Below are 53,676 nucleotides of genomic sequence, written 5' to 3'. Positions count from 1 at the left end.
GAAAGGGATCATATCATTGACGAGGATGGCGTGAGTTTTACCGCAGTTCAGACAGATAATTCTGACAATCTTGATTTTCACATTACGGACAAGGAAATCAACAGAGCGAAGGTAGGTGGCATGAAAGGCCCAGTCATGATGAGAACAGGAATTACAGACAATAGAATCAAAATCAATAGAAGCAATGATTTTATCATAAATTATTTGATTTAACTTGAAATTGGAAGGGAAATTGGTTATTATCATAGTGTTCTAGAAGAACGGATAGAAATCAAACTTTGGACGGAGAGATTTCTATCTTTTCTTTTACCTTTCTGATGAAGATATTATACACAAAATACAGCAAACCCCACAAACTATATAGATAAAAACTGGAGTGCCACAAGTTTTTGTGGAGAACTCCAGTTTCCCGAGTTATTCTAGATACTCAAGAACGGATAATCGGTTATTACCGGCTATCCGTTTTTGTGTTGTATATGGCGGTTTGATACCATACTGCAGGAAAGCACATGGCGAACGCTCCATCTTTTCCGAAAGGCTTTTCCTTCATTTTTCTACGGTACATCACGGTATGGGAGGCGGTATGCTTTATATGACCTTATTCCTTCAGACGTACTACATACGTATGATATTTTCGATACAGCGTATCCGATAAAACGACATCCAGGTGAATGCCGTCTTCCTCATCCTTACGGCTGATGACATGTGCGTGCTTCATCAGCAGGGAATAGATGCCGGTCTGCTGGTAGGGGATGTGCATTTCCACATGCTTTTCGTCCGGATACAGGTGTCTGTGAATCAAGTCCAGTAATTCATGTAGTCCGGCTGTTTCTTTGGCACTCATATACATATCATGTGCATGTACCATCGGATACTGATATTCGCTTTGATCACACTTATTATATACGGTAATCATCGGAATGTCGGCAGCCTTGATCTGTTGCAGTGTTTCCTGTGTGATCTCCATCTGTCTCGCGTATTCCTCACTGGATACATCTACGACCTGAATCAGAAGGGATGCATACTGCACCTCCTCCAGTGTGGAATGGAAGGCCTCAACTAAATCATGGGGAAGGTCGGAAACAAAGCCGACAGTGTCGGATAACAGAAAGGATTTTCCATCCGGCAGATCGATGTGACGGATGCTGGTGTCCAGTGTGGCAAACAGCATATCCTTCTCCAGCACCCTCTTCTCCTCCTCATTGGGACTGCTGTGCTCCAGCAGCATATTCATGATGGTACTTTTTCCGGCGTTTGTATAGCCGACCAGCGATACGAGCGGCAGCATGGATTTCTGTCTTGCCCGTCGCTGGTTAAACCGCTGTGCTTCAATTTTTTTCAGCTCTCTTTGCAGCTCCTGAATCCGTGCATTGATTCTTCTTCGATCCAGCTCCAGCTGCTTTTCTCCGGCACCCTTGTTTTTTCCGCTGCCGCTTTGTCTTCCCAGCTGGGTATTGGCACCGATCAGTCGCGGGAGAAGCTTTTTCAGCTGTGCGCATTCAATTTGCAGCCTTGCGGTACGTGTGACTGCCCGGCTTTCAAAAATAGCAAGAATCAGCTCCGTACGGTCCATGACCGGTGTCTGTAGGATTTCCTCCAGATTGCGGATTTGCAAAGGACTCAGGTCGTGATTGAACACAACGCGTTCGATTTCCTGCTCCTGCAGGTAGGTTCGGATTTCCTCACATTTGCCGATACCAATATAGGTTTTCAGCGTGATACTTTTCAGATTCTGTGTAAAGGTTTCTTTTATTTCCATATCGGCTGCCTGTACCAGCTCGATAAATTCCTCGTTTTTTTCTGCCTGTTCTGTGGTATCTGCCAGAACGATGATAACCTGCTGCATAACATCACTCCTCTAATATCTTATTGTAGCATGTTTTCCTGCAGTTTATGAAAAGAAATCGGATTTGTGCAGTATTCTTGTAAAGCGGGATGGATTTGTGTCAGTAGCGGGCTGTATGCCCATGCAGAAAAGAGGATGAGAGTACGATAGCGCTGTGTATTTCATACATCTGGGTATGGTCAGAAACCGGAATATGGCTGAAAAAAACGGATGCATGACATCCGCTCTTTCATTTTGCTTATTTGTGCTTTCGTAGGCTGGGAAAGAAAAGAAGAATGCTAGCGTGGCTGTGCAGCTGTTTTTGCTGTTGCTTCGATTTCCTTAAGCCAGTAATTCAAAATCTCCTGCAGTCTGCGTCCGCGTCGCACCATCTCATAATAATCCAGATTATGACGTATTACAGGCTGCGGCGTCAACAGCAAATCCTCATTTATCCCATCCTGAAACTGCAAACGGAGATAGATGTTTAAGGGCTCATAGCCGTTCCCGCTGAACAGTGTCCCATTGATCACCGTGTTAAGATTGTTGTGACTGAGAGGTCTGAGCAGCAGCTCTGTTTTATTCAACGCAGATAGGGGATACGTATGAGCGTTGGATGTGATGTGCAGAATGTCGTGCTCCTTTGTGAAAAAATCAGATCGTTTCATAAAAAGCTCCTCCTTCCTATCTTTTCTATGAATAGTATATCACATATTTTATAAGATGTATATGAAATATAAGAATAATAAGAAGTGTGTGAAGGAATAAGAAATCCGGGATGTGATACCCGGATGCATATTGCTATGGAAAGAGAAAGCTATACTACTCCTGTTTTGGATCCCATAATAATTTTGAGCGATTTTTTCATGCAACCTCACGTTGATGGAAAACCCAAAATGCTTCAGGAGCGGGAGGCTTTTCATAGAGCAAGGGTTATTCCACAGGCTTGACGTGTATTCTTCCCCGATATTCTGTTTCTGCGAAATAGAGATTTTCTGCAATCCTTGCCTCCGGATTCAGCTTGACATCCTTCAGCATCAGCTCCTTGAACTTTTCATAGCCTGCCATATCGATTAGATGACCGCCATGCAGATAGCGCGGCTGTCCCTTTAATACCTCAGCAGAGAAATCCTGCCAGTTGCGCAGGATTGCCAGAACGGCATCCTCACTCAGAAAATCCGCAAAGGTTTTTCCCATACGCGGGTACTGCTTTCCGGTACGACCGCCAATCAGAATTCGATAGAACGGCTTCGGGCTTCGCTGCATGGCGTTGGTCGGACATACCAGCGTACATTCTCCGCAGCCGACACAGCAGCAGGTGTCCTTTTCAATCTTGCCGTTTTTCAGACTGAGCACTCTGGTCGCATGAGATTCACAGGCCTTGACGCAGGAGCCGCAGCCGATACACAGATCACTGTGATACGTCGGCTTTGTCAGACCGATGATTCCGAAATCATTGAAGTGTCCCTTGGCGCAGTCATTCGGACAGCCTGCAACCGCAGCCTTGATATGATAATGGCTCGGAAATACCTCCTTTTCGATCTTTTTTGCCATATCCTGTGTGTTGATATTCGCCTTGATACAGTGAATACCGCCAATACAGGCCATGACATTGCGGGCACCGATGGTCGGGAAGCCGGCATCCGTTTCCATTTCCACACCGCACTGGTCGATTTCGACATCCTTCAGATAGTCCTTCAGCTCCTGATTAACCGCCTCGATCTTATCATATTTAATACCTGGAATGGCGAAGCACTGCCGGGAACCAAAATGGAAGGTGCCATCTCCATATGCTTCTGCCAGATGCTCTACAAAGCTTAGATACTTCGCCTGTATCAGACCGCCGGGAACACGCATCTGCAGCATGTATTCACCCTTGACCTTGGACTGACGGAAGCAGTTGGTACGAAGGGCGTTGATATTCATATCCTGTGACATATCGTTTACCTCCTAATCCACAAGCCCTTTGGCTTTGGTATACGGAAAGACAGGTCCTTCCAGACAAACATAGGTTTCATTGATTTTACAGTGCCCGCATTTTCCCAGGGCACAGGACATCTTACGCTCAAAGGAAACATAAATATGGTCTTCACCTACGCCGTTTTTCATACATTCCTCGGCTGTGAATTTCATCATGATCGGAGGACCGACAATGATAACGGCATATTCCTCCTCGAAATCCTGAAACGGAATATCCTTTACGTAATTCATCGCAAAGCCCTCCTGAAAGCCTTCGCGTTCTCCGTGATCCAGTGTCAGCGTTGTATGGAAATGCGCAGCCTGCCGCCATTGACGCAGGTCGTTTTCAAATAGAACGTGCTGGGCATCCCGAAAGCCTGCAATAGCATAAACATCCCTGCAGTCCTGCGGATTGTGCAGATAATGATTCAGGGTACTGCGCACCGGAGACACTCCGGTACCTCCGGCGATGACGACGATGTGCTTTCCCTTGAAGTCCTCTAATGGAAAGCCGTTGCCATAGGGACCGCGGATATAGATATCATCCCCTGCGTGAAGGTCAAACAGAACATTGGTCAGATTGCCTACTCTGCGAATTGTAAATTCCACCGTGGAATCGGTAAAGCTGGATACGGAAATCGGTGCTTCTCCGATTTTGGGCAGAGAGAGCTGAAAAAATTGTCCATGCCGTATCTGCGGATCTTTGAATTCAACGATAAAGGTGGATTCCAGATCGGTTTCCTCTATGATATTCAGGATGCGGTGCTTCTGCGGCAGCCATGGATTGTTCATATCATTTTTCCTCCTTCATGTGCTCTATCTCGTCATGAAGACGATTGATGATGTTTGTAAAGGATATATAGGACGGACAGATATCATCGCAGCGGCCGCAGCCAACACACATCTGATAATCCGTAGCGAAGCGTTTCTTGAAATCATATACCTTGTGCATGGTTTTAAACCGCATGCGGTCCTTATAATCATCACGGAAGGCATGCCCGCCGTTTACCGTTGTGAAATCATCGTTCATACAGCCCGTCCATGTCCGACGGCGCTCACCGCTCTTTCCGTTTTCCGTATAGGGCGTATCCACCGTGTTGAAGCAGGAACAGGTGATACAAACAGAATTGCAGGCACCACAGCCGATACAGCGGCTCTGATAGTCCTTCCACATATCCAGTGATCGTATGGTATCCACCAGATCCTCACTGATATCCGGTACCTGAACGACCGTTTTGTTTTCTTTGACGAATTGCGGCTGGAATTCTGCATGTTCAAATGCAGAAAACAGATGTGCGAACTGTTCACTGCGGCACTCCACCAATACGCGTCCTTCCTCCTTTAGCGGACGCATGGCAAGGGCATAGTCGTCTGTGACATTTGTTCCCATGGAACAGCAGGCACAGGATTCCCAGCCGTTTTCCGGACATTCCATTAGGATGAAATGCACCTTGTTCCGCATCCGTTTATAATAGGGATCCGGCTGCGGTCCGTTTTCCAGAAAAATCTTATCCAGCCGTCTGATCCCGTGGATATCGCAGCTTCGTGCAAATATCAGCAGGTCCTTTTCATCCGCCTGACTTTCAAGAAAATAATGCTCTGTGAAATGAAAGAGCGTCTGGTTGATCGGATAGAATACCTCCTTCGGGGAATAGTCACTGCGCTGTTCCCATTCGACTTCCTCCATACTGCGGATTTCCTGATAGCGGATGAGATCGGTATTGCAGTAGCGTCCCGCATTCTTCAGGCGCTTCGGAGCATAGATCCGATAGCTTTGCCGAAGTGTGTCAAAAACCTGATTCACTTCCTCGAGTGTTAGTTGAAATGACATATGTCGTCCTCCTCACGTACTTCCTCTATGTTTACAACCACCATATGCATACACAGGGCGTGTCATGCATACCGGCACTAAAGATATTGTAATCCCTTTCCTTTGCAAAGTGAATATGTTCACAAATGTATAAGCAATCCTAATATTCCTATAAATACAGGTAATGCCGGGCAGATCAGCAAGGCGTTGCTGTTTCTTCGCACGTGTTTAGGTATGCGGCCGTTATGAAACGACAGAGCCATTGATACCGGTTTCTAAATTATGGGAAAATATGTGAAAATTCATATTTGAACTTCAAACTATTTACTTTTGAGATGCAACGTAATATAATTCCATTTGAATTTCAAAGCATTTTGAAAATTTGGAATTCCAATCGTCAAAACTACCGAACTATATCGTCCTAGTAATCAATACTAGGGTTATTATTTACTTTTAAATCTAGTATTTAAAACTAAAATAGTTGACATTCTTTACCAGTAGTGTTATTCTGGTAGCAGTCAAAGTGAATTTGAACAGGAGGAACAAGTATGTTTGAAAAAGTAAAAGAAGTATTGATGGAGGCCATCAACGTCGACGAAGATATGATTAAAATGGAAGCAAACCTGAAGGATGACCTGGGCATTGATTCCCTGGCAGCCGTGGAGCTTTCTCTGGAGCTGGAGACAGAATTTGATGTACGCATTGAGGATGAGGAATTAGCAAAGCTGGTTACCGTAGCAGATATCGTAAGCCTGCTGGAAAGCAAAGCGTAAACAAGAGAAAAGCCAAGATACCTTGGCTTTTTTAAAATCCGTAGGAGGTAAGTACATGAATACAGATAAGATCCAAGACATCATCCGCGTTTTCGAGGAAAGCGGACTTCACAAAATGGAGCTGGAAGTGGATGACATGAAAATAAAAATGGAGAAGGGGGCAGCCGCAGACAGCAGGGGCACGTCCATGGAAACGGCTGTGGCAGAGGCAAAGACTTCTGTGGCGGCAGGACCGCAGCCATCCCCGCTTCCTGTACCGGAGGTGAAAAAGGCAGCGGGAACCTGGGTAAAGGCTCCGCTTGTCGGTACCTATTACAATGCCCGCTCCCAAGGGGGAACACCGTTTGTGGAAATCGGCCAGCATGTGAAAAAAGGGGATGTCCTGTGTATCATTGAAGCCATGAAGGTCATGAATGAAATTCCTTCTCCGGTGGATGGCATCGTACAGGAGATTTTGATTACCAATGAAGCGATGGTGGAATTTGATCAGGAGCTGATCCGCATCGGTGAGGCCGCATGATCCGCCGACTTCTCATTGCGAACCGTGGAGAAATCGCGGTTAGAATCATCCGTACCTGTAAGGAAATGAACATCGAAACGGTTGCGGTGTATTCCACAGCCGATAAAGAGGCACTGCATGTTCAGCTTGCGGACTATGCCGTATGCATCGGCGGTCCTAGAGCCAATGACAGTTATCTGAATATGAAGAATATTCTGAGTGCCGCCTGCATGACTGCCTGTGATGCCATTCATCCGGGCTTCGGCTTTCTGAGTGAAAATGCGAAGTTTGCCCGTCTGGTTATGCAGTGCGGTCTGATTTTTGTCGGACCCAATCCGGATGTGATTGAGCAGATGGGGGATAAGAACAATGCCCGTCAGTGCATGATGGAGGCCGCAGTTCCCGTTATTCCCGGAAGCAAGGATCTATTGGAAACCGTAGAGGATGCCGCAGTCATGGCAGAGAGCATCGGCTATCCGGTACTGATCAAGGCCAGCAACGGCGGCGGCGGACGCGGTATGCGTCGTGCGGATTGTGCAGAGGAGCTGGCAGATGCCTTTGATACGGCCAAAGCGGAGGCCCGTGCAAATTTCGGGGATGATGCCGTTTATATGGAGAAATTCATTGTGGAGCCGAAGCATGTCGAGGTGCAGCTGATGGCAGACAAGCACGGGAATGTCGTGCATCTGTATGAGCGTGACTGCTCCGCGCAGCGCCGCAACCAGAAGCTGCTGGAGGAGGCACCCTGCCATATTCTGAAGGAGGATATCCGTGAGCGCCTGCTTCAGGATGCCGTGCGAGCCGCCCAAAGCGTCGGCTATGACAGTGTGGGAACCATCGAATTTCTGCTGGATGCCCGTGGAGAATATTACTTCATGGAAATGAATACACGGATACAGGTCGAGCACACCATTTCCGAGGAAATATGCGGGATTGATCTGATCAAACAGCAGATTCGCATTGCGGACGGTCACAAACTTGCCTATAAGCAGGAGGATATCGTCTGCCGTGGGCATGCCATCGAATGCCGTATCAATGCGGAGAACATCAAATATAATTTTGCGCCGAGTCCAGGGCAGGTGAGCTTTATCAACTTTCCGCAGGGACGCCGTGTGCGCATTGAAAGTGCGGTATACAACGATTACACCATACCGCCATATTATGATTCCATGATTGCCAAGATCATCACCTATGCGGATACCCGTCTGGAATGCATCAAGCGGATGCGCTCCGCACTGGAGGAGCTCTTGATCGAGGGCGTGGAAACCAATATTGAATTCCAGTATCTGCTGCTGCATCATCCGACATTTGTCGGCGGCCGCTACGATACCGGCTTTATGGAATCATTTATAAAGGAGCTGAAAGAGGATGGAACAATTATTTAAGGTACGAAAAAATCGTCTGGACCTGTTTAAGAAACGCCGAACTCTGCCAGTAAGAGAACCGCTGGAGGCTCCGGATAATCTATATAAAAGCTGTCCGCAGTGCAAGCAGAGCATCCTCTTTGAGGATCTTATGCACAATCTGTATGTATGTCCTCATTGTGCACATCATCTGAAGCTGACAGCCCATGAGCGGCTGCGGCAGCTGGTGGATGAAAACAGCTTTGTTGAGCTGGATCGCCGTCTTGTCCTGAAGAAGGAGCAGCAAAGCTTCCCGGGATATGAGGAAAAGCTTTCCCGTCTGCAGAAAAAGACCGGGTTGTATGAAGCGGTTGTGTGCGGTGCAGCGAGCATCGGCGGCTATAAATGTGCGATTGCCGTGATGGACAGCAATTTCTTTATGGGCAGCATGGGGCAGATCGTCGGAGAGAAAATCACCCGCTGTATCGAATATGCGACCAGGAAGAAGCTGCCGCTATTGATTTTTACAACAAGCGGAGGTGCGCGTATGCAGGAGGGAATTCTCTCTCTTGTACAGATGGCGAAAACAAGTGCGGCGCTGGCCAAGCACAGTGAAGCAGGCCTGCTGTATATATCCTATCTGACGCATCCGACAACCGGTGGTGTAAGTGCAAGCTTTGCCATGCTGGGGGATATCATTCTGAGTGAACCGGACTGCCTGATTGGCTTTGCCGGAAAGCGTGTCATAGCCTCCACGGTAAAGGAAGAGCTACCGGCCAACTTTCAGAAGGCGGAGTTTCTGCTGGAAAAAGGGTTTGTGGATGCCATTGTGGAGCGAAAGGACAGCCGGGATACCTTGCTGCGTATCCTGAAGCTGCACGAAAGGAGAGCATCATGAGCATAAAGGAAGCCGAAAACAGCATTGCGGCGCTGGAAGCCCAGCTGGCAAAGCTGGATGCCATGGACCCTAACGCTGATGAGCTGCGGGGGAAGATCGATCATTTGCGTGAGGAAGCAATGAAACAGCTGGATGCATGGGACACGGTCTATCTGGCACGTCATCCCAAGCGTCCAAAGGCTGCGGATTATATCCGGGCCTTGTTTCCGGATTTCATGGAGCTGCATGGCGATCGCTGTTATGGGGATGATGCGGCCTGTCAGGGCGGCATAGCGACCTTTCAGGGAAGAAGTGTCACCGTTCTTGCCCAAAGCAAGGGGAAGACGCTGGAGGAAAACATGAAGCGAAGCTTTGGAATGCTGCATCCGGAGGGCTATCGCAAGGCAATTCGTCTGGCAAAGCAGGCGGAGAAGTTTCACCGTCCGATCATAACGCTGGTTGATACCGCAGGTGCATATCCGGGAAGGGGTGCCGAGGAGCGCGGACAGGCGGAAGCCATCGCGCAGTGTCTGGCAGTATTTTCAGAAATCCGCACCCCGGTACTGGCCATCGTGCTGAGCGAGGGCGGCAGCGGCGGTGCGCTGGCCTTTTCCGTTGCAGATCACATCATGATGCTGGAGCATGCCATTTATTCCATCCTTTCTCCGGAGGGCTTTGCGAGCATCCTGTGGAAGGATGAATCCAGAGCAGCGGAGGCAGCCGGTGTCATGGAGCTTACTGCAGCAGATTTAAAACGCAAGGGCATCATTGATACGATTATCAAAGAACCAAAAGGCGGTGCGCATATTTGCTTTGACTATGTAGTGGAGCATCTGCGTGAACAGCTGGAAAGTGTTCTGGATGAGCTGTGCAGAAAAAAAGAAAAGGTACTGCTGACGCAGCGGTATGAGAAATATAGAGCAATGGGAGCAAATTATGAAGAGCTGTAGAATCAAGGGCTTTGGCTATGCGCTGGCGAAACGCCGTGTTACCAATGAGGAGCTGAGCACCTTTGTCGATACAAATGATGAATGGATTTCCAGCAGAACGGGAATCCGTGCCAGATATATTTCAGAAGAGGAAAATACGAGTGATCTGGGGGCACGCGCGGCCCGTATGGCAATCGAAAAGGCAGGAATCGATCCCAGAGAAATCGATCTGATCATCACAGCGACCTTCACACCGGATCAGACAACCCCTTCAACGGCATGTCTGATTCAGGAAAAGCTTGGACTGAATGATCAGCATATGATGGCGTTTGATTTGAATGCGGCATGCAGCGGCTTTCTGTATGCCTTGCAGAGCGCCCATGCCATGCTTGCGGCGGGACAGGTGAAATGCGCCCTCATCATCGGTGCTGAGGTCATTTCCAAGCAGCTGGACTGGAAGGACCGCTCCACCTGTATCATCTTTGCGGATGGAGCCGGTGCTGCGATTGTCCGGCAGGAGGATACACAGCTGCGCATGCTGCATTTTGCAGGAAGTATGGGAGATGCTGCCGGTGTGATTCACAGTGATGCACCCAAGCCTAGACCCTTGTTCTCTGCGCAGTCCTATCAGCCCTCCGTGGTCTGCATGGAAGGAAACGCAACCTTTCGCTTTGCGGTGAAAGCCATGCAGGAGGCCATTGAGGATGTACTGGCACAGGCTGCGGTAAGCATTGCGGATATCGACTGGATCGTACCGCATCAGGCGAATGTGCGAATCATCAACAACGTATGCAAACGCATGCACATCGACAAAGAGCATGTGTATATCAATATTGAGGAATATGGAAACACCTCGGCCGCAAGCATTCCGCTCGCTCTGGGAGAAATGAGTGAAAAGGGCTTGCTGAAGCCGGGTATGAAGATCGTTCTGAGCGGATTTGGCGCAGGTTTTACCTGGGCCGGCTGCTATATCGAACTGTAAGGAGAGCTGTATGTTAATAAATGAATTGTTAGGAATCAAATATCCGATTTTTCAGGGAGCGATGGCGAATATTGCAACCCCGGAATTTGCGGCAGCCGTATCCAACTGCGGCGCACTTGGTATTATCGCAACAGGCGCCATGGACGAGCACCAGACACGGGAAGCAATCCGTACCTGTAAGCAGCTTACGGACCAGCCGTTCGGTGTCAATGTTATGCTGATGAATCCGCATACGCAGGCGATCATGCAGGTAATCTGCGAGGAGCATGTCGCAGTCGTTACCACCGGGGCGGGAAATCCCGGACCGTATATTCCGGCATTAAAGGAAAGCGGCTGTAAGGTGATTCCGGTTGTGGCAAGCGTGGCGCTGGCACGCCGTCTGGAAAAGTCCGGCGTGGATGCCGTGATTGCCGAGGGTGGAGAATCCGGAGGTCATGTGGGGGAAACGACAACGATGTCGCTGGTACCGCAGGTTGTGGATGCTTTATCCATTCCGGTTCTGGCAGCCGGAGGAATCGCAAGCGGGCGACAGCTGAATGCAGCGCTGTGCCTTGGTGCGCTCGGTGTACAGGTCGGTACCTGTCTGCTGCTGGCCGAGGAATGCCCAATCCATGAAAATTATAAAAAGGCCGTCATGAAGGCGAAGGATATGGATTCTGTAGTCACCGGAAGAAGTACCGGAACCCCGGTTCGTATTCTGAAAAATCAGATGGCATTGCAATATCTGAAGCTGGAACAAAGCGGTGCCGATAAGGAAGAAATGGAAAAGCTGACGCTGGGCGGTCTGCGCAGAGCCGTTCTGGAAGGGGATATGCGTCATGGCTCTGTCATGATGGGGCAGGTTGCCGGTATGTGTAAGGAAATCCGCCCGCTACAGGATATTCTGGATTCCCTGATTCACGAAAGTGAAGAAGAGGTGGAAAAACTGCAGCAGGCAGTAAAGGAACTGTGCTATGAATAAGCGCATTCCCATTGGTTCTCATCACCTGGAAAAGCCAATCATTCAGGGGGGCATGGGAGTCGGTGTATCCCTTGGCAATCTGGCCGGTGCCGTCATGAAGGAAGGCGGCATGGGCGTAATTTCCGCAGCGCATCCCGGGTATCGAAAGGAAGGCTTCTGGAAGGACCCCCTTGCCTGCAACATCGAAGCATTGAAAGAGGAAGCGGCCAAAGCCAGAGCACACAGTGAGGGCAGAGGACTGCTTGGGGTCAACGTGATGGTCGCATCGCATCATTATGAGGAATATGTGAAAGCCGCTATTGCTGCCGGAGTGGATGCTATCCTTTCCGGAGCAGGTATGCCGATGAATCTGCCTGCCGTAGAAGGAAGCGAGCAGGTGGCACTGGCACCAATCGTATCCAGCGGCCGTGCAGCACGTCTGATTCTGAAAAGCTGGGATCGCCATTATCATCGCTGCCCGGACTTCATCGTCGTGGAGGGAAGTCTGGCAGGCGGGCATCTGGGCTTTAAGAAGGAAGAACTGCAGGCAGGTAACGTGAAGGAGCTTTCCGAGCTGGTAAGTGAGGTTCTTCAGGAAACAAAGGCATATGAGGAACTATATCAGAGAAGCATTCCGGTATTTGCAGCAGGTGGAGTATACACGCGTGAGGATATTGAAGCCTTGCTGCAGATCGGTGCGAGCGGGGTTCAGATGGCAACGCGCTTTATCGCAACGACAGAATGTGATGCGGATGTGGCATTCAAGCAGAAAATCATAACTGCAGGAAAAGAGGATATCACACTGGTATCGAGTCCGGCAGGACTTCCGGGACGTGCGGTCATGACTTCGTTTATGCGTCGTGCAAAGGAAGGCAGAATCGCCCCAACGCGCTGCATTGGCTGTATGAAGCCGTGTGTTCCTGCATCCACACCCTATTGTATCAGTGATGCATTGGTGCATTCGGTGGCAGGCGATGTGGAAAACGGTCTGGTATTTGCAGGAGCCAATGCATGGCGTATCACGGAAATCGTGAGTGTGCATGATCTCATGGCAGAGCTGTGGGATGCATGAAAAACGGTGAGGAAACGCATTCACCGTATGGATGACAGGATTATATAGTTATACAAACGTTGTATCTGCGCACAGGGCGCGGGGAAATGGAGTCAGGCATGAAAACAGCATTTCTGTTTTCCGGTCAGGGAGCACAGTATCCCGGCATGGGAAAGGATTTATATGAAAACTACGACAGCGCAAGGGCGGTCTTTGACAGCATAGCTACAGATTTCGATGTGAAAACGCTCAGCTTTGAAGGACCGAAGGAGCAGCTGGACGATACACAATATACACAGGTGGCAATTTTTGCCCACTCGATGGCAGCTGCGGCTGTATTAAAAGAAAACGGCGTTCACGCAGATGTGACTGCCGGCTTGAGCCTTGGAGAATACAGTGCCCTGTGCTATGCGGACTGCTTTTCTGTACAGGCAGGCGCTGAAATTTTGCGGGAGCGTGGAAAGCTGATGGCGAATGCACTTCCGGCAGGAACAAGTGCGATGGCAGCCATACTGATGCTTGATAAGGAAGCAATTTTAAACGCATGTAAGGCAGTGCAGGATATCGGTGTATGTCAAATCGCCAATTACAACTGTCCGGGACAGATCGTAATCACAGGGGAAAAAGCAGCGGTTGAGGCCTGTGGTGAAAAATGTCTGGAGGCAGGAGCACGAAGAGTGATTCCCTTACAGGTATCCGGCGCCTTTCATTCCTCATTATTACAGGAGGCTGGAAAACAGCTGTATCAGGTGCTTTCCGGCTATGAGCTGAAAACACCGCGTATTCCGGTATTGCATAATCTTTCTGCGGCTGTTGCGGATCGTCCGCTCATCACACTGTTAAGTGAACAGATCTCACACAGCGTGATGCTGGAGGATACCATAAAGAACATGCTGGCAGACGGTGTCGATACCTTTATCGAGGTAGGTCCCGGCAAGGCAGTCAGCGGCTTTGTAAAGAAATGTGCAAAGGGCATGGATGTCAAGATTCTACACGTGGAAGATACAGCAAGTCTTGCGGAAACGCTGGACTATATGAAAGGATAGGGCTATGGAAAGAAAAACTGCATTTATCAGCGGGGCATCGCGGGGAATCGGGGAAGCCATTGCGATTACGCTGTCTAAGGAATACAATGTGATCATCAATTATGCGCACAGTGAGGAGGGAGCCCGTGCGGTTCTGGCACAGTGTGATCCAAACGGACGTCATAAAATGATTGCGTGTGATATCTCCGATGGGGATCAGGTAAAGACCATGCTGGAGGAAATCGTAAAGGAATACGGGCATCTGGATGTCGTGGTAAACAATGCCGGTATCACAAAGGATAATCTGCTGCTGCGTATGAGTGATGCGGATTTTGATGATGTCATCCGCGTCAATCTGAAGGGAACCTACAACTGTATCCGTCATGTCGCAAGGATCATGATGAAACAGAAATCCGGAGCGATTGTCAATATGGCAAGTGTAGTCGGATTATGCGGAAACATGGGGCAGGCCAATTATGCCGCCAGCAAGGGCGGTGTGATCGCATTGACGAAAAGCTGTGCAAAGGAGCTTGCGACAAGAGGTGTGCGTGTAAATGCCGTTGCGCCGGGCTTTATTGCCACAGCGATGACGGACAAGCTGGCAGACAATGTGAAGGAGGGTGCTCTGGCATCCATACCGATGAAAAAATTCGGCAGTGTTCAGGATGTTGCCAATGTGGTGAGATTTCTGTGCAGTGAGGAGAGTGCCTATATCACAGGGCAAGTTATTGCCGTAGACGGCGGGATGGTGATGTAAATGAAAAGAAGAGTTGTCATAACAGGCATGGGCGTTGTATCTCCGATTGGAAATGATGTGGAGCAGGTGTGGGACAGTGTTCAGCACGCCCGCTGCGGAATCGGTGAGATCACCCATTTTGATGCGTCCGATTTTCGTGCCAAGCTGGCAGGTGAGGTCAAAAATCTGGATATGGAGCAGTATTTCACAAAGCGGGATTTGAAATTCAATGACCGCTTTACACAATTTACACGAATTGCCGCAAAGCAGGCCTATGAAAACAGCGGTTTGCAGGATGCAAGCTTCAACCGGGATCGCTTTGGTGTGATCATCGGCTCGGGAATCGGTGGTATCGCGACAATCGAGGGTGCGTCCCAGACGATTGAAAGCCGCGGGCCAAGCAGAATTTCTCCGTATTTTATCCCGATGTCTCTGATTAATCTGGCGGCGGGAAGCGCTGCAATCGATATGGAGGCCCATGGCAATGTATCCAGTGTTGTGACTGCATGTGCTGCGGCAACCAATGCGATCGGAGAAGCCTTTCACCGCATTCGTGACGGCTATGAGGATGTGATGGCGGCCGGCGGCAGTGAAGCGGCAGTAACACCGGTGGCAATGGCAGGGTTTGCAAGTATGCGGGCATTGCATGAGGGGGAAGACCCCAATCGTGCCTCTATTCCCTTTGATGCTGAGCGCAAGGGCTTCGTCATGGGAGAGGGTGCCGGCGTTTTGATTCTGGAGGAGCTGGAGCATGCCCTTGCCAGACATGCGGAAATCTATGGGGAGGTCATCGGATATGGAAGCACCTGTGATGCCAATCATATTACGGCACCGCTTGCGGATGGAGCACAGGCGGCTCGCGCTATGACCATGGCAATCGAGGATGGAAAACTCACAACTGCGGATATTGATTACATCAATGCGCATGGAACAAGTACGCCGCTTAATGATGCAAGTGAAACGCTGGCAGTGAAGAAAGCATTCGGTGCTGATGCAAGGAAGCCGTATGTGTCCAGTACAAAATCCATGTCCGGTCACCTGCTTGGTGCCAGCGGAGCACTGGAAGCTATCATTTCGACACTGGCTGTGAAAAACAGCTTTGTGCCTGCTACAATCAATTATCAGCATGCGGATCCTGCCTGTGATCTGAATCTTGTGGTCAATGAGGGAAAGCATGCGGATATTCGTACCGCGATGTCCAATTCTCTGGGCTTCGGCGGACATAATGCGAGCATTATCATTCGCAGATGGGAGAGGTAACCATGCTCTACAACAGTGATGAAATTCAGGAAATCATACCGCACCGCTATCCGTTTCTACTGGTGGACCGCATCGAGAGCATCGAAGGAAACAAGGTTGTGGGAATCAAGTGCATCAGTGCCAATGAGATGCAGTTTCTCGGTCATTTTCCGCAGAAAGCGATCATGCCGGGTGTCCTGCAGCTGGAGGCACTGGCACAGACCGTTGCGGTCATGCTGCTGAGCAAGGAAGAAAATAAGGGGAAAATCGGATTGTTTGCCGGTATCAACAAGGCGCGTTTCAAGCGTCAGGTAATTCCGGGGGATGTGCTGAAGCTGGAAGCAGAGGTCATTAGAGAACGCATGGGAATCGCCTTCGTGAATGCACTCGCCAGTGTGGATGGTGAAATTGCATTAACCGCGGAAATGATGTTTGCGGTGGAAGACCCGAAGAAATAAAGAACCCTGTGCGCAGCAGGCATTTCCAGCTCAACAACTGCTGCGCACAACGGGCAAAAACATATAGCTTTCTGCCCGTATATAAGATAAGGAAAAGAGGGAGAGCTATGCTGCTTGGAGTAGGCTGTGATATTGTGGAAATCGCAAGAATAAAGAGTGCTATGGAAAAGGAATCGTTTCTGCGTGTGCTGAGTGAGCGGGAACGAGTGCTGTTTGACAGGATTCCATACATGCGTCGTGCGGAATGGCTGGCAGGTCGCTTTGCGGCCAAGGAGGCAGTTATCAAAGCGGTGCATAAGGAAAAATCCTATGTCCTTTCCGCTGTTGAAATCCTAACGGATGCAACAGGAGCTCCCACTTGCTATCTTGCAGGTCTTCAGGTAGAGGTGTCGATCTCTCATGAAAAAGAATATGCCATTGCCTACGCGGCGGCGATGAAGGAGTAGGTGCTTATGTATATATTGCGAAGTCTGTATCTTCTCTGGCTCATTCCAAGAAGCTGGATCGATGCTTTCCTTGTACGAAATAAACCGTTTGCGTTGCGGTATGCATGTATGAAAAAATGGTCGGAAAAGCTGCTGTCGCATTATCGGGTGATACTGGATGTACAATTTCAGGAACAGCTGCCAAAGGAGCAGCCGATTTTGTTTGTATGCAACCACCAGAGCGAATTCGATATGCTGCTGCAGATGGCGGTCATTGATCAGCCGTTCACCTTCATATCCAAAAAGGAAAATGAAAAGGTTCCCTATGTGGGGAGCTGGTCCAAAACCCTGGAGGTCATTCTCTTTGACCGCGAGGACCGCGGCAGTGCAATTCACATGCTGCGGGAGGCCGCACGACGGCTCAAGGCAAAGGATAATCTGTTGATTTTCCCGGAGGGCACAAGAAGCAAGGGCGGTGTCATGCATCCCATGCAGGCTGGCTCCATTCAGCCGGCGTTTATGGCAAAGGCTTGCATTGTTCCCATCGTACTGCAAAATTCCTATGATTACAGGAATGTGATGAAGCACAAGGGAACATTTCATATTCATATCCTGAAGCCGCTGTATTATGATGACTATAAGCCGTTAAAGACAGACGGTGTAATTGCACTGCTGCAGGAAACCATGCAGCGTGTACTGGATGAAGCATAAAGAAAGATAACGACTGCTGTGTGCGGCCGTTATTTTTCTACTATCCCATGGGGGTGACATGTTCACTGCATAAAATAATTCGGGATGGACATTGTTTAGTTATGCATCAACATCCATTGGCAGAGATAATCCTGATTTTTAGAAAAATATAAGCGGATCTATTAGGAATAATGTGCTAAGTTAGATTTATCAAGTAAAGGACGGTGACCACCTTGAAACGTAATGCAATCGAAGACTTAATGAAATGAAAGGCTAGTGAAGAACGAAAGCCTATGGGACGAAAGGGTGCTCGATAAGTGGAAAAAACATGGCTGATGAAGGAGTTCGGATGTAGGTGTTATAAATATTAAGTTTATTTCAACTTTGATTTTACCTGTTGGCAAATTCAAGCTGTCACATAACTGCGCTGGTGTATTATATAAGAATAACTATAAGAGCATAGGGTAAAATGAAGAAAACGCTTGCAAATGCACGCTCTCAATGCTATAATGCAAACGTAATAGGGATGGTAATAGTTTAGGCTAGCTTAACCCGTTTAAATAAAGGATACTTTTTTAAGTGTTTTGTTATTTGAACGGGTTTTATTTATGTAAAGGAGGAGCTGTTATGCAGATTTTAAGAATTCTTACGAATAACGCCGTTGTTATATTGGGAGAAAATAAGAAGGAACAAATTGTATGTGGTAAAGGAATCGCCTATAAAAAACGACCTGGCGATAACATTGATACTACCTTGATCAATCAGGTGTTCTCTTTACAAAGTGAAGATATGAATATAAAATTTCAGCAGCTTCTTTTAGATATCCCAATCGAAGAAATCAATATAGCAGATGAGATCATCACCAAAGGGAAAATGAGCCTCGGAAAGAAAATAGACGATTCCATTTATGTTTCTTTAAGTGATCATATCCATATGGCAATCCATCGGTATTTGGATGGAGTCATCATAAAGAATGCATTGCTATGGGATATCAAACAATTTTATGCAGACGAATTTGCAATTGGCTTATATTCCCTGCGTTTAATAGAAGAAAAATTAGGAGTAACGCTTCCAGAGGATGAAGCAGGCTTTATAGCCCTGCATTTTGCCAATGCCTCTTTGCATGATGGTATCGGCAATCAGGAAATTTATAAAATTACAAGGATTATGCAGGAGATATTGAATATCGTAAAATATACTTATCGAGTGGATTTCAATACAGATTCAGTATACTACTATCGCTTTATTACGCATTTGAAATTTTTTGCGCAACGTCTGGTAACCGATACGGTGTACCAGGATGATAAAGATAATGAGCTTTATGAAGCAATGGTGCTAAAGCATCCGAATGAAAGCTCTTGTGTAAATAAAATTGCTGGTTTTATCAAGGACAAACATGCTTATATCCTTACGGATGAGGAAAAGCTGTATCTGATGATACATTTAAAGCGTGTTATGGAAAAGAATGTTTCAGTGTAAGAATAGGCACTGTACAGATATAAAGGGAGGTGAATGCTATTTATCGAAACGATGCAGCAAATGGGATGGTAACATTAAGTTGGCTTAACCTTCGATTATCTTAAATTTGATATAAGGAGGGACCTAAAAATGGCAAAGTATTCAAATTTAGTTAAAGAAATTCTTGATGGTATTGGTGGCAAGACGAATATCGCAGAAGTCACCCACTGCATGACGCGTTTACGTTTTGTATTAAAGGATGAACAGAAAGCAAATGATGAAAAGATAAAACAGATTGACGGTATACTACAGCTTGTGAAAGCGCAGGGACAGTATATGATTGTTATCGGGTCTCATGTAGATAAGGTTTATGACGAGCTTTGTGAACAGACAGGAGTCTGTGCTTCTGCTGAAGCTGCTGAAACAAAAAGTGATGAAAAGACTTTGACGCGCTTTATGCGATTCATTTCCGGAATCATTTTTCCTGCTACCTATGTTATGTGTGCCTGTGCTATCATCAATGGAATCAATATTCTGTTGAAATATGTTGGTATTCTGACACCAGAGGACGGAATCTATATCCTGTTGAATGGCATGGGTAATGCTGTGCTTTATTTATTACCAGTATTCTACGGTTATACCACGGCCAAGCAGGTAAAAATTGATCCATTTATCGGTATTGGAATTGGTGCAGCATTATGCAACCCAAATATATCAGGCATACCGTTGGATATTTTCGGTTTTGAAATTACTGCCACCTATACTTCTACTGTACTGCCTGTTATTCTAATTGTATTATTGGCTAGTCCGATTGCAAAATTTCTGAACAGAAAGGTACCGGATATCCTAAGAGGCTTTGGTGTGCCTTTTCTGACCTTTATTATTGTTATCCCTTTGGGCTTCTGTTTAATTGGCCCTGTAGTAAATGCATTTGGTACTCTGGTAGGGGATGCTCTTAATGGTTTGATTGCCATCAATAAAGTCTTAGCAGGATTCTTGATAGCCGGCTTATGGAATGTTTCTGTTGTTTTAGGTATTCAGGGTGTAATTTCTTTACCATCGATCGCGAATGTAATCGGAGGTATTCCAGATTATTTTGGTGCTATGCGTTCCGGTGTATGCTTTGCAATGGCCGCAACAGCCCTTGCTGTGTTTATAAAAACAAAGAATATGAAAATGAAGAATGTGTCACTTCCTGCTTTCGTGTCTGCAATGTTTGGTGTGACCGAGCCAGCTCTATACGGTGTTGCTGTGCCGAATCTCAAAGTTTTCATAGGAACACTTGTGTCCAGCGGTCTTGGCGGTGCTGTTGCCGGTTTGTTTGGCGCAATGGCCTACAGTGTAGGCTCTGGTGGTGTATTTCAGGTAGTCGGATATATCAATCCGGCGGATCCATCTGGTTCTACGATTGCCATTATGGCGAATTATATCGTATCCTTTGTTTCTGCATTCATCATTACATGGTTTCTGTTTAAGGATCAGGAAAAATCTTCTACGTCATTGCAACAATTAGAAAATGTGAAAAAGCATACAAAGGATAAAGATATCCTTGTAGAATCCCCTATGGAAGGGGAAATCATAACACTTCATGATGTTGATGATCCCGCCTTTGCTTCTGGAGCTTTAGGAAAAGGTATTGCGGTGATTCCATCAAGGGGAAGGGTGATAGCACCGTTTGACGGTACTGTCAGTGCTTTATTCAATACGCATCATGCGATTGGACTAACAAGTGTAGACGGAGTAGAAATGCTGATACATATCGGATTGGAAACAGTAAAGCTGGAGGGTAAGTATTTTACACCACATGTAAAGCAGGGGGATACTGTAAAAAAAGGAGATCTCTTGATTGAGTTTGATATTGCTAAAATCAAAGAGGAAGGCTACTCTCTGGAAACTCCTATTGTCATATCAAACACGGATGCCTTTGATGATGTTATGACGGAAAAATCAACAAACATTCATATGTATGAGAATCTTTTTGTCGTAATGAATGGGAGTCGAGGGTGATAGAATGGCAAAATTTCCAAAGGATTTTTTATGGGGTGGAGCAACGGCCGCAAATCAGTTTGAAGGAGGGTGGAATGAAGGGGGAAAAGGAATCAGTATAGCGGATGTAATCACCAGTGGTGCACACGGCGTTCCTAGAAAAATGACATGGCAGCAGCCTGAAACAAAAGAATCCGGTGAAATTGATATGATTATGCTGGAAGGTGTTTCTGAATTGCCAGAGGGTGCAATTCCGGCTGTGGTGGATGGTTACTATTATCCAAGCCATCAGGCAATCGATTTTTATCATCATTATGAAGAAGATATTGCATTACTGGCAGAAATGGGAGTTCAGACCTTTCGACTGTCCATAAATTGGACAAGAATTTATCCAAATGGCGATGATGAGCAGCCGAATGAAGAAGGTCTGCAGTTTTATGAGAATGTTTTTAAGGAATGTAAAAAATATGGTATAGAGCCTTTGGTTACATTATCTCATTATGAAACACCGTTACATCTGGCCTTAAAATACAATGGTTTTGAAAATCGTAAGGTAATTGATTTCTTTGTACGGTATGCGGAAACTGTAATGAAACGCTATCAGGATTTGGTCCGTTATTATCTAACCTTTAATGAAATAAATCTCATGGGACATTGTGGCTTTCAGGCTGGTGGCATTCTACATGAGAATGAGCAGCGAAGAGCGCAGGGTGCACATAATCAGTTTGTTGCAAGTGCTTTATGTGTGAAAAAGGCACATGAAATTAACCCGGATATTAGGGTTGGACAAATGCTGGCGTACCGCCCACCTTATGCATATTGCTGCGATCCAAAGGATCAACTAAAAAGGATGCAGGAAATGCATGATATGCTTTGGTTTGCAGATGTTCAGACTGGAGGGGAATATCCGGCATATAAACTTCAGGAATACAAGCATAAAGGAATCGTCTTAGACGATTGTCAAGAGGATTATGATCTAATCAGGTTTTACAGTGCTGATTTTTTAGCCTTCTCCTGCTATGGCAGCTATGCAGTAAGTACTCATTCTGATGTTAAACCAGGTTTGAGAGGTGTGGATAATCCTTATTTAGAAAAGAATGCATGGGGCTGGCCGACAGATACCTGTGCGCTTAGAATTGCATTAAATGAGCTGTATGACAGATATAAAAAGCCCTTATGGATTGTAGAAAACGGTATTGGATGGATGGATGAGCTTACGCAGGATCATAGAATTCATGACGATTACAGGATTGAATATCTGAAGAAGAATCTACGTTCAATGCGCGATGCAATTACTGTAGATGGAATTCCCTTAATGGGATATACAATGTGGGGATGTATTGACCTTGTATCCGCAGGAACTGGTGAAATGAAAAAACGCTATGGCTTTATTTATGTCGATATGGATGATGAAGGCAATGGTACCTTGAAGCGATATAAAAAAGACTCCTTCTATTTTTATCAGGATGTCATAAAAACAAACGGGGAGGCTTTATAAGTGGAGAATAGAGTATTATATAATGGAGTGTGCATGCCTGAAATCGGTTATGGCACATGGCAGACAGAGGATAAAGAGGCGAAGACCTGTGTATCACAGGCTCTGCAATCAGGGTATCGGCATATAGATACTGCTTCAATTTACGGCAATGAAGCTGCGTTAGGAATAGGGATCAGGGCCAGTAATATGCCGCGTGAAGAACTATTTGTGACCAGTAAGGTTTGGAATACAAACAGAGGTTATGATAAGACAATGGACGCCTTTCAACAATCTCTGCATAATCTTGGACTTGACTATCTTGATCTTTACCTTATTCACTGGCCATGTAATGCAAAGCAGTCTGCTGATTATAACCGTATAAATCTGGAAACATATCAGGCTTTGATAGATCTTTACAAAGCAGGAAAGGTACGTGCTATTGGTGTTTCTAATTTTCTTCCTCATCATTTAGATATGCTGCTTAAAACAGAGGTGCCTCCCATGGTAAATCAAATAGAATTCCATCCAGGTTATTCGCAGCAGGAGGTTATAGCCTATTGTCATAAGCATAATATTGTTGTGGAGGCATGGAGTCCTTTGGGGTGTGGAAGCGTACTGCAGGATGAATTGGTTTTAGAACTTGCAGAAAAATACAACAAATCAGCAGCTCAGATATGCATACGCTTCGCACTACAGCAAAATATCGTGCCTCTTCCTAAAACAATCCGACCAGATAAAATGAAAGAAAATCTTGATGTATATGATTTCAGTCTAACGCAGAAGGATATGCAAAAACTTATAAAAATGCCAATCAAAGGATGGTCAGGTAATCATCCGGATATGGTTGAGAGGTAATGTTATGAAATTTCCGGATAATTTTTTATGGGGAGCAGCTAGTGCCGCAAATCAATATGAGGGCGGGATGCAGGAGCACGGAAAAGGTCTTTCCAATATAGATGTGGTTACACAGGGAAGTAAAGAGCTTCCCCGATACATCACCTATAAGGGGAAAAATGGAAAAAAGCAGCGATGTGAGGTGTGGAAATCCGGAACGATTTCCAGGGATGCAGAGTTTGCTTGTTTTGATGATGAGCAATATCCAAATCATTTTGCTACAGATTTTTTTCACCGATATGAAGAAGATATCGCTGCAATGAAGGAATTGGGGATTAAAACATATCGGATGTCTATTGCATGGACACGTATTTATCCAAACGGAGATGATGAATATCCGAATGAACAAGGTCTTCAGTTTTATGAGCGAATCTTTCAGTTATTGAAGGAAGCCGATATAGAACCATTGGTAACCATTAATCATTATGAGGTTCCTCTACAATTAACGAAAAAGTGGAATTCTTGGGCAGATAGAAGGATGATAGCCTGCTTTTTGAAATTCACACAGACTATTTTTGAACGTTATCAGTCCTATGTAACATATTGGCTGACATTTAATGAAATCAATCATATTACATTACTGCCATTTATTGCAGCAGGTATTGTAGATAGCGACGAACAAATGATTGCAAATGCTTCTCACTATCAGTTTGTTGCAGCTGCACAGTGCATTTTACAGGGCAGAAAGATCAATCCAAATTTCAAATTTGGCTGTATGATTGGTTATCCACAATCTTATCCATATACTTGCTCTCCTAATGACAATTATTTGAATTTGCAGTTTTTGAACAATTGTTTTTTTTACAGTGATGTTCAGGTGCGGGGATATTATCCGCCCTATAAGCTTAAAGAATTTGAAAGGAAACAGCTTCATGTCGATATGCTGGAAGAGGATTTGAAGGTTTTGAAAAAAGGTACTGTTGATTATGTTTCTTTCAGCTACTATACTTCAGGAACAAAAACCTCTGAAATAATAGAAAACAGTGGGAAAGGAAATATGGTAGATTTAGGTCCTGTAAACCCCTATTTAACAGCTTCGCAATGGGGATGGCCGATTGATCCAATGGGACTTCGCATTGCTTGTATCACTTTATATGACCGTTATCAAAAGCCATTATTTTTAGTAGAAAATGGACTTGGCGCAAATGATGTCCTGACAGAGGATAAGAAAATCCATGATGATTACCGTATTTATTATTTACAGAAGCATATTGAAGCAATGCGAGATGCTATCTATGTGGATGGTGTGGAAATCATAGGGTATACACCCTGGTCTTTTGTAGATTTAATAAGTGCTTCTACAGGCGAGATAAAAAAACGCTATGGGTTCATCTATGTGGATTGTGACATTAGTGGTAATGGTAGTTATAATCGTTATAAAAAGGATTCCTTCTATTGGTATAAGAAGGTCATATCTTCAAATGGTGAAAATCTATCATAGTGTATAACACTTCATGTTAGATGTTAGCATTCAGTTTCACAAGCAAATGCATGCAGCACTTACATATAATATATGAAGAAAACCGCCCTCCATGCCTCGTGTAGAGCGGTTTTCTTTATGTATAGGGGTATGCAAGCTTAAAATAGTCATTCTGTCGTATGCTTTTTATATCTTTTCCCTTTGATCAGACCATTATCCTCGATACAGCCGTTTTCACATAGCTCCTTTAATAAGGTTTGAATTCTTCTTTCCTTCACATGCAGTAGTTGTGAAAAGTCAGAGGAGCGATACCATACATCCGGCTGCATCATAGATAACATCATTTCGTATTGCGCAAGCGTTTTTCTTCCCGCAGTTTTCTTCCCGCAGTTTTCTTCCCGCACTTTTGTTCCCGCACTTTTCTTCCCGCAGTTTTCTTTCCGCCGCTTTGCTTCTTCGTTCTTTTTCATAAAGGGCAATGTTAAAATCGTGCGTCCCGGATTATATGTCTCTTTAATATCCGGTTCCATCCATCCTTCCTGTTCCCATACAGAGAAAAGCTCCGGAACACCGCTGCCTGCACGCTCACCAATACCAATCAGATTAAACATCTTCATTAACGCTTTGTTTCTTGGATCGGACTCGCCTCCTACTTTCATTTGATATTTTCCTACACGAATCGTACCCGGATTTTCGATAATCAATATATCGTTTTTCTGCTTAATTACAATACCTCTGGGGACATAAAAATCGGAATTCACCAAACAGTTCGCAAGTACCTCACGCAGTGCGCGATGAACCGGAGTATCATCCACCCGTTCACCGCCACTCATTTTAAATGGCACCTTCACATTCAGGATTATTTTGTTATAGACCCGGAAGTAAAAATCAAAGAGGTTTCCCGTCCATTCGCCTGAAGAGGAGTATAAGCGGTCAGTCCAGCGAATCGCGGGATCCAGCATTTCGCGATAATCCAGAAAATATTCATGATATTGGCGTACGATACGATATTCATTACCGAACATCAGTAAGCCTGCTCCTGTCGGGTGAAACGCTCCATGCTTATCCTTATCAATAGCTCCAATCATAAACAAATAATCCTCGTCATTGAGATCGATCCAGGGATGTGACGGCTTGAAAAAGCGATGTCTGTTGCGATATCTGTGAACGGTTTCCAAATCTAAATCAGAAACCTCCATGTTCCCCATAATGTTCATATCTGAAGTTTGTTCAACCTGATCACGAAGCATAGCTTTCACTTGCTCGTTTGTACAACGATAATCCCCTGTATGCGTTCTTTGATAGGTCCCGCGAAACATATCGTTATTGATATAAACCGGCTTTTGTTCACGCTTTGCCATTGGTACATGCAAAGCAATAACGATATCATTTCCGATCGTATATACACTTACATCCTTTTCAGAGAATAAATTTATGCTCACCTTTTGCGGATTATGCGCCTGATTCCAGAAATCATCCAGGATTTTTTCCTGATCAGAAAGCTTTAGTCCGGTTGTCTTCCAGCTTCTATCGGGTAATTCTTTTATGCCAAGTAAAATTACGTCGCCGTATGTATTCGCCATTGCAGAATAGGTTTCCCATAAAGAAACAGGCAACCCACCTGTGGCTTTCTTTACTTCTCTTCGATTATCTTCTCTGTAAGCATCAAATTTGTTTAAATCAAATCCATATTCCATAAAATCCCTTCTTCCTTTTCATATGTTTTCTTTTGATGAAATTCCTTCTGACCAATATCATTATGTCAAATAATGAAACTGTAATCCTTCGCCATGCCGTCGTAGCGTATAGCGTGCGCTGGTATAAATATTACAGGCTTTGGTCAGACATCCTGCTTTCATATGCCGTAGTACTGACTCACTGCAGATGATATGCACTGTCCGCTGTCCAGATAAATATCTTCCAAATGCGGTGGTTATTCGTTTTTTCATGTGTAATCGAGCTTCTGCTTTCAATATCCTTGCCATTGTTTTTCCTGCCATATAATACCTTTCTGTTATAGAGATATATAAAAACATTATAATGGAAATCACTGCTTTAATCAAACGATATAGGTGATTATACTAACTGCCGTTCATCGATACTCATGAAAAATCAAAGTATCTCTCTTATGATCGAAGGATGGCTTCCTCTTCTAATATAGTATTGGTGAATAGTAACCAGATTATCTTGAAAAATTTGTAAAATCACTTTAGATGTATTGACATCTGAAGTATATATGATAAAATAATGTTGCAAAACAGGAAACGCTTTCATTCGATGACAGAATGAAAGAGTGAGTATGTTACTGATGTTCAGGCAGACTCAAACCACATTTTTTACTTGTGGTTTGAGTTTTCTTTTTGTAGAAAGGAGGCTATTATGAAAATTCGTCAAATTCTCAACAACAATGTAGCGCTTGTTCAACGCGGTAGATTAGAAATAATAGTAGTATCAAAAGGAGTATCCTTCCGTAAAAAAATAGGAGACTCAATAGAGTCAAAAGATATAGATAAGATTTTTGTTCCGGATTCTAATGATGTTTTGGAAAATTTTAGTTATTTATTAAGTAATACGAAGCAAGAAATAATTGATGCTACATTGAAGATTATTGAATACGCAGAAAAGAATATCAATGAAAAAATAAATGATTACTTATATTTAACTTTATTGGATCATATTGACTATGCATTGAAAAGAGCAAAAAATAAGCAGTTCATTAAGAGCCCACTTGTTTGGGAAGTTAGGAAGTTTTATCCAAAACATTATGAAGTAGGTATGAATGCACTTGATATCATACATAAGGAAACTGGAATTGAATTTCCCGAAGGAGAAGCAACTTCCATTGCTTTACATTTTATAAATCTTCAAGAATCTCAAGTTGATGTCAAGGATGTAATAAAAGCGATGGAAACAGTGAATGATATTCTGACAATCATACGCGTACATTTTCAAATTCAATTTGATGAGAATTCAATGAATTATAATCGACTTGTAACACATTTACAATATTTTGCACAGCGCATGAGTAGCGGAGATATTTACGCAAGTGAAGATAACGAATTATATAAGCAGGTACGTTCTATACATCCGCAAGCATTCCTCTGTGTTGAAAAAATCAAAGTTTTTTTAAAGAAGCAATTTAATAGAATGTTAACACAGGATGAAGAAACTTATTTAATGCTGCATATTCATCGTGTTACGCAAAGAAATGAAAGAGAGGATTAATTCAATATGAAATATGAAAATTTATGTAAAAGCATTATCAAACTAGTAGGTGGAAAAGAAAATATTAAATCAGTCTCTCATTGTATGACAAGATTGAGATTTACACTTATTGATAATAATAAAGCTGATGAAAATGGTATAAAAGGGCTTCAACAAGTGATTGATGTTGTGTCAAATAAGGTTTCTTTTCAAATCATAATCGGTACAGAGGTATCGGAAATTCATCCTGAATTAATGCAAATGCTTGGAGATACAAAATCAGAAGCAGGGAAGTCTGATAAAAATTTATTCAATAGGATAATGAATTTGATATCAGAGTCAATGACACCTTTATTTCCTGTCATGATGGTTGCCGGTTTAATGGCAGGTATATTATCTTTACTAACCTTGACTGGAATAATTTCATCAGAGAGCTCAACGTTTCTTATATTTGATACAGTACGTGTATCCATGTTTTATTTCTTCCCTGTTTTTATGGCGATGACAGCTGCAAAACGATTGGGGACAAACCCTTACTTAGGAGTTCTTTTAGCTGTAACATTATTATCATCCACAATTAATAATGCTGAAGGGCTAAATCTATTCGGATATGGATTGCCAACGATTACGTATTCAAATACATTTATTCCTATCTTGCTTGGTTTATGGTTAATGGGGAAAACAGAAAAAATCATTAAAAAAATTATGCCAAAATCACTTGATTATTTCTTTACATATATGCTTGTGATGCTTATTGTATTACCTGTCACTTTAGTAGTATTCGGTCCCATCGGTTCATGGATAAGTGATGGATTAGGATTTATATTTGATTTTATAGGAAATACATTCGGAAATTGGTTGATGTTAGCATTGTATGCGGCATTACAGCCTCTACTGATTATGCTAGGAGCAGCGAATTTCATAATGCCTATCATATTAAATTCATATACAACATTGGGGTATGATCCAATATTTACTCCTGCCTTTATAATTTCAGATATCGCTGTTTGTGGGACTATGCTAGGTTATTTTCTTCGATCAAAAAAGACAGAGCAGAAGCAATTTTTTGCAGGTGTAACATTCTCTGCTTTTATGGGAGTTACAGAGCCTGCTGTATTTGGAGCTTTTGTTAAATATCGCCGACCTTTTATTGCTGTTATGATTGCTGGTGGATTAGGTGGTCTGGTAGCAGGCATTCTTGGTGTAAAAGGATATGCAATGACAACATTGTTTGGAATTTTAACTTTTATAGGACAAAATGATTATAATAATTTATACTTTATGATTGCAGCGATTATTGTTGCTTTCGTTATAGCAGTAATTGCTGGCTATATTTTATGGATTCCGAAGGAGCAAGAAAAGGAAACTGAAGAAAAAGTTGACTCTAAGAAAGGACAATTTTCTTTGAATAAAGAAGAAATTGCAATACCAGTAGCGGGGAAAAAAGTAGCATTATCACAAATTAAAGATAGAGCATTTTCAACAGGCGCACTGGGGAAGGGAATCGGTATCATTCCATCTGATAATATTATTAAAGCACCTGTTACAGGGAAAATAGAAACTCTTTTCCCTACAAATCATGCGATTGGTATGAAAACTGAGAACGGCGTTGAGGTATTGATTCATATAGGAATCGATACTGTGGAACTTCAAGGTGAGTGTTTTCAACCTCTTATAAAACAAGGTGATGTAGTTAAAATCGGTGAACCATTAATTAAAGTGGATTTCAAAGAGATTGAAAAAAGAGGTTTTGATAATACAGTAATCGTTGTAATCACCAATACGCAGGATTACTTGGAAGTTATACCAAATTTATCTGAACCGGATAGTACAAGACCTGAGCTATTAACAGTAGTCATGTAGGAGGTATGTATGAAGCTAGATGGAACATTTTTATGGGGTGGTAGTATAGCTGCCCATCAAACAGAAGGTGCATATAATTTAGATGGGAAGGGCTTATCTGTTATGGATATGGTTACAAGGGGAAGCTACACGATCCCCAGAGAAATAACACGAGAAATCCAAAGTAGCAAATATTATCCATCGCATGAAGGAATTGATTTTTATCATCATTATAAGGAAGATATTGCGATGTTTGCGAATATGGGATTTAAGGCATTTCGATTATCAATAGACTGGTCACGTATTTATCCTAATGGTGACGAAGATGAACCAAATCAGAAGGGGTTAGAATATTATGAGTCAGTTATAAATGAGTTATTGAAGTTTCAAATAGAACCTATTATAACCTTATACCACTTTGAGATGCCATTAGGATTGACAAAGAAATACAATTCCTGGTTTGATAGAAAAACAATACATTTGTATTTGCGCTATGTTAGAACAATAGTTAATAGATTTCAAGGTAAAGTTAAATATTGGATAACATTCAATGAGATGAATCATTTAGACCCGCAAACGGAAGTATCTGAGTTATTCACGTATTTGCTGGCTGGAGTAGAATATACGAAGTTACAAGATAGCAAGCAAGACTTAGCTACAATTGGTTATAACATGACATTAGCATCTGTAAAGGCTGTACAATTGATTCATTCACTAGATAAAGATAGTAAAGTTGGGTGTGTGTTTGGATTATCACCGTCATATTCTAAATCATGCAACCCAGATGAAGCATTTCTGGCATTTCAGGATACATACAGAGATTTTTATCAATTAGATGCAATGACTTGGGGGGAGTTTCCTCGTTATAAACTAAATGAATATAAAAAAATGGGTATATCATTAGATATAACGGAGGAAGATGAAAAGGCATTTCAGAATGGGAGCATCGATTTTATAGGGCTTAATTACTATATGAGTCAGGTAAGTACATTAAAAGAAAATAAAGAGGATGAAAAATCATATTTTGGTGGTTATGTTAATCCATACTTAGAAAAATCATCCTGGGGGTGGACGATTGATCCTGTTGGATTACGCTATATGTTAAATCTATTGGATAGAAAATACAGGAAACCGATCATCATCTGTGAAAATGGATTAGGTGCTGAGGATGTAATTTGTGATGATGGGAAAATCCATGATACTTATCGAATTGAATATTTAGAAAAGCATTTACGTGAAATGAAAAAAGCAATAATTGAAGATGGAGTTGATTGTTTTGGTTATCTAATGTGGGGACCCATAGATTTAATCAGTGCTTCTACAGGAGAAATGAGAAAGCGGTATGGCTTTATATATGTAGATAAATATGATGATGGTTCTGGTGATTTATCCCGAATACCTAAAGACTCATATTATTGGTATAAAAGCCTGATAAAAAACAATGCGGGTAATATTTAGAATGAGCGGTTCATTATATTTGAACAGATTTTATTGATAGAATGATTAGGACCAAGAGTATGAATATGATGTTTCAAAATATATATATGGAGTGTTGGATAGAAAGTAAACGAAATTGGCTATATGTGACTAAATTCCATTTTTTATAGATTGTTGATGTGTAGGCTGACAGTCAAATCTTGCTTATCTATTTCTTGATAAGATAAGGTTTCAGTATGATGTGGTCTTTATCGATTTTGGCTATTTCAAAATCATAGAATTTCTTCATCAGTGATGGATTTAGAAATTCAAGATACTCACTGGGCGATTTTCCATTGATTTTCTTTTTAATTCAGGCCGAAATAATTCTTAATAAGATAATCTTGACAGCAGTTTATCTCTATGTTAGTATGATTTTGTAAGTTTAGGTTTGTTATTGTTATTGACAAGCAAGACCTGTTTACGGAAACTTTTTTAGTTCTGTAAACAGGTCTTTATTGCTATTAGGAGGTATTTATGGAATCTTTATCAAGTCCAGTCAGCGGGACAGTAAAAAATCTGACAGAAGTAAGGGATGAAGTGTTTGCGACAAAAATGATGGGAGACGGTGTAGCGATAGCACCTATTGAAGGAAATGTAATTGCTCCCTGCGATGGTGAAATCACAATGATGTTTCCTACCGGTCATGCCATTGGATTACGAACGTTCAGCGGACAGGATATTCTAATTCATGTGGGTATTGATACTGTTGAACTGAACGGTGATGGATTTACACCATATGTAAAGGCAGGACAGCAGGTATTGAAAAAAGACAGGTTATTAGGCTTTGATTTAGATAAAATCAAAGCAGGTGGTTATGATATCGATACGATGATGATTATTACAAGCAATATTCAAGAAATCAAAATTGGGGTTCTATATGGTTCTATGGTGGAAGCGGGGGATGATTTACTGACAGTACAGGAGTAGACGCTATGAAAATTATAAAACGAGTTTTGAATAATAATGCTGTATGTGTATTGGATGAAAACGGAAATGAAGTAATATTAAAAGGGAAAGGGATTGCATATCGTAAATCAGCTGGAGATTATGTAGAGGATAACAAAATTGAACAGCGCTTTGTATTAGAAAACCAGGAAATACAAAGAAGATATAATGAAATATTGAGGGTGATTCCGACTGACTTTATCGAAACAAGCGAGTGCATTATTGATATGCTGAAAAAAGAACTTTCACACTCTATGAATGATATTATTTATATCACATTAACGGATCATTTATCGAATCTTGCAGAAAGATTAAGTATTGGAATTGGTTTTGACAATTTGGTTTTGTGGGATGTAAAACGTTTATATCCTGAAGAATATCAGGCTGCTTTAAAAGCCGTGGATATTATAAAGAGTAAATTGGATCTGCATATACAGGAGGAAGAAGCAAGTTTTATTACATTACATATTGTAAATGCAGAAATGAATATGGAAATCCATGATATCTATCAAGTGACAGATTTGATTTTTGAAATATATGAGATGCTTGCAAGGCGCTTTCATCTTCCGGAGACCTTACAGGATAATCTGTTATATCACCGTTTCATTCTTCATCTGCGTTATTTTCTAGAACGCTGCTTTCAAAAACAAATGAAAGAGGAGCAACCCGGAAATAATGACATTCTTGAGGTGATGAAACAAAAGTATCAGAAACAATATACATGTGTAGAAGATGTTCTAAGGCTTATCAGAACTCGCTATATTTGCGATGTCAGCAGTGATGAGAAGTTATATCTTCTAATACATATAGTAAAACTGACTTCATAGGAAAGGCAGTATGAAAAGAGGTGAGTTATAAACGTATTGGATGGTGACAGTCCGGCTGGCCAGACCTCTTATGGATAGTGAAAAATTCTGAAGGAGGACTTTTAAATGAATTATGAATTAATGGCAGTAGAAATACTTGCAGCAGTTGGAGGAAGTAAGAATATTTCAAATGTTACACACTGCGCAACCAGACTAAGGCTGAATCTAATTGATCAAAAACTTATTGACCGTAAAAAGGCCGTGGATATCGATGGAGTTATGGGAATTTCTGATAAAGGTGGACAATATCAGTTAATTATTGGAAACAGTGTATCTCATGTTTATGATGAATTTATAAAGCTATTAACTTTGGTTGAAACCGCTTCAGAAGCAATTCCGGAGCAAAAGAAAACAGGAGTAAAAGCCATTGTGAACTGTGTATTTGATGTTTTATCAGGTACATTTGTTATGTTTATCCCCGTTTTGATAGCCGCAGGTATGATATCAGCAATACTTGCTGTATTGACCTCTTTTCATCTGGTATCGGCTGAGGATCCAACCTATATTATATTTTCTGCAATTCAGTCAGCAATATTTTATTTTTTGCCTATATTTGCAGGATATGCTTCTGCATCAAAAATGCATATGAACCCATTTATAGGAATGGGGTTGGGAGCTATACTGTGTTATTCAGAGATTAACGGTGTGGAAGGCTTGTCTGTATTCGGCCTATCTATTACCACAGTTACATATAATTCCACCGTTTTCCCTGTGATTCTTGGCGTAGTATTGATGTCCTTTGTGGAAAAAGGCCTTATTCGCATTATACCGGATATTTTAAAAGGTTTAGTCATTCCAATGGTTACTCTACTAACCGGTGTTCTTGGAACTTTATTATTCTTAGGACCTATTGGCTCTATACTGGGTAATTTCTTGAGTGAAATCATATCCATGATATCAACTACAGCCGGGTGGGTAGCTCCTGCCATTATCGCCATTCTTTATCCTGTAATGGTATTTACCGGGATGCATTACAGCTTGATGCCGCTCGTTATGACTTCCTTTGCTACCGTAGGCTTTGATCCTCTTATGATGGTTGCTGGATTTATAGGAAATCTTGCGGAAGGAGGGGCAGCAACCGCAACTGCTTTCCTAGAAAAAACCAAGGAGAGAAAAGCAGATGCTGCAGCGATTGCAGTAAGTGCAGTTTGCGGTGTAACGGAGCCTGCTTTATTCGGAATTACGCTTCGTAATAAGAAAACATTATTCTCTGTATGTGTTGGAGGCTTCTGCGGTGCGCTGTTTGCAGGTATCATGTCAGTAAAAGCTTATGGGTTTGTGGGAGGTCTTCCTTCGCTGCCCCTCTTTATCGGTTCAGATGGCAACTTCAATAATCTTATTATGATAATCATTGCAGTCATGATTTCTTTCTTTGTTACATTTATACTTACATATATATTAAATGGAGGAAAGCGTCATGTCTAGATTTCCAAATGGATTTTTATGGGGAGGTGCCATCAGTGCAAGTCAGTCTGAAGGAGCATATGATGTTGGTGGTAAGGGGTTGACTATCTTCGATGTGACGGAGGCGGGGAATAAAAATACACCACGAAAACGCCATGATAAAATTGAAAATGATATACATTACCCCAGTCATACAGCAATCGATTTTTATCACACATATGCACAGGATATACAGTTGTTCAGGGAACTGGGGATTCAATGTCTGCGGACATCGATTAATTGGACAAGAATTTATCCTAATGGTATTGAGGAATTGCCCAATGAAGAGGGACTTGCTTATTATGATGCTTTGTTTGATGAATTGCTCAAAAACGATATTACCCCAGTTGTTACAATACATCATTCAGATACACCTTTGTATATTGCTGAACATTATGGAGGATGGATAAATCGAACAACTGTGGATTTGTTTTTGAAATATGCAAAAACTGTTCTTTGCCGCTATAAGGATAAAATCAAGTATTGGATTGTCATAAACGAAATCAATGCAATTAATTATGTGGAGTGGTTTTCAGCAGCGGCGGAGAACATGACACTGCAGGAGAAAGAAACAGCCTCCTACCATTTACTTTTAGCAAATGCGAGTGTTGTATGTGCTGCTAAAAAAATCAATCCGGATTTTATTATGGGAGGTATGGTAACGGATTGTCATACATATCCCTACACTTGTGATCCTCAGGATGTATTTCAATCTATTCAGGATAAACATAGGAATATCTTTTTTGCCGATGTAATGTGCAGAGGAGAGTATCCTTCTTATAAATGGAAGGAGCTTAACCGCTTTGATATTCAATTGCATATAAAGGAAGAGGAAAAAAATATTTTAAAAAAGGGATGTATCGAATTTCTTGCATTTAGTTATTATTCATCACATGTATCCAGTATGGTAAAGGATGAGGATATACAAGGAAATCTGATACAAAATATTAAAGGGAAAAACAATCCTTATCTTAAAAGCTCACAATGGGGCTGGTCAATTGATCCTATGGGACTACGTATTGCATTAAATGAATTCTATGATCGCTATGAATTACCTTTATTTATTGTAGAAAATGGACTCGGTGCAAGAGATGATGCGAAGCAGCTACCTTATATCAACGATGACTACCGAATTGAGTATTTGCGGGAGCATATAGCAGCAGCGCGTGACGCGGTTACAATAGATGGTGTAGACCTGATGGGTTATCTAGTTTGGGGATTTATTGATATCGTGTCAGGAGTGACTGGCGAAATGGATAAACGATATGGGTTGATTTATGTTGATCGTAATAATAAAGGTCAGGGAAGCAATCTTCGCTATAAAAAGAAATCGTTTGAATGGTATCAAAAAGTCATTGCCTCGCAAGGAGAGGAACTTTAGCGGAAACACTATTGTGTTACATGATTCTATAGAATATTTGCTATGGAGATCAGGAGTCGATAGACGGTTATTTCATTTGATTGCTCATGCATTTGCTTTGGAAGTAACAAAAAATGAACAATTGGACATTGTATAAATCTTAATGCTGTGGATGAGCTCTTTTCATCCACAGTTGTTTTGTGGATAGAGAGCTTAATAGAAAAAGAAGCTAATATACTAGCCTTCAAAAATAAGTAAAAACTCATACACTTATCTTGACATGCTTGTATCGTATTGCTTAATATGACTTTTTATATCCGCCGTGTATTATCAGTATGTTTTTTTTATCATATCAACTAATTTATTATGCTGGGTCTTCTGTCATATTTTCAGATTCTAAAGTTTCCGACATGGAAAAATAAACCACTAAAACCATACCAAATTTATTTTTGCTGTTCTTTTTGGAATCAGTTCCTATCAATGTGAAACTCTGCCTCAAGATGTGAAATATGGGTAAGTGTCAAAATCTCCTTAATAGATGAAGATTATGCTTATTAGCTAAACCATCAAAAAAGAATTGGATATTTTTTTTAGGGTATGCCTTCAGTAATTCCTGTGCTTTGAAAAAAGCCTCAAGATATGCAAAAGAATTATGGTACATGGTAAAAGTACTAAGAGTACTATTGGTTTCGATTCATACCGCTTTGAATTATTCATACAAGTCTTCAATATAATACTTAGTATAAATATGAATAAAAGATCACATTTGAATTCTTGATAAACTGACACAGCATAGTCTGTTAAACTAGGGCTTAATAGAATGATTTTGTATTGTTCTTGTGCTTTGTTTAATAGGTGGTTTGCTCTTTTTTTTCTTAGGCTGCGAACATTCTGTCTGGTATATGTTATGATAAATGCAAGGTATGCATGCAGAATTCCCATAAGATATGCAGATTATAACCATCGGATTCTCAGGAGGAACGCATATGATCAAAAACAGATATATCACCAATGTACGTATCGCAACACCGGTTGCTGGGGACTCCTATCTTGCAGACCTGCCGGCGGTTCGCTGTCTGAGCAGGCTGGACCGGTTGTCCTTTGATGCACCCGTTACCTTCTTTGTAGGAGAAAACGGTACCGGTAAATCCACTCTTTTGGAAGCAATCGCTGTTTCCTACGGCTTTAACCCGGAAGGAGGAACCAGAAATTTCACCTTTTCGACGCAGGATTCTCACTCTGCATTCTATGAGCATATACAGCTGGGAAGAGGCGATTATCCAAAAGACGGCTATTTCTTACGTGCTGAGAGCTTTTACAACCTCGCCTCCAACATTGATGAGCTGGACCGGTATCCGGATCGTTCCCGGCATATCATCGACAGCTATGGCGGTGTATCCTTGCACGAGCAATCCCATGGGGAGAGCTTTCTCTCTTTGATTCACAATCGGTTTGGCGGCAACGGACTGTATCTGCTGGATGAGCCGGAAGCGGCCCTGTCTCCCTCCCGCATCCTCACACTGATTGCAGAGGTGCATAGACTGGTACAACAAAACTCTCAATTTATCATAGCCACACATTCCCCGATTCTTATGACCTATCCATATGCAAAGCTTCTGGAATTCTCAGAAGCAGGCATTCAGGAGGTTTCTTATAAGGATACCGAGCATTACCAGCTGACAAGAAGATTTCTTGAACAGCCCGAACGCTATCTTCGCTATCTGCTGGAGGAATGAATCGAAAAAAGCGGTACAAGCTGCCTCACAAAAGCAGCTGCCTGCTCCATCTGTTCTTACAAATCGGCATTTTGATCGATATACCACGGTCAAAATGTTTTTTTTATCCCCTTTTTCATCATTTTCATACACAACATTTACACGCGCTTAACAAACCTCTCTTGGCTACAAGGTAAGCTATATTCGTAACAAGGAGGAGCTTATGATACGAAAAGAACGAACCCGTATTCTGGTACACTGTTCCAAAGAATTTCTCAGACAGTGGGCACAATATTTTGAACAGCAGGAACCGTTTCATGTTATTGAGGAACCGAAAAACGCTTTGACCATGCTTCGTATGCGAGAAAGCGCACAGCATTCCCTCTTTTATCTGGGAGAGGTGCTGGTCAGTGAAACAAGAGTGGAGTGCAGGACGGTGATCGGCATCGGGCTGATTCAGGGAAATGAGCTGGAGAAATCCTATGATCTGGCTGTGATCGATGCAGCATGCAATGCGGCACTTCCGGGGGTGGAGGAGCTGGAGAAGGCTCTTGCACAGGAGAAGCAGCGACAGGATGCTGCCTATGCGCGGCATGTGGCAGGCATATTGAAAACACGTGTGAAGTTTGAAACGATGGACGTGTAAGGAGAACGATATGAACTTTGATATGGTATTTGATATACAGCATGCCTACCGTCAGGTAGTCCATGCCTTCGCCTATCCCGGTGAAATTGTGAGTCTGAAGCAGGAGGCGGACAAGCTGGAGGTTCCGCTGAATTGCAGCCCCGCTACCAGTGTGCTGCTGTACATGCTGCTGGATGCGGATACCAGCTTTCATGCAGTAGGAGAGGAACAGCTGACAGACAGCATCGCAAGGCTGACCTACTGTCGCAGCTGTACGCTGGAAACAGCAGCACATGTCATCGTGACGAAAGCGCACAGGGACCAGCTGTGTGAGACCATGCGAAGGGTAAACATAGGAACACTCGAGGATCCGCATCTGGGGGCAACGCTGCTGGTGGAATGTGATTCTTTGAAAGAGGGAGGCGAGCTTGTCTTACACGGTCCCGGCATACTGTACACACATACGATTGCTTCTTTGTTAGACGGTGACTGGGTGGAAGTCCGCTCCCTTGTGAATGAGGAATTTCCTCTGGGCTTCGATATGCTTTTGATCGATGCGGATGCAAACTGTATGGCGCTGCCAAGAACAACACAGGTGGAAAGGGGATAAGACAATGGCTTATGTTGCAGTAAAGGGCGGTGAGCAGGCAATCGAGGAAAGTCTGCGCCGATTAACATATGAACGGGTCAGGAAGGGGGCCGGTGCCAGTGCTGAGCAGATCGAACAGGGCATGCGGCTTTTGGTGGATCAGGTAATGAGTGAAGGCAGTCTGTACGATCCCGCGCTTGCCGCACTTGCTATCAAGCAGGGAGAGGGCAGTATGGAGGAGGCGGTATTTCTGCTGCGAAGCTATCGCTCCACATTGCCGCGCAAGTATTACTCCCATATCATCGACAGTCAGGATATGGAGGTGGAACGCAGAATCTCCGCAGCCTTTAAGGATATCCCGCAGGGACAGCTTTTGGGAACAAGCTATGATTATGTGCACCGCCTGCTTGGTTTTGATCTTTTGCAGGAACGCGAAGAGGAGCTGAAGCAGTATGTGGAGGAGTTTCTGAGTGAGGAATGCAGTACAGAGAAAACAGACCTGCGCCTTCCCAGAGTCAGCGACTATCTGCGCAGGGAGGGACTTCTGCCAGCAGTGGAAAACGACAACCGCATTCCCAAGGATGCCACCAAGCAAATGCTCAGCTTTCCCACACAGCGAAGCGAGCGTCTGCAGATATTGAGCAGAGGAATGACGCAGGCGGTGACCGCACTGGGCTATGCTTCCCTGCGCGGCTATGGTGTTGTGCATCCGACGGTAGGGGAGCTTCGTGTGGGGATGCTGCCGATCACTGTTCCAGATCCCATGCAGCCGGAGCATTATGAGGATGCCTATTACATCGGAGAAATTAAGGTTACGGAGGTAGAGAGTCTGATTCCGGTTACCATGACCAATGCGAATGGGGAAAAGGAGCTGGAATTTAAGGTCGGCTATGGAATCACCATGGGGCAAAACGAAACCAAGGCAATCGCCATGAGCATTCTGGATACATGTCTGGAAAGCGAGGATAAAAGCTTTGCGGTCAACGACGAGGAATTCGTGCTGTACCATATCGACGCAGTGGAGGCTACCGGCTTTATATCGCACCTAAAGCTTCCCCACTATGTCACATTCCAATCCAAATTGAACAGTATGAGAAAAACAAAGAAGGAACAGGCCGATGAAAAAGAAATATAATTTCGCCTTTTTCGATGAAGGCAGTAAGCGGGAAATCCGCAGAGCATCACTGAAAGCAATTTGTATTCCCGGCTATCAGGTGCCCTTTGCATCCAGAGAGCTGCCGATTGCCAGAGGCTGGGGAACTGGCGGTCTTCAGCTGAGTCTTTCCCTGGTCGGACCATCCGATGTCGTTAAGGTAATCGATCAGGGGAGTGATGAAAGCGTCAATGCCATCAGTATCAAAAACCTGATCAGGGCTACCACAGGAGTAGCGCTGACCACGCATACGGATGAAGCAACCCTCATTCAGTCACGCCACCGCATACCGGAGGTGCCGCTCAAAAAAGATCAGCTTCTGGTTTTGCAGGTCCCGACACCCGAACCGCTGCGGGAATATGAACCAAGTGAGCGTGTGACCAAACGGCTGCACGCCGAAAAGGAATATACCGGGGCATGGCTGCTGCTCTTTGAACAGATTATGAAATACGGACGCGTAACCATGGGGGCGGATCATCCGGTACTCGTAAACAACCGCTATGTGACGGCTCCCTCTCCCATCCCGCGTTTTGACAATCCGAAAATGATGAAAAATGAGGCACTGATTCTTCTGGGTGCCGGACGGGAAAAGAAAATTTACGCGATTCCTCCCTATACGGAGGTCGTATCTCTGGACTTTGCGGATCATCCCTTTGAGACAGAGGATTTTCAGGGGAAATGCTGCCGGCTTTGCAAAGCGACGCATGTGTATCTGGATGAAATCATCGATGAAGCAAACGGCAGTGTCAGCTATCAGTGCAACGATACCAGCCAGTGTCTGGAGCGCCTGAATGCGAAAGGAAGGGAAGCATAATGGACTATAACGATGTGCCGCTGATGCGCGTATCGCATCTCAATAAACGCTTTGGAGAGGGCTGTCCGCATTGCCGCAGCCATTCTGCAAAGCTGCAGGGAAACTATTGTCCGAAATGCGGAACCGTATATGCCTGCCGGGATATCAGCTTTGAGGTATATGACGGGGAAATTCTCGGTGTGGTCGGAGAAAGCGGCAGTGGCAAGTCCACGATGATGCAGTGCCTGTACTTTGATCAGGCGGTGACAGGCGGCAGCTGTACGATACGTACGTACAAAAACGGAGCTGCCAATATCTTTGCACTCACTGCCCAGCAGCAGCGCTATATTCGCAATCACGTGCTTGGTATGGTGTATCAGAACCCCTATCTCGGATTGAAAATGAATTTTTCCAGCATGGGCAACATCGCCGAAAAGCTGCTTGCGGCAGGAAACCGCAATGTAAAGGCGATGAGCGAGCGTGGAACGGAGCTGCTGAACGCCGTGAAAATACCGGTGCACCGCATGAAGGAGGAGCCGAAAAAATTCTCCGGAGGCATGCAGCAGCGTGTTCAGATCGCCAAGGCTCTCAGCAACAATCCGCCTATCCTTCTGCTGGATGAGGTCACAACAGGGCTGGATCTATCCGTACAGGCAAATGTGCTGGACCTGATTAAAAAGATACAGCGGGAGCTGGGCGTATCGATGCTTGTGGTGTCGCACGATCTGGGCGTGATCCGCATGCTGGCGGATCGAACGATCGTTATGCTGGATGGAAAGATTATTGAGCAGGGACTGACCGATCAGGTCATGGAGGACCCACAGCATCCCTATACGCAGCAGCTTGTATATTCACTATTATAAGGAGAACATCATGATTGCAATCATAAATGGAAACATCGTACAGGAGCATGGCGTCTTAAAGGATCACGCCCTGCTGATTGAAAAGGAGCGTATTTCTGATATCGTTCCACAAGCTGAGCTTACCTCTATGCGCATTGAGGAGGTGTACAACGCCTATGGGGGATATATCACACCCGGCTTCATTGATATGCACTCGGATCATATCGAGGCCATGGCGGCACCGCGCCCCAGCAGCATCATGGATATGGAGCTGGCTGTATATGAATTTGAAAAGGAGTGCTGTACCCATGGCATAACCACCATGTTTCATTCCGTCAGTATCTGGGAGGGAGTCGGTGCTTCCCCCATGCGGCGTCCAACGCTTGTCAGACAGCTGGCGGATATCATAGAAAAAAGCCACACCCAGCTGCATCTGATTCATCACCGCTTCCACATGCGCTTTGAAATCGACAATCAGAAGCAGTTTGGACTGATGCTGGACTATCTGCGACAGAAACGTGTTCACCTCCTATCCTTCATGGATCATACACCGGGGCAGGGACAATACCGCAATATCGAGGTATACAAAAACTATATCCGCAATGTCAAAAGCATGAGTGAGGCGGAGGTGGAGGAAGAGGTGGCGCGCCGCATGAGCAGCGACAAGCTGACACTAGAGAATATCCGAAAGGCGGCTGCACTTGCAAAGGCACAGGGAATCTCCATCGCCTCACATGATGATGATACGATTGAAAAGCTGGAGGTGGTACAGGATTTCGGGGCAACCATATCGGAATTTCCGATTACGCTGGAGGTAGCCAGGGAAGCAAAAAAACGCGGTATGTACACCGTTGTTGGGGCACCGAATATTCTGCTGGGCGGCAGTCATTCCGGAAATATGAATGCGGCGGATGCTATCGCACAGGATGCTGCGGATATCTTGTGCAGTGATTATTATCCGGCGAGTCTTCTGCATGCCGTATTCCAGATGACAAAGCAGGGACAGCGTCTGGAGGACATGGTGAACAAGGTGACCATACACCCGGCACGAGCTACCGGCATCGATCAGGACTACGGTTCCATTGAAAAAGGGAAAAAAGCCGACCTGCTGATTATCCGTACCCTGCCCAATGAGCTGCCGGCGATTACCGAGGTCTTTGTGGACGGTATGTGCATCGCACAGAACCATTACCGGGTGTAGCTATGCTAAGCGAAGAAGTAACCATCGAACAGGATGTAGAGCTAAACCAGGTGAGCTTTTCTATATATAATAAAGTCGGTGCACACAGCGTCATTGAAAACAGCTCCTTTGGCAAATATTCCTATTGCGAGCCGTATGCGATGATACAAAACACGATCATTCACAGCTTTGTGGATATCGCAAGAAATGTCCGCATCGGAGCAACGCAGCATCCCATGCAGCGACCAACAACCCATCATATCACCTACCGGCGCAGGATGTACGGGGTAAAGGATACGGATGATGAAGCATTTTTCGAGCAGCGCAGAAGCACACTGACAGAAATCGGACATGATGTATGGATCGGGCATGGCGCACTGCTGGAGGCAGGTGTGAACATCGGACATGGTGCCGTAATAGGCAGCCAAGCGATTGTGACACACGATGTCCCGCCATATGCAATCGTTGCAGGGGTTCCTGCAAGGATTCTGCGCTTTCGCTTTAACCGCGAGCAGATTGCTGCCCTTTTGGATATCGCCTGGTGGAACTGGGACGATGATGTCTTTCGCCGGCGAATCGATGATTTTTCATTAGATATCGACAGCTTTATCCGCAAATACAGGAAAGGGTGAATTTATGTTGAAACAGGACTTACTGGTCATTGAGGATTTGGAGAAAAGCTTTACCATGCACGTCAGCAAGCGTGAAATACATGCCTGCAAGGGAATCAGCCTAAAGCTGGCGAAAGGGGAATTCATCGGCATTACGGGAAAGAGCGGGAGTGGGAAATCAACGATTCTAAAGGGCATCTATCGAACGAATCTGCCGCAGAAGGGAAGAATACTCTACGACAGTGAAAAATTTGGTCTGATAGACCTCTGTCAGTCGAGTGAGCGACAAATGATTTATCTACGCAAGCAGGAAATCGGCTATGTTTCCCAGTTTCTGCGCATTATGCCGCGTACGACAGCACGGCAGATCATTGAACATGCGGTTTTGGAAATGGGAGCGGATGAGGAGACGGCCCGTCACAGGGCGAAGGACATGCTGGAGCATTTCGAGCTGGAGCCGGCACTTTGGGACATGTATCCCAATACCTTTTCCGGAGGGGAAAAGCTGCGCCTGAACATCGCTGCCGCCATGGTAAAGAAGCCGCGTCTGCTGCTTTTGGATGAGCCGACAGCCAGTCTGGATAATTCCAGCAAGCAAAAGGTCCGCGATCTGATTGAACAGCTGAAGCAGGAGGGAACGACCATGCTCGGCATCTTTCATGATCTGGAATTCATGGAGGGATTGTGCGATCGGGAGTACAATATGCAGAAGGGGATGATGGCATGAATCATGTCGATCTGCACATTCACAGCGCTTGCAGTGACTCCTCACTCACTGTGGCGCAGATTCTCAGCCTTGCCGGGGAAAGCCACATGCAGATGATTTCCATAACGGATCATGATACCTTTGCGGCATATCAGCACATTCCATACGATACACTGCCTTGTACGCTCATCAAGGGGATAGAAATCAGTGCCTATGATCATGTCGCAAAACGGCAGGTGCATATTCTCGGCTATGGCTTTGGAGAAGCGACACCGCATGTGGATGCCCTTTGTGAAGCCGCTTTGCGCCAGCGAAACAGCATTTCCTTATGGCAGGTGCAGCAGCTGATCGATCATGGCTATCAGCTCACCATGGAGGAGGTAAAGCGCACGGCCCAGCAGGCAACTGCCATCTACAAGCAGCACATCATGGACGTCATGATGCGGCACGGCTACAGTGATGCCATATACTCCGATGTCTACCGAAAGCTGTTCAAGAACAATGGAATCTGTGTATGTCCTGCCGCCTTTGTTTCTGTAGAAGCGGCTATTCGTGCCATTCACAAGGATCAGGGAATCGCTGTTCTGGCGCATCCCTATTCCTCGCGCGTCACAGCATCCATACCCGAATATGTCCAGATCGGACTGGACGGCATCGAAACCTGGCACAGCTCACATGGACAAAAGCAGGTGGATGACTTGCATGCCATCGCAAAAAGGTATAAGCTGATAGAGACAGGGGGCAGTGATACCCATGGGCGCTATGGCGAGGAGCCGGCGCTGGGGCAGGTGAATCCCTTTATGAAGGATGAGGATGTGAGTGTATGCAGCAGGATGTAATTGAATTTGCAATCGAGCTGGTAAGAGCCTGTGGTGAACAGCTGCGCAGGGTATCCACGGTGACACCGGAATATAAAACAGATTTTCAGGATCTGGTAACCGAATATGACCGCAGCATGGAGGAACAGATTCACCATGCATTGAAAGAGCGATTTCCGACACACAGCGTTCTGGGAGAAGAGCGTGTAAGGGAAAGCGGTGACCACCTGTGGATACTGGATCCGATTGACGGAACGACAAATTTTGTAAGCCAGCATCGGGATTTCGCAATCTCTCTTGCTTATTATCATAAGAAGCAGCCGGTCTTCGGCATCGTATACGATGTTATGCGGGATGAGCTGTTTTTGGGTGTTCATGGCAAAGGGGCATGGAAAAACAAAGAACAGATGGCACCGCTGCGCAAAAAAGAGACGAAGGAGTGTATACTGGATGCCGGTATGCATGTTCTGGGTTATATAAAAAGAACCTATGGCTGTGATCCGCTCACCATGCAGGATGAATTCCGCGCCCACCGCTATCTGGGCTGTGCATCCCTGAGCATTGTGCATATCGCGCAGGGATTGAGCGATTTGTATCTGTCTGCCCATGTGAAATGCTGGGACTATGCGGCAGCGGCAATCATACTGGAGGAGGTACAGGGGGCCTACAGCATTCAAAATTCCTTTTTTACTACCACCGGAGCGTTTGCTATATTCGCAAACCGCAGATCGCTGATTACCATGGTGGAAACGAAATACCTCCAGAAAAAGGAACCGACACTGCACAAAAACGGAAAGTAAAGAAGCAAAGCGCGTGCTGCAGGAAAGCAATAGAAGAAAACGCATTGCCAACGCCGGCAGGTGCCCGATCCATCAGGATCCTGCGGCACTTTTTTTCTTTGCTTCCTTATGGGGCTTCTTTGGCAACCGGGATTTTGTTATAATAAGCATAGCGGTATTGCTGCATGCGGACGGTATAAAACCGAAAAGCAAAAAAGCAGGCAGCACCATAGCAGCCAGAAGTGCAGTCTATAGCAGAGAAAGAGGAGCATATGAACTTACGAATGATGGAAATTGATGCATCCAACGCCGCCCTGTTATCAAATTTTCTGTATGAAGCAATATTTGTCCCTTCAGGCATGCAGCCCCCTTCCAGAGATATTCTTGCGGATCCCCAGCTGCAGGTATACGTTCAGGACTTTGGAAAGCAAACAGGAGACTTCGGTCTATTTGCGGAAGTAGAAGGTGTAATTGCAGGCGCTGTATGGGCACGCATCATGGAGGATTACGGGTATATAGATAATGAAACGCCATCCCTTGCTATCGCCCTGTATAAGGAATATCGGGGAAAGGGTGTTGGCACGGCGCTGTTGCAGGCGATGTTAAAGCTGTTGCAGGAGCATGGCTATGAACAGGTTTCTCTTGCTGTTCAGAAGGAGAACTACGCTGTTAAGCTGTACACAGCCTGCGGCTTTCGCGTATATAGGGAAAGCGAGGAGGAATACATCATGGTAAGATCACTGCGGCAAAATACAGCGTGCACGTCACAGGAAGGCGCTCTATGAGAATAAGAAAAGCAGTGCAGCAGGATTTAGCGCAGCTGCAGGAAATGTATGAAGCAATCATTGCGCACATGTATGCACAGCAAATCTGTATATGGGATGACGTGTATCCCTGCATCTGTTTTCCAACGGATATCAAACAGGAGCGCCTGTATGTCCTGCAGGAGGATACACAACTATTGGCTGCCTTCGCCTTATGCGAGCAAAGTGAGGGAGCACAGCAGGTTATATGGCAGCTTGCGGGACAAAAAGCACTGTATCTTGAGCGGCTCGGTGTGCAGGTGAATGCGATGGGAAAGGGAATCGGAAGTGTGGCAGTCAATGCCGCAATGCAGTGTGCAAAAGCCAGACAGGCGGATGCTTTACGGTTGTTTGTGGTGGAGGATAATACCCCGGCAATACGGCTGTATGAAAAAAATGGATTCATCCGGGCAAGAGGCATCTACCATGAAATCATCGACGATGCTTTGACATTGCAGGAAGTGGGCTATGAAAAAGCCCTGTTTCGGTAATGCGATCCGATAACAGCAGCTTAGAACGGAGGGTATGCATGAGTGAGCTATTGCGATTTAAAACACGGCAGGCATTCAGAGACTGGCTCTTAGAAAACTGCACAAGCAGTGAAGGTGTCTGGCTGGAATTTGGCAAAACAAAGGAAGTGGAAACACTGTCCGCAAAGGATGCTTTGCTGGAGGCACTTTGCTTTGGCTGGATTGACGGCGTTATGAAGAAGCTGGACGATACATCCTATAAGAAGTATTTTGCACAGCGAAGAGCCGGTAGTAAATGGTCACAGAAAAACAAGGCACTGGTTCAGGAGCTGGAACGGTGTGGTGCCATGACAGAGTACGGACGCAGAAAAATTGAAGAGGCGAAAAAGAACGGACAATGGGATCGTGCCGCTCATCCCTCTGCAATCAGCGATGAACAGATCGAAGCAGTGGGGGAATTGCTAAAGGAACATCCGCAGGCATACAACAATTTTCAGAATATGTCCGCCTCGGTGAAAAAAACATATACCCGTGCTTATTTTGATGCCAAAACGGAAGCGGGCCGCAGCCGGCGCCTTGCATGGATGATCGAGCGGCTAAAACAAAATCTGAAGCCGATGTAATGAGAGACAAAATAAGGAGGCGTTATGGAGCTAAAGAAACTGGAGGAGAGCTTTTCTGTATGTAAGGTAGAAGACTATTCCATGGTGAATAGGGACAGCACCTACTGCTTTATCGGGAAAACAGATGAGGAAAATTCCCTTGTCTGTTTGCAGGAGGATGTGCCGAAGAATACCGTTGCCCGTGAGGATCACTGGAAGGCATTTCGTATACAGGGAATCCTGGATTTTTCACTGATTGGTATCCTGTCTGAGATTTCAGCGCTGCTTGCGAAAAACAGCATAGGCATCTTTGCCATTTCCACCTATAATACTGATTATATCCTGATGAAGGAGGAGCATTTTACAAATGCTATGAGAATACTTGCTGCTTCGGGATATCGTATCACTTGATATTGCTACTTGAGATTTAGAAACAAAAGGAAATAAATATTTCACTTTCAGGCATATGCTCATCGCGGTCGTGAAAAGCCCTGTCGTTTTCTATTGGCAAGGCTTTTTCTATAGGCAAGGGGACGCATGTAACAGGAATGCAACGCAGCGTTGCGCAAGTGCATGCGAAAAGTTATGGAAGATAACAGATGGATTTGCTATGATGTATCTGACAAATCACAAGGAGGCGGGTTTATGAATTTAGGAGAAAAGCTGTACAAGCTGCGAAAGGAAACGGGACTGTCACAGGAGGCGCTGGCAGAGCAGATGAAAACAAGCCGACAGGCAATCAGCAAATGGGAGAATAATCAGGGCTATCCGGAAACGGAAAAGCTGTTGCAGCTGTCAAATATATTCGGCGTGTCTGTAGATTATCTATTAAAGGATGATAGGCTGAAAACGGATACAGAGGAAAAGGGCTATTATGTGAGCAGGGAGATGGCGCAGGGATATCTGATGAAGGAAAGCAGAGTAAGCAGATGCATCGCTTTGGGCTTTATGTTCTGGGCGCTGGCAGGGATTCCCTATTGTATGTTTCCAGAGCACTCCTCCTGGCGCTTGTTAGGTATGGGGATATTTATCTTCCTTGGAATCTGTGCTGTTGTCGTCGGTATGTTTCATGATCAGGATGTTTATGCCGTGTTGAAGCAGGAGGTATTGCTGTTTGATTATGAATACAGAAAAGAGCTTTGTAGGGAATATCAGGCACAGCGGAAAAAATATGGTATTGTAGCCATTCCCTGCTGTATCCTGTTTGTTGCGGGAATTGTTGCGTTGGCGGCTACCGTGCGCGGTTACCTTCCATGGAGTGAACTACATGCGTTTGTTTTTCTGGGATTGGGTGCAGGACTTCTGGGATTTGTGTATACCGCAGGAATGCTGGACGCCTATGAGCAGCTTGTGGAAAACGAGAAATACACGAGGCGTCTGCTGTTTAAACTCAGGAAGAAAGTACGTACAAAAATTGAGCAGATGTGACGTGTTTACTGCATACATGTTTGCGCTGTATAAAGGGGATGTGCTGTTTTGCGCGCTGTTTCTGTATGCGTGCTTGCGCAATGCAGGATTTTCCTTTAGAAAGTGATCGCTTCAACGTGCCGAAAGCACTTACTATATGGAACCGATTTCCTTGCTAGAGAAATCGGTTCTCTTTTCTGTATGCATTGCATGGGAAAGCGGTTTTTTGTTTGAAAAATATGTTTTCCCTACCTTTTCTGTACAGAATATATTATAATAAAAAGCAGTGTTACGTGTGCTTTTTACATAGGACACATGAAGGAAAGGTGACGATATGGTTGATTTCATCGCAACACCATTTGCGTTTGGTGATATACAAAAACTTCAGACGGCAGGTGCGCAGAGTGTTCTTATCGCAGTACCGTTTTTCTCGGCAAGAGGAGCTGTCTGTTTCCCAATAGAAAAGCTGGCGGATATCAAGGCGGAGTGTATCCGGTGTCAGGTTCATATGTATGTTCTGGTTAACCGCATTTTTGTGGAGGAAGAGCTGGATGCGCTGCGTGATTTTCTGAAGCTTTTGAAGCAGCTGGATGTGGAGGGCATCTATTACGGGGATGAGGGTGTTCTTTATGAGGCACAGCGTCTGGATATGAAGGACCGGCTGATCTATAACCCGGATACCCTGATAACCAATGCCATGGATATGCAGTATTATCTGGAGGAAGGCATTCGCATGGCGACGATTTCCAAGGAAATCACCCTGCAGGAAATGTGCGGGATTGCACGGGATGTGCAGGGAGAGTGTGAGGTGATCCTTCACGGCAGATTGAATATGATGCATTCCAAACGAAAGCTGTTGACTGCCTATATGGATTTTCTGGGAAAAAAGGAGCCGGTTCAGGACAATCATCAGCTGTATTTGATGGAAGAAACACGGGATGATCATATGCCGATTGTTGAGGATGCGCTTGGTACGCATGTGTTTACCGGATTTACACTGGCTTCCTTTGAAGAAATTCAGGAGCTGTATGAAGCAGGGATACGGCATTTTCGCATTGACGGTATCTTTCATGATATCGACTATGTATGCGAAGCACTTCGCCTGTATCAGGAAGTGCTGGAGGGAAAGCGAAATGCCCGTCAGACATATCAGGAATATGAAAAGAAATATGAAGCGGATCATGTAAGTCATGGCTTCTATTATACGAAAACAAGCAAGGTAAAGTAGGTGAGAGCTTGAAGAAGATAGAATTACTCGCTCCGGCAGGTGATCTGGAGCGTCTGAAAATCGCAGTCTTGTATGGTGCGGATGCTGTTTATCTGGGAGGAAAACAGTTTTCTCTGCGCTCCCGTGCCAGCAATTTTGGCTTAGAGGAAATCGCACAGGGTGTTGCTTTTGCGAGGGAGCATGGTGCCCATGTGCATGTGACCGTGAATATGCTTCCCCATGAAGAGGATTTACACGGATTAAAGGAATATCTGATGGAGCTGGAGCGAATCGGTGTAACGGCGATTATCGCAGCGTCTCCGGGTATTATGATGTGTGCCAAAAAATGGGCGCCGAAGCTGGAGGTTCATGTGAGCACCCAGCATTCCTCCACCAATTCCAGTGCAGCAAATTACTGGAAGGAAAAGGGCATGGATCGTGTTGTGCTGGGACGTGAGGTTACGTTAGAGGAAATCAAAGCAAGTGCTGCACAGACGAAGGTTCCACTGGAGGTATTCATCCATGGCGGTATGTGTATTTCCTATTCGGGACGCTGTGTACTCAGTAACAACATGACAGGCCGGGATGCCAACCGCGGAGGCTGTGCACAGAGCTGCCGCTGGAAGTATCGTCTGTATGAGGGGAATCGTCCACTGCATGATGAACAGGACTTATTCTCCATGTCCAGCAAGGATTTGATGGCTGCGAAATATATTCCGGATTTGATAGAAGCCGGGATTGCCAGCTTGAAAATTGAAGGGCGCATGAAGAGTGCGTATTACATCGCTACTCTGATCAAAACCTATCGCATGCTGATTGATGAAATCTATGCGGAAGGCGGAAGACTGAGTGACAAACGTATGGAATGGTATTATAATGAATTGGCAAAGGCGGAAAACCGACCCACCGGGTGCGGCTTTTATGAGGGGATGCCGACATATCACGCACACCTGTACGGTGTCAATGGAGCCGGTGTCACACAGGAATTTATCGCCTATGTTTTGGACTATGAGGAAGCAAGCGGTATGGCTACGCTGGAGGTGCGCAACAACTTCCGCGCCCATATCCCTGCGGAGGTCTTCGGACCGAATCTTTCTACCACGCGTTTTGAATTGCAGGAGCTTTATGATATGGATGGAAATCTTTTGGAGGTTGCCAGAACACCGATGCAGAAAATCAGAACACACGTTCCTCTGCGTCTGGAAAAGGATGCCATGATCCGCAAGGTCGTGACAAGGGATCGCTCCGGCATATATTAAAGGGCGCATGTGTGCAGAGGATTACCGTATAAAGGAAATGCAGGATATCGCAGAGTTTAGGAAGGATACTAAGAGGAGAGAAGATTATGAAACTGAGTAATTCGTATTTTTATACATTGCGTGAAAACGTGAAGGATGAAGACAGTACAAGCGGAAATCTGCTGGTGCGTGCCGGAATGATCAAAAAGAGCAGCAGCGGAATCTATATGATTATGCCGATGGGGAAGCGCGTATTGAAAAAGATTGAGGAAATCGTACGTGAGGAAATGGATGCCGCAGGTGCACAGGAGCTGCTGATGCCTGCCATGATTCCGGAAGAAATCTATGAGAAAAGCGGACGTCGTGAGGCCTTTGGCTCCAATATGTTTGCATTGAAGGACCGCTACCAGAAAAACTATGTGCTGGGACCGACGCATGAAGAGCTGTTCACGATGGCGGCGATGATGAAGGGAAGCTCCTATAAGGATTTTCCTTACAACCTGTATCAGATTCAGACAAAATTCCGTGATGAGACAAGACCGCGCTATGGTCTGATTCGTGTACGGGAATTTATCATGAAGGATGCCTATTCCTTTGATATCGATGAAGCAGGTCTGCAGGAATCGTATATGAAAATGTTTAATGCCTATAAAAATATTATGGATCGCTGCGATTTGAAGTATAAGATTGTGAAAGCAGATACCGGGGCTATGGGTGGTTCTCTGTCTGAGGAATTTCAGGCAATCACCGAAATCGGTGAGGATGTCGTGGTGACCTGTGAGGGCTGTGACTTCTCCAGCAATCTGGAAATCACAGAGGTTATCGATACCAGCAAGCCCTCAGATGCCGCAGAGCTGGCGATGGAAATCGTGGAAACACCGGATGCGAAAACAATCGAGGATGTTGCGGCCTTCTTCCACAAAGCTGTCAGTGATTTTGTGAAAACACTGATTTATTCGGTAGATGGTAAGACGATGGCATTCCTGTTAAAGGGAGATCGTGAGCTGAATGAAACAAAGGTGCTGAAGCTGTTACAGGCAAATGAAATGGAGCTTGCATCCTTCGATGAGGTGGAGCGCGTCACCCATGCAAGGGTTGGCTTTGCCGGTCCGGTTGGTCTGGAATGTCCCATCATCATGGATCGAGAAGTGGCAAATATGAAAAACTTTATCGTCGGTGCAAACAAATCCGATCATCATATCAAGAATGTGAATCTGAAGGATTTCACTGTAGAAATGGTAGCGGATATCGCACAGGTTCATGAAGGAGATATCTGTCCGGTTTGCGGCAAGCCATTGAAATTCTGCAAGGGAATCGAGGTTGGCAACACCTTCAAGCTGGGTACCAAATATGCAAAGGCGCTTGGTCTGGAATATCAGGATGTCAACAATAAGCTTCATCCTGTGGAAATGGGCTGCTATGGCTTTGGTCTGGAACGCTGTATGGCGGCAATCGTGGAACAGCACAACGATGCATCCGGTATTATCTGGCCGGCAAGTGTGGCGCCGTTTACAGTCGCTGTGGTTGTTGTGTCCAGTAAGGATGATGAGCAGATGCGCATCGGTAAGGAGCTGTATGAAGCATTGAAAAACGAAGGCATCGACGTTTTACTGGATGATCGCAAGGAGCGTCCGGGGGTGAAGTTCAAGGATATGGAGCTGATCGGAATCCCATACCGCATCACCGTCGGCAGAGGAATCAAGGACGGCAATGTGGAATTCCGTGCGAGAACAGCTGCTGAAAACAGCGATGTAGCTCTGGATGAAGTCGTTGCACTGGTGAAGAAGGAATTACAGAAATAAAAAGTGCAGGCTTTCAGACAGCTTGGATCTATCATGAGAAAGTTCGAAGGGATTCGGACTTTTTTCTAAAAGGATCTGGCACAGACCTGCGGGGGTGTGCGTAATCAGCTATGCGCGGCGCTTATAGAAAGAGGGATGGAAATCACCTGGCATGAAAAGACAGCCGTCTGTAAAGGGAAAGCAGAGGGAGCAGGCGGCTTTATATTTTGAGGTAAGGCAGGAGATTCGCTTTCTATATCGGATAGGAATCATATAAGCATATACAGAGTATATGTCAGATTGTTGACAAAAGCCTATACCTTTTCGTAAGGACATAGGCTTTTTATTGTATATAGGCAATTTTCGAAATGAAATTGTCTTTTTTTGTATATTTTGAAGGATATATTGAATTTTTTGATGAC

Annotated in this window: 53 protein-coding genes; 47 read left to right on the top strand and 6 right to left on the bottom strand. The window is 44.6% G+C overall.

Going from position 1 to position 53,676, the window contains the following annotated elements; genetic code table 11:
• On the top strand, positions 1–213 hold a 213-nt coding region (locus NE665_RS15690), incomplete at its 5' end, for a hypothetical protein (protein ID WP_256302568.1).
• Positions 214–598: 385 nt separating this feature from the next.
• On the opposite strand, the gene hflX is transcribed toward NE665_RS15690, so the two are convergent.
• The 5 genes from hflX to asrA all read right to left on the bottom strand — a co-directional run bounded on the left by hflX (position 599) and on the right by asrA (position 5,615).
• Entirely contained in the window at positions 599–1,846 is a 1,248-nt protein-coding gene (gene hflX, locus NE665_RS15685; protein ID WP_117442805.1) for a GTPase HflX, read from the bottom strand.
• Positions 1,847–2,124: 278 nt separating this feature from the next.
• Complete coding sequence (locus tag NE665_RS15680; RefSeq protein WP_117442804.1) at positions 2,125–2,493, bottom strand: hypothetical protein; 369 nt, start codon at positions 2,491–2,493, stop codon at positions 2,125–2,127.
• A gap of 265 nt (positions 2,494–2,758) precedes the next feature.
• Entirely contained in the window at positions 2,759–3,763 is a 1,005-nt protein-coding gene (gene asrC / locus NE665_RS15675; protein WP_117442803.1) for a sulfite reductase subunit C, read from the bottom strand.
• Between the two features lie 12 nt (positions 3,764–3,775).
• Entirely contained in the window at positions 3,776–4,576 is an 801-nt protein-coding gene (gene asrB, locus NE665_RS15670) for an anaerobic sulfite reductase subunit AsrB (protein WP_117442802.1), read from the bottom strand.
• A gap of 1 nt (position 4,577) precedes the next feature.
• The gene (gene asrA, locus NE665_RS15665; RefSeq protein ID WP_117442801.1) at positions 4,578–5,615 is read right to left on the bottom strand and encodes an anaerobic sulfite reductase subunit AsrA; all 1,038 of its coding nucleotides are present in this window, start codon (positions 5,613–5,615) and stop codon (positions 4,578–4,580) included.
• A 527-nt stretch (positions 5,616–6,142) separates the two neighbouring features.
• Between asrA and NE665_RS15660 the strand changes: the two genes are divergently transcribed.
• The 19 genes from NE665_RS15660 (at position 6,143) to NE665_RS15570 (ending at position 24,817) form a co-directional block, all read left to right on the top strand.
• Positions 6,143–6,367: an acyl carrier protein gene (locus NE665_RS15660; protein ID WP_002609679.1), complete on the top strand. Its 225-nt coding sequence runs from the start codon at positions 6,143–6,145 to the stop codon at positions 6,365–6,367.
• 55 nt (positions 6,368–6,422) lie between these two features.
• Positions 6,423–6,887 (top strand): acetyl-CoA carboxylase biotin carboxyl carrier protein, encoded by a 465-nt coding sequence (gene accB, locus NE665_RS15655; RefSeq protein WP_117442800.1) that lies wholly within the window; start codon positions 6,423–6,425, stop codon positions 6,885–6,887.
• Positions 6,884–8,251 carry an acetyl-CoA carboxylase biotin carboxylase subunit gene (accC, locus tag NE665_RS15650; protein ID WP_117442799.1) on the top strand — a complete coding sequence of 456 codons (1,368 nt, stop codon included), beginning with the start codon at positions 6,884–6,886 and terminating at the stop codon, positions 8,249–8,251. Before accB ends, accC begins: the two co-directional genes overlap by 4 nt.
• Positions 8,235–9,107 carry an acetyl-CoA carboxylase, carboxyltransferase subunit beta gene (gene accD / locus NE665_RS15645; RefSeq protein ID WP_117442798.1) on the top strand — a complete coding sequence of 291 codons (873 nt, stop codon included), beginning with the start codon at positions 8,235–8,237 and terminating at the stop codon, positions 9,105–9,107. Before accC ends, accD begins: the two co-directional genes overlap by 17 nt.
• A complete protein-coding gene (locus NE665_RS15640; RefSeq protein WP_117442797.1) occupies positions 9,104–10,036 on the top strand; it encodes an acetyl-CoA carboxylase carboxyltransferase subunit alpha in 933 nt (310 codons plus the stop codon). The genes accD and NE665_RS15640 overlap by 4 nt, the downstream gene beginning before the upstream one ends.
• The gene (locus NE665_RS15635) at positions 10,023–10,997 is read left to right on the top strand and encodes a beta-ketoacyl-ACP synthase III (RefSeq protein WP_117442796.1); all 975 of its coding nucleotides are present in this window, start codon (positions 10,023–10,025) and stop codon (positions 10,995–10,997) included. The genes NE665_RS15640 and NE665_RS15635 overlap by 14 nt, the downstream gene beginning before the upstream one ends.
• A gap of 10 nt (positions 10,998–11,007) precedes the next feature.
• Positions 11,008–11,958, top strand: a complete 951-nt coding sequence (locus tag NE665_RS15630; RefSeq protein ID WP_117442795.1) for a nitronate monooxygenase — start codon at positions 11,008–11,010, stop codon at positions 11,956–11,958.
• The gene (locus tag NE665_RS15625) at positions 11,951–13,009 is read left to right on the top strand and encodes a nitronate monooxygenase family protein (protein ID WP_117442794.1); all 1,059 of its coding nucleotides are present in this window, start codon (positions 11,951–11,953) and stop codon (positions 13,007–13,009) included. Before NE665_RS15630 ends, NE665_RS15625 begins: the two co-directional genes overlap by 8 nt.
• A 98-nt stretch (positions 13,010–13,107) precedes the next feature.
• On the top strand, positions 13,108–14,034 hold the full coding sequence (fabD, locus tag NE665_RS15620; RefSeq protein ID WP_117442793.1) for an ACP S-malonyltransferase: 927 nt from the start codon (positions 13,108–13,110) through the stop codon (positions 14,032–14,034).
• 4 nt (positions 14,035–14,038) lie between these two features.
• A complete protein-coding gene (gene fabG, locus NE665_RS15615) occupies positions 14,039–14,770 on the top strand; it encodes a 3-oxoacyl-[acyl-carrier-protein] reductase (protein WP_117442792.1) in 732 nt (243 codons plus the stop codon).
• Positions 14,771–16,009 (top strand): beta-ketoacyl-ACP synthase II, encoded by a 1,239-nt coding sequence (gene fabF, locus NE665_RS15610; RefSeq protein ID WP_117442791.1) that lies wholly within the window; start codon positions 14,771–14,773, stop codon positions 16,007–16,009.
• A 2-nt stretch (positions 16,010–16,011) separates the two neighbouring features.
• A complete protein-coding gene (gene fabZ / locus NE665_RS15605; protein WP_117442790.1) occupies positions 16,012–16,446 on the top strand; it encodes a 3-hydroxyacyl-ACP dehydratase FabZ in 435 nt (144 codons plus the stop codon).
• Positions 16,447–16,553: 107 nt separating this feature from the next.
• Positions 16,554–16,892 (top strand): holo-ACP synthase, encoded by a 339-nt coding sequence (acpS, locus tag NE665_RS15600; RefSeq protein WP_117442789.1) that lies wholly within the window; start codon positions 16,554–16,556, stop codon positions 16,890–16,892.
• A gap of 6 nt (positions 16,893–16,898) precedes the next feature.
• A complete protein-coding gene (locus NE665_RS15595; RefSeq protein ID WP_117442788.1) occupies positions 16,899–17,582 on the top strand; it encodes a lysophospholipid acyltransferase family protein in 684 nt (227 codons plus the stop codon).
• A 606-nt stretch (positions 17,583–18,188) separates the two neighbouring features.
• Positions 18,189–19,040 (top strand): PRD domain-containing protein, encoded by an 852-nt coding sequence (locus NE665_RS15590; RefSeq protein WP_117442787.1) that lies wholly within the window; start codon positions 18,189–18,191, stop codon positions 19,038–19,040.
• Positions 19,041–19,169: 129 nt separating this feature from the next.
• Positions 19,170–21,026 carry a glucose PTS transporter subunit IIA gene (locus NE665_RS15585; protein ID WP_117442786.1) on the top strand — a complete coding sequence of 619 codons (1,857 nt, stop codon included), beginning with the start codon at positions 19,170–19,172 and terminating at the stop codon, positions 21,024–21,026.
• Between the two features lie 4 nt (positions 21,027–21,030).
• Positions 21,031–22,503: a family 1 glycosylhydrolase gene (locus NE665_RS15580; RefSeq protein WP_117442785.1), complete on the top strand. Its 1,473-nt coding sequence runs from the start codon at positions 21,031–21,033 to the stop codon at positions 22,501–22,503.
• On the top strand, positions 22,504–23,337 hold the full coding sequence (locus tag NE665_RS15575) for an aldo/keto reductase (protein ID WP_272482440.1): 834 nt from the start codon (positions 22,504–22,506) through the stop codon (positions 23,335–23,337). It begins immediately after the preceding gene.
• Positions 23,338–23,341: 4 nt separating this feature from the next.
• Positions 23,342–24,817, top strand: coding sequence for a family 1 glycosylhydrolase (locus NE665_RS15570; protein ID WP_117442784.1), 1,476 nt, complete (start codon positions 23,342–23,344; stop codon positions 24,815–24,817).
• Positions 24,818–24,963: 146 nt separating this feature from the next.
• Here the strand turns inward: NE665_RS15570 and NE665_RS15565 are convergent, their stop codons facing one another.
• Entirely contained in the window at positions 24,964–26,493 is a 1,530-nt protein-coding gene (locus NE665_RS15565; RefSeq protein ID WP_178760198.1) for an ATP-binding protein, read from the bottom strand.
• A 682-nt stretch (positions 26,494–27,175) separates the two neighbouring features.
• On the opposite strand from NE665_RS15565, the gene NE665_RS15560 reads away from it, so the two are divergent.
• The 27 genes from NE665_RS15560 to NE665_RS15430 all read left to right on the top strand — a co-directional run bounded on the left by NE665_RS15560 (position 27,176) and on the right by NE665_RS15430 (position 53,275).
• Complete coding sequence (locus NE665_RS15560; protein WP_117442781.1) at positions 27,176–28,021, top strand: PRD domain-containing protein; 846 nt, start codon at positions 27,176–27,178, stop codon at positions 28,019–28,021.
• A gap of 6 nt (positions 28,022–28,027) precedes the next feature.
• Positions 28,028–29,863: a beta-glucoside-specific PTS transporter subunit IIABC gene (locus NE665_RS15555; RefSeq protein WP_117442780.1), complete on the top strand. Its 1,836-nt coding sequence runs from the start codon at positions 28,028–28,030 to the stop codon at positions 29,861–29,863.
• Between the two features lie 9 nt (positions 29,864–29,872).
• Complete coding sequence (locus NE665_RS15550) at positions 29,873–31,300, top strand: glycoside hydrolase family 1 protein (protein ID WP_117442779.1); 1,428 nt, start codon at positions 29,873–29,875, stop codon at positions 31,298–31,300.
• Positions 31,301–31,795: 495 nt separating this feature from the next.
• On the top strand, positions 31,796–32,248 hold the full coding sequence (locus NE665_RS15545) for a PTS glucose transporter subunit IIA (protein WP_117442778.1): 453 nt from the start codon (positions 31,796–31,798) through the stop codon (positions 32,246–32,248).
• Between the two features lie 5 nt (positions 32,249–32,253).
• Entirely contained in the window at positions 32,254–33,093 is an 840-nt protein-coding gene (locus NE665_RS15540; protein WP_117442777.1) for a PRD domain-containing protein, read from the top strand.
• Positions 33,094–33,198: 105 nt separating this feature from the next.
• Positions 33,199–34,557 carry a PTS transporter subunit EIIC gene (locus tag NE665_RS15535; protein ID WP_117442776.1) on the top strand — a complete coding sequence of 453 codons (1,359 nt, stop codon included), beginning with the start codon at positions 33,199–33,201 and terminating at the stop codon, positions 34,555–34,557.
• Positions 34,550–35,956, top strand: a complete 1,407-nt coding sequence (locus NE665_RS15530) for a family 1 glycosylhydrolase (RefSeq protein ID WP_178759961.1) — start codon at positions 34,550–34,552, stop codon at positions 35,954–35,956. Before NE665_RS15535 ends, NE665_RS15530 begins: the two co-directional genes overlap by 8 nt.
• A 965-nt stretch (positions 35,957–36,921) precedes the next feature.
• Positions 36,922–37,671 carry an AAA family ATPase gene (locus NE665_RS15525; RefSeq protein WP_117442774.1) on the top strand — a complete coding sequence of 250 codons (750 nt, stop codon included), beginning with the start codon at positions 36,922–36,924 and terminating at the stop codon, positions 37,669–37,671.
• Positions 37,672–37,873: 202 nt separating this feature from the next.
• Positions 37,874–38,296 (top strand): phosphonate C-P lyase system protein PhnG, encoded by a 423-nt coding sequence (gene phnG / locus NE665_RS15520; RefSeq protein WP_117442773.1) that lies wholly within the window; start codon positions 37,874–37,876, stop codon positions 38,294–38,296.
• Positions 38,297–38,306: 10 nt separating this feature from the next.
• Positions 38,307–38,885, top strand: coding sequence for a phosphonate C-P lyase system protein PhnH (phnH, locus tag NE665_RS15515; RefSeq protein ID WP_117442772.1), 579 nt, complete (start codon positions 38,307–38,309; stop codon positions 38,883–38,885).
• A gap of 4 nt (positions 38,886–38,889) precedes the next feature.
• Positions 38,890–39,999, top strand: a complete 1,110-nt coding sequence (locus NE665_RS15510; protein WP_117442771.1) for a carbon-phosphorus lyase complex subunit PhnI — start codon at positions 38,890–38,892, stop codon at positions 39,997–39,999.
• On the top strand, positions 39,983–40,831 hold the full coding sequence (locus tag NE665_RS15505) for an alpha-D-ribose 1-methylphosphonate 5-phosphate C-P-lyase PhnJ (RefSeq protein WP_117442770.1): 849 nt from the start codon (positions 39,983–39,985) through the stop codon (positions 40,829–40,831). Before NE665_RS15510 ends, NE665_RS15505 begins: the two co-directional genes overlap by 17 nt.
• Positions 40,831–41,673, top strand: coding sequence for an ATP-binding cassette domain-containing protein (locus NE665_RS15500; protein ID WP_117442769.1), 843 nt, complete (start codon positions 40,831–40,833; stop codon positions 41,671–41,673). The genes NE665_RS15505 and NE665_RS15500 overlap by 1 nt, the downstream gene beginning before the upstream one ends.
• A 10-nt stretch (positions 41,674–41,683) precedes the next feature.
• Positions 41,684–42,853: a phosphonate metabolism protein PhnM gene (phnM, locus tag NE665_RS15495; RefSeq protein ID WP_117442768.1), complete on the top strand. Its 1,170-nt coding sequence runs from the start codon at positions 41,684–41,686 to the stop codon at positions 42,851–42,853.
• A 2-nt stretch (positions 42,854–42,855) separates the two neighbouring features.
• A complete protein-coding gene (locus NE665_RS15490; RefSeq protein ID WP_117442767.1) occupies positions 42,856–43,464 on the top strand; it encodes a chloramphenicol acetyltransferase in 609 nt (202 codons plus the stop codon).
• 4 nt (positions 43,465–43,468) lie between these two features.
• Positions 43,469–44,170 carry a phosphonate C-P lyase system protein PhnL gene (phnL, locus tag NE665_RS15485; protein WP_117442766.1) on the top strand — a complete coding sequence of 234 codons (702 nt, stop codon included), beginning with the start codon at positions 43,469–43,471 and terminating at the stop codon, positions 44,168–44,170.
• Positions 44,128–44,988, top strand: a complete 861-nt coding sequence (locus NE665_RS15480) for a PHP domain-containing protein (RefSeq protein WP_233104713.1) — start codon at positions 44,128–44,130, stop codon at positions 44,986–44,988. Before phnL ends, NE665_RS15480 begins: the two co-directional genes overlap by 43 nt.
• On the top strand, positions 44,973–45,767 hold the full coding sequence (locus NE665_RS15475) for an inositol monophosphatase family protein (protein ID WP_117442764.1): 795 nt from the start codon (positions 44,973–44,975) through the stop codon (positions 45,765–45,767). Before NE665_RS15480 ends, NE665_RS15475 begins: the two co-directional genes overlap by 16 nt.
• A gap of 13 nt (positions 45,768–45,780) precedes the next feature.
• Positions 45,781–46,044 (top strand): hypothetical protein, encoded by a 264-nt coding sequence (locus NE665_RS15470; protein ID WP_117442763.1) that lies wholly within the window; start codon positions 45,781–45,783, stop codon positions 46,042–46,044.
• Entirely contained in the window at positions 46,019–46,531 is a 513-nt protein-coding gene (locus NE665_RS15465; protein ID WP_117442762.1) for a GNAT family N-acetyltransferase, read from the top strand. The genes NE665_RS15470 and NE665_RS15465 overlap by 26 nt, the downstream gene beginning before the upstream one ends.
• On the top strand, positions 46,528–47,040 hold the full coding sequence (locus NE665_RS15460; RefSeq protein WP_178759960.1) for a GNAT family N-acetyltransferase: 513 nt from the start codon (positions 46,528–46,530) through the stop codon (positions 47,038–47,040). Before NE665_RS15465 ends, NE665_RS15460 begins: the two co-directional genes overlap by 4 nt.
• 38 nt (positions 47,041–47,078) lie before the next feature.
• On the top strand, positions 47,079–47,642 hold the full coding sequence (locus NE665_RS15455; RefSeq protein WP_117442760.1) for a YdeI/OmpD-associated family protein: 564 nt from the start codon (positions 47,079–47,081) through the stop codon (positions 47,640–47,642).
• Between the two features lie 24 nt (positions 47,643–47,666).
• Positions 47,667–48,032, top strand: a complete 366-nt coding sequence (locus NE665_RS15450; RefSeq protein ID WP_117442759.1) for an ACT domain-containing protein — start codon at positions 47,667–47,669, stop codon at positions 48,030–48,032.
• Positions 48,033–48,266: 234 nt separating this feature from the next.
• Entirely contained in the window at positions 48,267–49,049 is a 783-nt protein-coding gene (locus tag NE665_RS15445; RefSeq protein WP_117442757.1) for a helix-turn-helix transcriptional regulator, read from the top strand.
• Positions 49,050–49,362: 313 nt separating this feature from the next.
• Complete coding sequence (locus tag NE665_RS15440; protein ID WP_117442756.1) at positions 49,363–50,256, top strand: U32 family peptidase; 894 nt, start codon at positions 49,363–49,365, stop codon at positions 50,254–50,256.
• A gap of 8 nt (positions 50,257–50,264) precedes the next feature.
• Positions 50,265–51,494, top strand: coding sequence for a U32 family peptidase (locus NE665_RS15435; protein WP_117442755.1), 1,230 nt, complete (start codon positions 50,265–50,267; stop codon positions 51,492–51,494).
• A gap of 86 nt (positions 51,495–51,580) precedes the next feature.
• A complete protein-coding gene (locus tag NE665_RS15430) occupies positions 51,581–53,275 on the top strand; it encodes a proline--tRNA ligase (protein WP_117442754.1) in 1,695 nt (564 codons plus the stop codon).
• Positions 53,276–53,676: the final 401 nt, after the last annotated feature.

Origin of the sequence: Clostridium sp. DFI.1.208, assembly GCF_024463855.1 — a bacterium.
Classification (GTDB): domain Bacteria; phylum Bacillota_I; class Bacilli_A; order Erysipelotrichales; family Erysipelotrichaceae; genus Clostridium_AQ.
Note: the sequence above shows the minus strand (reverse complement) of the source record. Positions and strands in the feature narration are given on the sequence as shown.

Coding starts and splice junctions, on each gene's coding strand:
- NE665_RS15490 (WP_117442767.1), top strand. CDS start 42,856: ATGCTAAGCGAAGAAGTAACCATCGAACAGGATGTAGAGCTAAACCAG.
- phnM (WP_117442768.1), top strand. CDS start 41,684: ATGATTGCAATCATAAATGGAAACATCGTACAGGAGCATGGCGTCTTA.
- phnH (WP_117442772.1), top strand. CDS start 38,307: ATGAACTTTGATATGGTATTTGATATACAGCATGCCTACCGTCAGGTA.
- NE665_RS15550 (WP_117442779.1), top strand. CDS start 29,873: ATGAAGCTAGATGGAACATTTTTATGGGGTGGTAGTATAGCTGCCCAT.
- NE665_RS15555 (WP_117442780.1), top strand. CDS start 28,028: ATGAAATATGAAAATTTATGTAAAAGCATTATCAAACTAGTAGGTGGA.
- phnG (WP_117442773.1), top strand. CDS start 37,874: ATGATACGAAAAGAACGAACCCGTATTCTGGTACACTGTTCCAAAGAA.
- accB (WP_117442800.1), top strand. CDS start 6,423: ATGAATACAGATAAGATCCAAGACATCATCCGCGTTTTCGAGGAAAGC.
- NE665_RS15465 (WP_117442762.1), top strand. CDS start 46,019: ATGAACTTACGAATGATGGAAATTGATGCATCCAACGCCGCCCTGTTA.
- NE665_RS15535 (WP_117442776.1), top strand. CDS start 33,199: ATGAATTATGAATTAATGGCAGTAGAAATACTTGCAGCAGTTGGAGGA.
- NE665_RS15440 (WP_117442756.1), top strand. CDS start 49,363: ATGGTTGATTTCATCGCAACACCATTTGCGTTTGGTGATATACAAAAA.
- NE665_RS15590 (WP_117442787.1), top strand. CDS start 18,189: ATGCAGATTTTAAGAATTCTTACGAATAACGCCGTTGTTATATTGGGA.
- hflX (WP_117442805.1), bottom strand. CDS start 1,846: ATGCAGCAGGTTATCATCGTTCTGGCAGATACCACAGAACAGGCAGAA.
- NE665_RS15580 (WP_117442785.1), top strand. CDS start 21,031: ATGGCAAAATTTCCAAAGGATTTTTTATGGGGTGGAGCAACGGCCGCA.
- NE665_RS15640 (WP_117442797.1), top strand. CDS start 9,104: ATGAGCATAAAGGAAGCCGAAAACAGCATTGCGGCGCTGGAAGCCCAG.
- acpS (WP_117442789.1), top strand. CDS start 16,554: ATGCTGCTTGGAGTAGGCTGTGATATTGTGGAAATCGCAAGAATAAAG.
- NE665_RS15500 (WP_117442769.1), top strand. CDS start 40,831: ATGGACTATAACGATGTGCCGCTGATGCGCGTATCGCATCTCAATAAA.
- fabZ (WP_117442790.1), top strand. CDS start 16,012: ATGCTCTACAACAGTGATGAAATTCAGGAAATCATACCGCACCGCTAT.
- NE665_RS15530 (WP_178759961.1), top strand. CDS start 34,550: ATGTCTAGATTTCCAAATGGATTTTTATGGGGAGGTGCCATCAGTGCA.
- NE665_RS15510 (WP_117442771.1), top strand. CDS start 38,890: ATGGCTTATGTTGCAGTAAAGGGCGGTGAGCAGGCAATCGAGGAAAGT.
- NE665_RS15595 (WP_117442788.1), top strand. CDS start 16,899: ATGTATATATTGCGAAGTCTGTATCTTCTCTGGCTCATTCCAAGAAGC.
- NE665_RS15460 (WP_178759960.1), top strand. CDS start 46,528: ATGAGAATAAGAAAAGCAGTGCAGCAGGATTTAGCGCAGCTGCAGGAA.
- asrB (WP_117442802.1), bottom strand. CDS start 4,576: ATGAACAATCCATGGCTGCCGCAGAAGCACCGCATCCTGAATATCATA.
- NE665_RS15540 (WP_117442777.1), top strand. CDS start 32,254: ATGAAAATTATAAAACGAGTTTTGAATAATAATGCTGTATGTGTATTG.
- NE665_RS15625 (WP_117442794.1), top strand. CDS start 11,951: ATGAATAAGCGCATTCCCATTGGTTCTCATCACCTGGAAAAGCCAATC.
- NE665_RS15430 (WP_117442754.1), top strand. CDS start 51,581: ATGAAACTGAGTAATTCGTATTTTTATACATTGCGTGAAAACGTGAAG.
- NE665_RS15560 (WP_117442781.1), top strand. CDS start 27,176: ATGAAAATTCGTCAAATTCTCAACAACAATGTAGCGCTTGTTCAACGC.
- NE665_RS15680 (WP_117442804.1), bottom strand. CDS start 2,493: ATGAAACGATCTGATTTTTTCACAAAGGAGCACGACATTCTGCACATC.
- NE665_RS15570 (WP_117442784.1), top strand. CDS start 23,342: ATGAAATTTCCGGATAATTTTTTATGGGGAGCAGCTAGTGCCGCAAAT.
- phnL (WP_117442766.1), top strand. CDS start 43,469: ATGTTGAAACAGGACTTACTGGTCATTGAGGATTTGGAGAAAAGCTTT.
- NE665_RS15545 (WP_117442778.1), top strand. CDS start 31,796: ATGGAATCTTTATCAAGTCCAGTCAGCGGGACAGTAAAAAATCTGACA.
- asrC (WP_117442803.1), bottom strand. CDS start 3,763: ATGTCACAGGATATGAATATCAACGCCCTTCGTACCAACTGCTTCCGT.
- NE665_RS15525 (WP_117442774.1), top strand. CDS start 36,922: ATGATCAAAAACAGATATATCACCAATGTACGTATCGCAACACCGGTT.
- NE665_RS15660 (WP_002609679.1), top strand. CDS start 6,143: ATGTTTGAAAAAGTAAAAGAAGTATTGATGGAGGCCATCAACGTCGAC.
- NE665_RS15585 (WP_117442786.1), top strand. CDS start 19,170: ATGGCAAAGTATTCAAATTTAGTTAAAGAAATTCTTGATGGTATTGGT.
- NE665_RS15635 (WP_117442796.1), top strand. CDS start 10,023: ATGAAGAGCTGTAGAATCAAGGGCTTTGGCTATGCGCTGGCGAAACGC.
- NE665_RS15445 (WP_117442757.1), top strand. CDS start 48,267: ATGAATTTAGGAGAAAAGCTGTACAAGCTGCGAAAGGAAACGGGACTG.
- asrA (WP_117442801.1), bottom strand. CDS start 5,615: ATGTCATTTCAACTAACACTCGAGGAAGTGAATCAGGTTTTTGACACA.
- NE665_RS15455 (WP_117442760.1), top strand. CDS start 47,079: ATGAGTGAGCTATTGCGATTTAAAACACGGCAGGCATTCAGAGACTGG.
- fabD (WP_117442793.1), top strand. CDS start 13,108: ATGAAAACAGCATTTCTGTTTTCCGGTCAGGGAGCACAGTATCCCGGC.
- NE665_RS15565 (WP_178760198.1), bottom strand. CDS start 26,493: ATGGAATATGGATTTGATTTAAACAAATTTGATGCTTACAGAGAAGAT.
- accD (WP_117442798.1), top strand. CDS start 8,235: ATGGAACAATTATTTAAGGTACGAAAAAATCGTCTGGACCTGTTTAAG.
- NE665_RS15630 (WP_117442795.1), top strand. CDS start 11,008: ATGTTAATAAATGAATTGTTAGGAATCAAATATCCGATTTTTCAGGGA.
- fabF (WP_117442791.1), top strand. CDS start 14,771: ATGAAAAGAAGAGTTGTCATAACAGGCATGGGCGTTGTATCTCCGATT.
- NE665_RS15505 (WP_117442770.1), top strand. CDS start 39,983: ATGAAAAAGAAATATAATTTCGCCTTTTTCGATGAAGGCAGTAAGCGG.
- fabG (WP_117442792.1), top strand. CDS start 14,039: ATGGAAAGAAAAACTGCATTTATCAGCGGGGCATCGCGGGGAATCGGG.
- accC (WP_117442799.1), top strand. CDS start 6,884: ATGATCCGCCGACTTCTCATTGCGAACCGTGGAGAAATCGCGGTTAGA.
- NE665_RS15475 (WP_117442764.1), top strand. CDS start 44,973: ATGCAGCAGGATGTAATTGAATTTGCAATCGAGCTGGTAAGAGCCTGT.
- NE665_RS15450 (WP_117442759.1), top strand. CDS start 47,667: ATGGAGCTAAAGAAACTGGAGGAGAGCTTTTCTGTATGTAAGGTAGAA.